The sequence below is a fragment of the Pantoea sp. LS15 genome (assembly GCF_012241585.1).
Lineage (GTDB): Bacteria > Pseudomonadota > Gammaproteobacteria > Enterobacterales > Enterobacteriaceae > Enterobacter.
Window position 1 is genome coordinate 230139 of the sequence record NZ_JAAVXA010000002.1, and the last position, 56834, is coordinate 286972.

The window sequence follows — 56834 nt, forward strand, 5'->3', positions numbered from 1 at the left end:
TTCAATGTGCTGAACGGTGTGTGATGATGATGCTCAATGAGGCGGCACGTTGCTTTGGTGAGCAGGTTATCAAAAGCGCGCGTGATGGTGACATCGGCGCGGTATTTGGCATTGGTTTCCCGCCATTCCTTGGCGGCCCGTTCCGTTATATGGATACGCTTGGTGCGGGTGAAGTGGTTGCTATTCTGCAACGTCTGGCCACGCAGTATGGTCCACGGTTTACACCGTGTGACGAATTATTGCAGATGGCGGAACAGGGCCAGACATTTTGGCCTGTAAGGGAAACTGTCCTCGTAAGTTGAGGTCAAAGAAGGGTAAATCCTGAAGTGAATGAACCTGTTTTGGCGATTTTGTAAACAGAGATTGACTATACTTACGCCATTGAGGTAAAAAACAGCGTTTCATTCACCGAATGGATCAGGCACAATGCCCGGCCATCGGGTTTTCTACCTCTCAGCATTTATCGCGGGTAGTTAACGCCGGTGATTCTGGTTAACAAAAGCGGTGCAATATGCAAGTTTTTATCATGCGTCACGGCGACGCGGCACTCGATGCCGCCAGTGACTCAGTACGTCCTTTGACTGTCTGTGGCTGCGACGAATCTCGTCTGATGGCGACCTGGCTTAAAGGTCAAAAAGTGGACATCGAACGCGTTCTGGTGAGTCCATTCCTGCGTGCAGAACAGACGCTGGACGTGGTAGGGGAGTGTATGAACCTGCCTGCCAGTGTGGATGTTCTCCCTGAACTCACCCCGTGTGGCGATGTAGGCCTTGTCAGCGCTTATCTTCAGGCGCTGTACAATGAAGGTGTCGCTTCCGCGCTGGTCATTTCTCACCTGCCACTGGTTGGCTATCTGGTATCTGAGCTTTGCCCGGGCGAGACCCCGCCGATGTTCACGACATCTGCCATTGCCAATGTCACTCTCGACGAAACGGGCAGAGGTACCTTCAACTGGCAGATGAGTCCGTGCAACCTGAAGATGGCAAAAGCTATCTGATGTGACGTGTGCTATAGCGGGGAGCAGAGTATGCTTCCCGCTGTTCTGTCAGGGCAATTCTGGCGGCTGCCACTCTTCTACTTCAATCAACACCAGCAATGCGGCATCTCCGCCGTACTCTTTGGGTGCCTGATGAAAAGCCATCACGTGTGGATGTTGAGCCAGCCACAGGGGGGTTTGTTGCTTGAGAATATGTTTTCCGTGGCCGTGCATAACGCAGGCGCAAAAAACATGTTCACGGCGACAGGCTGCGATTAAGGCTCCTAGCTCCTGCTTTGCCTGCATCTGCGTCAAACCATGCAGATCAAGAAACAGCTCGGGTGAATAATCCCCACGGCGTAATTTTTTTAGCTCAAAATGGCTGACGTCTTCACGTACATACTTCACCGCCCCTTGCGTATTGAGCAGTGGCTGAAATTCATCTGAAAAATAGTGGCTGTTATCGGCCTGCTCCTGCAGCAACCGTTTGACCGGTACTTCGCTGATTTTTTTACGTTGCGGGCGATGGACAATGGTGTCCTGCGCGATTTTACGCGTCCCGGTCATTAGCTGTCGGAAGAGTGCTTGATCCTCCTCGCTGAGCGATGTTCTCTTTTTCATTTGTCATTCTCATCTCGTATTTCCGATAGTGTACCCGACTAAACGCATTTTTTAACCTCAAGCGGCACGCGTCATTGCTGATTTATCGCCGTCTTCATGGCAAACTAGCCGCCGAAAATTATGCGAGCATGCCCTGGAGGAAAGAGTGGATAAAATTTTTGTCGATGAAGCAGTAAACGAGCTGCATACCATACAGGACATGTTGCGCTGGTCGGTTAGCCGCTTCAGCGCCGCCAATATCTGGTACGGTCACGGTACCGATAACCCGTGGGATGAGGCTGTTCAGCTGGTGCTGCCCTCTCTCTATCTGCCGCTGGATATTCCTGAAGATATGCGCACTGCGCGCCTGACCTCCAGCGAAAAACACCGCATTGTTGAACGTGTGATCCGCCGCGTGAACGAGCGTATTCCGGTCGCCTACCTGACCAACAAAGCCTGGTTCTGCGGCCACGAGTTCTATGTCGATGAACGCGTGCTGGTGCCGCGCTCGCCAATTGGTGAGCTGATCAATAACCACTTTGAAGGTCTGATCGGCCATCAGCCACAACACATTCTGGATATGTGTACCGGTAGCGGCTGTATCGCAATCGCCTGCGCGTATGCTTTCCCGGAAGCGGAAGTGGACGCAGTGGATATTTCCACCGACGCGCTGGCTGTGACCGAGCACAACATTGAAGAACATGGTTTGATTCACCACGTTACGCCAATCCGCTCAGATCTGTTCCGTGATCTGCCAACGCTACAATACGATCTGATCGTTACTAACCCGCCGTATGTTGATGCGGAAGACATGTCCGATCTGCCGAACGAATATCGCCACGAGCCGGAACTGGGTCTGGCTTCGGGTTCTGACGGCCTGAAACTGACGCGTCGCATCCTGGCCTGCGCGCCGGATTATCTGACCGACGACGGTGTTCTGATTTGTGAAGTAGGCAACAGCATGGTACATCTGATAGAGCAGTACCCGGATGTGCCGTTCACCTGGCTTGAGTTCGACAACGGCGGTGACGGCGTCTTTATGCTGACCAAAGCGCAACTGCTCGACGCGCGTGAACACTTCAGTATCTATAAAGATTAATCCAGCGGGCTTCGGCCCGTTTCACAATGCTCAAACACAAACAACAACATCGGAGCCGTGATGGCAGGAAACAGTATTGGACAGTTATTCCGTGTGACCACTTTTGGTGAATCACACGGGCTGGCATTGGGTTGTATCGTTGATGGCGTCCCGCCAGGCATCGAACTGACCGAAGCCGATTTACAGCACGATCTTGACCGTCGTCGTCCGGGCACCTCTCGCTACACCACGCAGCGTCGCGAGCCGGACCAGGTTAAAATTCTCTCCGGCGTCTTTGAAGGCCGCACCACCGGGACCAGCATCGGTCTGCTGATCGAAAACACCGATCAGCGTTCTCAGGACTACGGTGCTATCAAGGACGTGTTCCGTCCAGGCCATGCTGACTACACCTACGAGCAAAAGTACGGCTTCCGTGACTATCGCGGCGGTGGACGTTCTTCCGCGCGTGAAACCGCGATGCGCGTGGCCGCAGGGGCGATTGCCAAGAAATACCTGCAGCAGAAGTTTGGCATCGTGATCCGTGGCTGTCTGACACAGATGGGCGACATTCCGCTGGCAATCAAAGACTGGGAGCAGGTTGAACAGAACCCGTTCTTCTGTGCTGATGTCGATAAGCTGGAGGCGCTGGACGAACTGATGCGCGGCCTGAAAAAAGAGGGCGACTCCATTGGTGCAAAAGTCACCGTGGTGGCGGACGGCGTGCCGCCGGGCTGGGGCGAGCCGGTATTTGACCGTCTCGACGCCGATATCGCCCACGCGCTGATGAGCATTAACGCGGTGAAGGGCGTAGAGATTGGCGACGGTTTTGACGTGGTTCAGCTTCGTGGCAGCCAGAACCGCGACGAAATCACTAAAGCCGGTTTCCAGAGCAACCATGCGGGTGGCATTCTCGGCGGGATCAGCAGCGGGCAGCAGATTGTTGCCAACATCGCACTGAAGCCGACCTCCAGTATCACGGTGCCGGGCCACACGATTAACCGCGATGGCGAAGAAGTTGAGATGATCACCAAAGGACGTCACGATCCGTGCGTGGGGATCCGCGCGGTGCCGATCGCCGAGGCGATGCTGGCGATCGTACTGATGGATCACTTCCTGCGCCAGCGCGCGCAGAATGCGGATGTGACGACCACCATTCCACGCTGGTAAACATGAAAAAAACCGCAATTGCTCTGCTGGCGCTGCTTGCCAGTGGAGCCAGTCAGGCTGCGACGCCATGGCAAAAAATCACCCACCCGGTGTCGGGGAGCGCGCAGTCCATTGGCGCCTTTTCGAACGGCTGTATCGTCGGTGCCCAGGAGCTTCCGCTGCAGTCCGATACCTACCAGGTGATGCGTACCGATCAGCGTCGTTATTTCGGCCACCCGGATCTGGTGTTGTTCATCCAGCGTCTGGGGAACCAGGTGCATAACCTGGGGTTGGGCACGATGTTGATTGGCGATATGGGGATGCCTGCTGGTGGTCGTTTTAACAGTGGGCACGCCAGTCACCAGACCGGACTGGATGTCGATATCTTCCTGCAACTGCCGAAAGCGCGCTGGACGTCTTCCCAACTGTTAAAACCGCAGGCGCTGGATCTGGTGGCAAGCGACGGTAAAAACGTTGTGCCTTCGCTGTGGTCGCAGGATGTCTTCAGTTTGATCAAGCTGGCGGCAAAAGATAACGACGTCACGCGGATTTTCGTCAACCCGGCTATCAAACAGCAGCTCTGCCTGGATGCCGGAACCGATCGTGACTGGCTGCGCAAAGTCCGCCCGTGGTTCCAGCACCGTGCTCACATGCACGTGCGTCTGCGTTGCCCGGCGAACAGCCTGGAATGTGAAGATCAGCCGCTACCGCCGTCGGGCGATGGCTGCGGATATGAACTGCAAAGCTGGTTTGAGCCAGCCAAACCTGGAACCTCTAAGCCTGAGAAGAAGACACCGCCTCCGTTGCCGCCTTCCTGCCAGGCGCTACTGGATGAGCATGTACTTTAATGGATAATTTCGTCGATCTGTTTATGGTGTCGCCGCTGCTGCTGGTGGTGCTGTTCTTTGTGGCCATGCTGGCCGGTTTTATCGATGCTCTTGCGGGCGGCGGTGGGCTGTTAACCGTACCCGCGCTACTGGCGGCGGGCATGAGCCCGGCGCAGGCTCTGGCCACGAATAAGCTGCAGGCTTGCGGCGGTTCACTCTCGGCATCGCTCTATTTTATCCGCCGTAAGGTGGTGAGCCTTGCCGATCAGAAGCTCAATATCCTGATGACCTTTATTGGCTCGACGTCGGGCGCGCTGCTGGTCCAGCACGTGCAGTCCGACATTTTGCGCCAGATCCTGCCGATTCTGGTCATCTGCATCGGGCTTTACTTCTTGCTGATGCCAAAACTCGGTGAAGAAGATCGCCAGCGTCGTCTGTACGGTCTGCCATTTGCTCTGATTGCCGGTGGCTGTGTGGGTTTTTACGACGGTTTCTTCGGCCCGGGGGCCGGTTCATTTTATGCGCTGGCGTTCGTGACGCTGGCCGGCTTTAACCTTGCCAAATCAACCGCCCATGCCAAAGTGCTCAACGCAACCTCAAACCTCGGTGGCCTGTTGCTGTTTATCATCGGCGGCAAGGTTATCTGGGCAACCGGGTTTGTGATGATGGCGGGGCAGTTCCTGGGCGCGCGTGCAGGCTCGCGTCTGGTGTTAAGCAAAGGACAAAAACTTATCCGCCCAATGATTGTTATCGTCTCGGCGGTAATGAGCGCCAAACTTCTTTATGACAGCCATGGACAGGAGATCCTCACCTGGTTGGGGATGCACTAATGAACAGTACGCATAAATACGAACAGCTGATTGAGATTTTTGACGGCTGTTTTGCTGACGATTTTAATACCCGTCTGATTAAAGGCGACGACGAACCGATCTATCTTCCCGCTGATGCTGAAGTGCCGTATAACCGCATCGTTTTTGCTCACGGTTTTTACGCCAGCGGATTGCACGAGATTTCGCACTGGTGCATCGCCGGAAAAGCGCGTCGCGAGCTGGTGGACTTCGGCTACTGGTACTGCCCGGACGGACGTGACGCGGCGACGCAGGGGCAGTTTGAAGATGTGGAAGTCAAACCGCAGGCGCTGGAATGGTTATTCTGCGTCGCGGCGGGTTTCCCGTTCAACGTGAGCTGTGACAACCTCGAAGGCGACTTCGAGCCAGACCGTATCGTGTTCCAGCGCCGCGTTCATGCGCAGGTGATGGAATATCTTGAGAAAGGCATTCCGGAACGTCCGGCGCGCCTGATCGAGGCTTTACAGAATTATTACCACACGCCGGTGATCACGGCGGAATGCTTCCCCTGGCCGGAAGATCTTTAACTGAGGAAAGAAGATGATCGCAGAATTTGAATCACGCATTCTGGCGTTAATTGATGACATGGTGGAACACGCCAGTGATGATGAGCTGTTCGCCAGCGGTTATCTGCGTGGTCACCTGACGTTGGCTGTTGCGGAGCTGGAGGCCGGGGACGATCACACTGCCGAGGCCATTCACGATGAAGTGACCCGCAGTCTGGAGAAAGCTATTCAGGCAGGAGAACTCTCTCCTCGCGATCAGTCACTGGTGCTGGGTATGTGGGACAATTTGTTCCAGCAGGCGAAAGCGAAGTAATTGTTTCTAAGCCCTCTCCCGGTGGGAGAGGGCTCCAGACCACACCCTATTTAACCTTCTTCCCCTTCAGCAGTTTCCGCACCCACAGTCGGTTTGGATTGAGCCCTGCAAGCGTAACCCTGTCCAGCGGAATCGGCTCGTCGCTCATTTGCGCGGCTAAAACTTCTGCCAGCAGCGGTGCAGAACACAGCCCGCGAGAACCTAGCCCGCCCAGCATAAACAGCTCCGGATACACCGGTGAGGCCACCGCCGTTTCCTTGCGTTCAGCCAGATCCTGATAGGCCTCAAGCGTCGCGTTGTAGTCCGGCACATTCCCCGCCATAGGCAGATGGTCGCGGGTGGCACAGCGCACGCCGCAGCGCGCTTCACCCTCACTGACATCAACCTCTTTCGCCCACGCTGCATCCGGGAAACAGTCAATCAGTCGCTGGCGGTTTTGCTGCTGATCCGCATCGCTGTAGTGCATATCCGTTTCGCCACGATGGTAGCTGGCACCGATGCAATGATTCCCGTTAGACGGGTTTTTTGGCGTCAGATAACCGTCATAGCACAACACCTGACGCAGCTTGCTCAGTTCTGGCGCGGTCGGGATATGGCTCACCTGGCCGCCGACCGGATAAACCGGCAACGTCTCTGTCTGGACAAACTGACTGATGTGATGCCCGTTTGCCAGCACAACGCTGGCATGACTCGCCTTTTTGCCATCAGCAAAACGGAGATTCCAGTGATCTGTGCGGCTCAGCGATTCAACCTTGTGAGCATAATGTGCCGTCAGCCCGTGTGATTGCGCCAGGGCAATGACCGCCGCGGTCAGTTCTGCCGGGCACAACCAGCCGCCGAGCGGATACTGAATACCTCCACAGCCGGTGTCTACGCCAGCTGTGTCTGCCACCTCTTGCGTACTTACCGCGCGGGCAATCTCGTCAGGCAGACCCAGCGACAGCATCTGCGTGATTTTTTGCTGGCTCTTTTCATCCCAGCCGAGTTGGGTCACGCCGCACCAGTCATGGTCGAATGCCACTGGCAGGGCGTCATACAGATGACGGGCAAAGATAAAGGCTGCCGGGAAAAACTGGCTCAGTGCCGGGTCGTGAGCGCTTAAAAGGGGATAGAGTGCCCCCTGACGGTTGCCGGAAGCCCCCTTTGCTGGCACATCGTCAGCACAGTAGAGTGTGACCTGCCAGCCCCGGTGGAGAAGGGCGAGAGAAAGCAGGGCGCTGGCGATCCCTCCGCCGACTATCGCCACCTCTCGCGATGCGCTGGCGCGACGTGCAAACCAGGGTGCCTGAGCGGGAATGTCCAGCGTCTGATCCATCCTGCCGACCAGCATGTCGCGCTTGCGGCCAAAACCTTTGGTCTTCTGCATGGTAAAGCCCGCGTCCTGCAACCCCCGGCGGACAAACCCTGCCGAGGTAAAGGTGGCGAGCGTTGCGCCAGGGCGGGCCAGCCGCGCCATCGCGGTGAACAGATGCTGACTCCACATATCCGGGTTTTTGGCAGGTGCAAAGCCGTCCAGGAACCATGCATCTACCTTCTGATTCATCGAATCATCGAGCTTATCGGTCAGTTCATTGATGTCGCCAAGCCACAGATCCAGTGTGATTCTTCCGCCGTCCAGCAGTAAACGGTGACAGCCACCGATATGAGGCGGCCACTGTGCCTGAAGTTGCTCTGCCCACGGTGCAAGTTCCGGCCAGTGCTGATGGGCGAGCCGCAGATCATGCGCCGTGAGCGGGAATTTTTCGAAACTGATGAAATGTAATCTTTGTAGCGTAGCCTCAGGGTGAGCAGCGTGAAACTGATCGAACGCCTGCCAGAGGGTCAGAAAATTCAGCCCGGTACCGAAGCCGCTTTCCGCGACCACGAACAGATTCCGTGGATGTACAGGGAAGCGAATGCTGAGCTGGTTTCCGTCGAGGAAAACATAGCGGGTTTCTTCCAGTCCGTTATCATTAGAAAAATAGACGTCATCAAAATCTCGGGAAACAGGTGTACCCTCAGCGTTGAATTCGAGGTTGGCGGGTTGTATAGCATTTTGTTTCACGTAAGTTACTCGTCTGACAGGCAGTGGCACGATCTTAACGATGTGAGCCCATCGGTGCAAATTTCCGCAGAAAATGGCTGATCGGACTTGTTCGGCGTACAAGTGTACGCTATTGTGCGACTCGAAACTTACTATAGTGCGACTTACAGAGGTATTGAATGAAACGTGCAGTGATTACTGGCCTGGGCATTGTCTCCAGCATCGGTAATAACCAGCAGGAAGTCCTGGCATCTCTGCGTGAAGGACGCTCCGGGATCACTTTCTCTGAAGAGTTTAAAGATTCAGGTATGCGCAGCCACGTATGGGGTAATGTCAAACTGGACACCACCGGTTTGATTGACCGCAAAGTGGTTCGTTTCATGAACGATGCCTCTATTTATGCTTATCTCTCCATGCAGGAAGCGATCAAAGATTCCGGCCTGAGCGAAGAGGTTTATCAGAACAACCCGCGCGTGGGTCTGATTGCCGGTTCCGGCGGCTCATCAAAAGCGCAGGTTTTCGGTGCTGACGCAATGCGCAGCCCGCGTGGTCTGAAAGCGGTAGGTCCGTACGTGGTAACCAAAGCCATGGGTTCTGCGGTTTCCGCGTGCCTGGCGACCCCATTCAAAATCCACGGTGTGAACTACTCCATCAGCTCCGCGTGTGCGACGTCCGCACACTGCATCGGTAATGCTGTTGAGCAGATCCAACTGGGTAAACAGGACATCGTATTTGCTGGCGGCGGCGAAGAGCTGGGCTGGGAAATGGCCTGTGAATTCGACGCGATGGGCGCACTGTCCACCAAGTACAATGAAACCCCAGATAAAGCATCCCGTACCTATGATGCACACCGTGACGGTTTCGTTATCGCTGGCGGCGGCGGTATGGTTGTGGTTGAAGAGCTGGAACATGCGCTGGCACGTGGCGCGCACATCTATGCTGAGATCGTGGGCTACGGTGCAACGTCTGACGGCGCTGACATGGTTGCGCCATCTGGCGAAGGCGCGGTACGCTGCATGAAGATGGCGATGCACGGTGTTGATACCCCAATCGACTACCTGAACTCCCACGGTACCTCTACTCCGGTAGGCGACGTGAAAGAGCTGGGTGCAATCCGTGAAGTCTTCGGCGACAACAGCCCGGCTATTTCTGCAACCAAAGCCATGACCGGTCACTCTCTGGGTGCGGCTGGCGTGCAGGAAGCGATCTACTCTCTGCTGATGCTGGAAAATGGCTTTATCGCCCCAAGCATCAACATCGAAGAGATGGACGAGCAGGCTGCTGGCCTGAACATCGTGACCAAACCAATGGATGCGACACTGACCACCGTGATGTCCAACAGCTTCGGTTTCGGCGGTACTAACGCGACGCTGGTTATGCGTAAGCTGAAGGCATAAGTTTTATCTTTGATTCAAGAGGGGAGCCATAAGGCTCCCTTTTTTAATGCATTGACAACCAGCTGATCTTACAGGCAGACTTCACACCTCAACATTATCCTCACGATAATGCGTAAGCGTTTAACGTCAACCAACGCACCTTAATCCTGGTAAACAGGTAGAGGGGGCGTGGCATTTCCCCGCCTTACTCTTCATTTCGGAGTAAAGCATGACTGTAATAACTCAAACAGAAACTACCCCTTCAGCGAACGTTTCGCTGTTCCGTATCGCTTTTGCGGTATTTCTGACCTATATGACCGTTGGCCTTCCGCTGCCGGTGATCCCGCTGTTCGTTCATCAGGAACTGGGCTATGGCAACACCATGGTCGGCATTGCTGTGGGCATTCAGTTTTTAGCCACGGTATTAACCCGAGGTTACGCCGGACGTCTGGCGGATCAACATGGTGCTAAACGTTCCGCACTGCAGGGGATGTTTGCCTGCGGGCTGGCAGGTGGTGCGTGGCTGCTGGCTGCTCTCTTGCCTGTCGACGCAGCATATAAATTTGCGTTGCTGGTGGTGGGGCGCTTAATCCTCGGCTTTGGTGAAAGCCAGTTGCTGACCGGCACCCTGACCTGGGGAATGGGGCTGGTGGGGCCTGCACGCTCCGGCAAGGTTATGTCCTGGAACGGCATGGCTATCTATGGTGCACTGGCCGCAGGCGCACCGCTTGGACTGCTCATTAATAGCCAGTTTGGATTTACGGCGCTGGCCGCAACCACCATGGTTTTACCCCTGCTGGCGTGGGCGTTTAACGGCTCGGTGCGTAAAGTGCCTGCGCATAAAGGGGAACGACCTTCCCTGTGGAGCGTGGTTGGCCAAATCTGGCAGCCGGGTCTTGGCCTGGCACTGCAGGGCGTGGGATTTGCGGTGATTGGTACGTTCGTCTCGCTGTATTTCATGAGCCGTGGCTGGGCGATGGCGGGCTTTACCCTCACTGCCTTTGGTGGTGCGTTTGTGCTGATGCGGGTGCTGTTTGGCTGGATGCCGGATCGTTTTGGCGGTGTGAAAGTGGCGGTGGCGTCGCTGATGATAGAAACCGTTGGCTTGTTGCTGCTGTGGAACGCGCCGGTCGCGTCTGTTGCACTGATCGGCGCAGCACTCACCGGTTGCGGTTGTTCACTGATCTTCCCAGCGCTCGGCGTTGAAGTTGTGAAGCGTGTTGCCCCACAGGTACGCGGTACAGCATTGGGCGGCTATGCGGCGTTTCAGGATATCTCATATGGTGTCACCGGGCCGCTGGCGGGGCTGTTAGCCACCTCGTTTGGCTATCCGTCTGTGTTCCTGGCCGGAGCGGTTTCTGCGGTGATTGGGATTATTGTGACGCTGGTGGCGTTTCGCAGGACTTGAGCCGTTGTAGGCCCGGTAAGCGCAGCGCCACCGGGCAAAACCTCAGGCAACCAGCCAGAAAATTGCCAGCGCAATCATCAGCGCAATAAACAACAGTCCCGGACGGGCAGACAGCGTTCTGAACGTCTCCACAACCGGCGCAAACAGCGGGCTGTAGATCGGCTGAATGTTTCTTACCTCTGGGACGCCACCTTCCCGTTCCGCGCGACGAACGAATATCTGATTGAGCAGATCCTGCACCTGTGCGGTGGTCAGAACCGTTTGCGGTGTGGCCTGCCAGTTCTGCTGGGCGTAATCCCGAATCACATCGAATTCGTGCGGCTCAAGCGGTTGTTTCAGCGCTGCCTGCACGGTGTGCAGGGTCGGAGCATTCTGGGTGCTGAGTGTCTGGCGCGCCTGTAGCCAGGTCACCAGATGGGTAAACTGTTTCGCCGGGATCAGCTCGCCGGCTTTCACCCCGGACAACTCCAGCATGGATTGCCAGATAAGCTTCGTCGGTTCGCCGGTGGCAGCGGCAAGCTTTGTCACCATTTGCTTGAGTGTGTTGTGCTCAGCCGGCAGCAGCGGACGCTCGGTCGCCGGGCGTATCTGAGGCTGCGGAATAGACAGCTGGTTGGTTTGCAGCAGCGTCAGCACGGTTTTTAGCTGGTCTGGAGTCAGCTGGCCGAGAGCGGTTTGACCATACTGCTGGCGAATGAAATCACTCACCGCCTGGCGGTTATTGCCCTGACCCAGCAGCTCCGTCAACTGAGCGACAATCTGGCGCGTGGTGTGATTCTGCTGTGCAGTGTTAATACGCTGGTTCAGGTTTTGCTCGGCAGCCGGAAAATGACGCGACTGCAGTGGTGCGTCGTTCCTCACGCCTAAATCATGCTTTACCCCTGCCCAGACTTCCGCATTTTGCTGTGAAGTCAGCGCAATCAGGCGCGTGATAAGTCGCTCCAGCACGGTGCGCTGTTGCGTGGATAGCGGTTGTTCACCTGCAACGTTTGGCGTGACAGGGCCTTCACCCGGGGGGCGTGGCGGCGTACCTGAAATGGGCTGCATCGTCAAAAATCCTTAAAGTCAAAACTCAGCGTAAACCTGGCATACGTATATGCCTGGCGGCCAGATTATGGCACACTTGGCAGGTTTTCTTCCTCTCAAACAGGTACTCAGACGTGAAAATCCTCGTTGATGAAAATATGCCTTATGCCCGTGAGCTGTTTAGCCGCCTGGGTAACGTTAAGGCTGTCCCTGGTCGTCCAATCCCGGTTAACGAACTGGATGATGCAGATGCACTGATGGTGCGCTCGGTGACCAAAGTAAATGAGGCGTTGCTCGCCGGTAAAGCGATTAAGTTCGTCGGGACCGCAACGGCAGGGACCGATCATGTGGATGACAAATGGCTTAAGCAGGCGGGGATCGGTTTTTCCGCCGCGCCGGGCTGTAACGCCATTGCTGTAGTGGAATACGTTTTTTCCTCCCTGCTGATGCTTGCTGAGCGTGACGGTTTTGCGCTGCAGGATCGTACCGTAGGGATTGTTGGTGTGGGTAATGTGGGTGGACGCCTGCAAAAACGTCTGGAAGCGTTGGGTATTCGTACTCTGCTGTGCGACCCTCCGCGCAAAGACAACGGTGAGGAAGGGGATTTCCGCCCGCTGGATGAACTGGTTGAACAGTGCGATGTGATCACTTTCCACACGCCGCTGTTTAAAGAAGGGCCGTATAAGTCGCTGCATCTTGCCGACGAAACCCTGATCCGTCGTCTGAAGCCTGGCACTATTCTGATAAATGCCTGCCGCGGTCCGGTGGTGGATAATGCCGCGCTGCTGACATGTCTGAATGATGGGCAAGACCTCAGCGTGGTGCTGGACGTCTGGGAGCCAGAACCGGATCTCAACGTAGAGCTGCTTAGCAAGGTGGACGTGGGTACTGCGCATATCGCCGGTTACACCCTCGAGGGGAAAGCGCGCGGCACGACTCAGGTCTTCGAAGCATACAGTGCCTTTATTGGACATCCGCAGCAGGTCGCGCTGGATACCTTACTGCCTGCACCTGAATTTGGTCGCATTACTCTGCATGGTCCGCTCGATCAGGCAACGCTGAAAAGGCTGGTGCATTTGGTGTATGATGTGCGCCGCGATGATGCGCTACTGCGTAAGGTGGCGGGGATCCCGGGAGAGTTTGACAAGCTGCGCAAAAACTATGTAGAGCGCCGCGAGTGGTCCTCTCTGTATGTGATTTGCGATGACGCAAAGGCTGCAACGCTGCTGCATAAACTGGGTTTTAACGCCGTACATCACCCGGCGCATTAATGTCTTCTTAATGCTCCCTGTCGGATACTCCGACAGGGACGCTTTTTTATTTCTGGAGTAAACCACCATGTCTGAAGGCTGGAACATTGCCATTTTAGGTGCCACGGGTGCCGTGGGCGAAGCCCTGCTCGAAACCCTTGCTGAGCGTCAGTTCCCGGTGGGCGATATCTATGCGCTGGCGCGTACCGATAGCGCGGGTGAGCATCTGCGTTTCAACAGTAAATCCGTGATGGTTCAGGATGCGGCAGCGTTCGACTGGACGCAGGCGCAACTGGCATTTTTCGCCGCTGGCGCTGAAGCCACTGCCGCATACATTGAAGAGGCAACTAACGCAGGCTGTCTGGTGATCGACCTGAGCGGTCTTTTCTCTATGGAGCCAGACGTGCCACTGGTGGTGCCGGACGTGAACCCGTTTGTGCTGGCTGATTACCGTAACCGCAATATCATCGCGGTACCAAACAGCCTGACCAGCCAGTTGCTGACCGCCCTGAAACCGCTGATCGACGATGGTGGCCTGTCGCGTATTACGGTGACCAGCCTGCTCTCGGTTTCTGCCAATGGCAAAAAAGCCGTCGATGCGCTGGCCGGTCAGAGCGCGAAGCTGTTGAACGGTATCCCGATTGACGAAGACGATTTCTTTGGTCGTCAGTTGGCGTTCAACATGCTGCCATTGCTGCCGGATCGCGAAGGTTCCGTGCGCGAAGAGCGCCGGATCGTCGATGAAGTTCGTAAAATTCTGCAGGATGATGGCCTGATGATCTCCGCGAACGTTGTGCAATCCCCGGTCTTCTACGGTCACGCGCAGATGGTAGGTTTTGAAGCGCTGCGTCCGCTGGCAGCAGAAGAAGCGCGCGATGCGTTTGGTCGTGGGGAAGACATTGTGCTTTCCGAAGAGAGCGAGTTCCCGACGCAGGTGGGCGACGCAACCGGTAGCGCACATCTTTCCGTTGGCTGTGTGCGTAACGATTACGGTATGCCGGAGCAGGTTCAGTTCTGGTCAGTTGCTGATAACGTTCGCTTTGGCGGTGCGCTGATGGCGGTCAAAATCGCTGAGAAACTGGTACAGGAGTACCTGTACTGATGTCAGATGTGGATCAAAAGCCAGTTCATAAAATTGCCCTCGGCATTGAGTACGATGGCAGTAAATATTATGGCTGGCAGCGTCAAAATGAGGTGCGCAGCGTCCAGGAAAAACTGGAAAAAGCGCTCTCTCAGGTGGCAAATGAACCCATTAACGTCCTGTGTGCAGGCCGTACAGACGCGGGAGTTCATGGCACGGGGCAGGTGGTTCACTTTGAAACCACTGCCGTGCGTAAAGATGCCGCCTGGACGCTGGGTGTAAATGCGAATTTACCTGGTGACATTGCCGTTCGTTGGGTGAAAGCTGTGCCGGATGATTTCCACGCGCGTTTTAGCGCCACGGCGCGTCGCTACCGTTATGTCATCTACAATCAGCGTCTGCGTCCGGCGGTGTTAAGCCAGGGCGTGACGCATTTTTATGAACCGCTTGATGCAGAACGTATGCATCGTGCGGCGCAGTGTCTGATTGGTGAAAATGACTTTACCTCGTTTCGTGCGGTGCAGTGTCAGTCCCGCACACCGTGGCGTAATGTCATGCACATAAACGTCAGCCGTTTTGGCGCGTATGTGGTGGTGGATATCAAAGCCAATGCCTTTGTACATCATATGGTGCGGAATATTGTGGGCAGCCTGATGGAAGTAGGCGCCGGACACCAGCCGGAGAGCTGGATTGCAGAACTGCTTGCAGCGAAGGACAGAACGCTTGCGGCAGCAACGGCGAAAGCGGAAGGGCTGTATCTGGTCTCGGTAGACTACCCGGATCGGTTTGACCTGCCGAAACCGCCAATGGGTCCGCTATTTTTAGCGGACTAAACAAAGGTGCAATTAGGGCTTAAACAATATGGACGTAATTCGTTTTTTGATTGATTTCATCCTGCATATTGATGTTCACCTGGCGGAGCTTGTCGCACAGTATGGCGTCTGGGTTTACGCTATTCTGTTCCTCATTCTGTTCTGTGAAACCGGTCTGGTCGTTACCCCGTTTTTACCTGGGGATTCGCTGTTGTTCGTCGCCGGGGCGTTATCAGCATTACCGACCAATGATTTGAATGTGCATCTGATGGTTGTACTGATGGTGATTGCCGCCATTGTGGGTGATGCGGTCAACTATACGATTGGACGAGTATTTGGTGAGCGGCTTTTCAGTAACCCAGACTCGAAAATTTTCCGTCGTAGTTATTTAGACAAGACCCATGCGTTTTATGAGCGCCATGGCGGAAAAACCATTATCCTTGCGCGCTTTGTGCCTATTGTGCGTACATTTGCACCGTTTGTGGCGGGAATGGGACATATGTCCTATCGTCACTTTGCGGCATACAACGTGGTTGGCGCGCTGCTGTGGGTACTGCTGTTTACCTATGCAGGCTACCTGTTTGGTGATCTTCCGGTGGTGCAGGAAAACCTTAAGTTACTGATTGTAGCGATTATTGTACTTTCTGTACTGCCTGGCGTGATTGAAATTATTCGTCACAAACGGGCGGCAGCAAAACAAGCGAAGTAAATGCACACTGGCGGTTCGACCACTTTTTTATCCAAAGTTTCGGGCTGTTATGTTTTAATGTGCAACATTCATGGTCTGTTGGAGGCAAAAATGGCATTATTCGCCTCTTATAGCAAAACTGGCATACGACCAGGTTCAGGCAGAAAGGTTATCAATGAGCTGGATTGAACGAATTAAAAGCAACATTACCCCAACGCGCAAAGCGAGCATTCCTGAAGGGGTATGGACGAAGTGTGATAGCTGCGGCCAGGTTCTGTATCGCGCAGAGCTGGAACGCAACCTAGAGGTGTGTCCGAAGTGTGACCACCACATGCGTATGTCGGCGCGCAATCGCCTGCATAGCCTGCTGGACGAAGGTTCTCTGGTAGAACTGGGTAGCGAGCTTGAGCCAAAAGACGTGCTGAAGTTCCGCGATTCCAAAAAATACAAAGATCGTCTGGCTTCTGCACAGAAAGAGACCAGCGAGAAAGACGCACTGATCGTCATGAAAGGCACCCTGCATGAGATGCCGGTTGTTGCCGCTGCGTTTGAGTTCTCCTTTATGGGCGGCTCAATGGGCTCTGTGGTGGGTGCGCGTTTTGTGCGTGCCGTTGAGCAGGCGCTGGAAGACAACTGCCCGCTGATCTGCTTCTCTGCCTCTGGCGGTGCGCGTATGCAGGAAGCGTTGATGTCTCTGATGCAGATGGCGAAAACCTCTGCTGCACTGGCAAAAATGCAGGAGCGTGGTCTGCCTTACATCTCTGTGCTGACCGACCCAACCATGGGTGGCGTCTCCGCAAGCTTCGCGATGCTGGGCGATCTGAACATCGCTGAGCCAAAAGCGCTGATCGGCTTTGCAGGTCCTCGCGTTATCGAGCAGACCGTGCGTGAAAAACTGCCGCCGGGCTTCCAGCGCAGTGAGTTCCTCATTGAGAAAGGCGCCATCGACATGATCGTCCGCCGTCCGGAAATGCGCCTGAAGCTGGCGAGCATTCTGGCGAAGCTGATGAACCTGCCAGCGCCAAACCCGGATGAGCCGCGCGAAGGCGTGGTGGTACCGGATCAGGAACCCGAGGCCTGATAACTGAAAAGGGCAGGGCCGGTTGGCGCTGCCCTTTTGCTTTCTAAACTGTTAATGACAACCGGGCACCATGGAAAATAAAAGCATTCCCCAAGCCACGTCGCCCCTGGCCGCGTGGCTTTCTTATCTGGAAAACCTGCACAGCAAAACCATTGATATGGGCCTTGAGCGCGTAAGCCAGGTCGCTGCGCGTCTTGATGTGCTGAAACCTGCGCCTTTCGTTTTTACTGTCGCGGGCACCAACGGTAAAGGGACGACCTGCCGTACGCTGGAATCCATTCTGATGGCTGCGGGTTATAAGGTTGGCGTTTACAGCTCTCCACACCTGGTACGCTATACCGAACGGGTTCGCGTGCAGAACAGCGAGTTGCCGGAATCGGCACATACGGCCTCGTTCGCGGAAATTGAAGCCGCGCGCGGTGAGATCTCATTAACCTATTTCGAATACGGTACACTTTCGGCGCTGTGGCTGTTCAAACAAGCACAACTCGATGTGGTGATCCTTGAGGTTGGCCTCGGCGGACGTCTTGATGCCACCAATATGGTGGATGCGGATGTGGCGGTGATCACCAGTATCGCGCTGGATCATACCGACTGGCTGGGACCGGATCGTGAAAGCATTGGCCGTGAGAAGGCCGGTGTTTTCCGGGCAGATAAGCCTGCCGTGGTCGGCGAGCCGGATATGCCGCATACCATTGCGGATGTGGCAAACGAGAAGGGCGCGCGTCTGCTGCGTCGCGACGTTGACTGGCAATATGAAGTGCTGAACCATGGCTGGCGCTTTAGCGATGCGCAGGGCGTGCTGGATAACCTACCGTTACCGCAGGTGCCACAGCCTAACGCGGCAACGGCACTGGCGGCACTGCGCGCCAGCGGTCTCGCGGTCAGTGAGCAGGCGATCCGCGATGGTATACAGAACGCGATTCTGCCCGGGCGTTTTCAGATCGTCAGCGAGTCACCGCGTCTCATTCTGGATGTGGCCCATAACCCACATGCGGCGGCTTATCTTGCCGGACGTCTTAAATCGTTACCAAAAACCGGGCGCGTACTGGCAGTTATCGGTATGCTTCATGATAAAGATATCGGCGGGACGCTGGCCTGCATGGAGAGTGTGGTCGATAGCTGGTATTGTGCTCCTCTGGAGGGGCCGCGTGGCGCAACAGCTGAGCAACTGATGGAACATCTTGGCAAAGGCGCAATCTACAATAGCGTGGCTCAGGCCTGGCATGCCGCGATGGCGGATGCTAAACCAGAAGATACCGTGCTGGTGTGTGGCTCATTCCACACCGTAGCACATGTCATGGAAGTGATGGACGCGGGGAGAACCGGTGGCGAGTAAGTTTCAGAACCGTTTAACAGGAACCATTGTGCTGGTCGCGCTCGGGGTGATTATCCTCCCGGGTCTGCTCGACGGGCAGAAAAAGCATTATCAGGATGAGTTTGCCGCTATTCCGCTGGTCCCTAAACCGGGTGACCGCGATGAGCCGGATATGCTCCCTGCGGCGACGCAGGCGCTTCCTGCTCAGCCACCGGAAGGTGCGGCAGAAGAGATCCGTGCGGGCGATGCCGCAGCGCCGTCGCTTGACCCGTCTCGTCTGGCGGCAACGAGCAACAATGAGATCGACCCTGTGCCGGTAGAGCAGCCTAAACCTGTTGAAAAACCGAAGCCGGTCGACAAACCTCAGCCTAAACCACAGCGCGATAAAACAGCAGAACAGCTGGCCGCTGCTTCAGAGACAGCTCCGCCAGCGAAACCGGCTCAGCAAGAGGCTGCAGCCCCAACGGGCAAAGCTTACGTTGTGCAACTTGGTGCGCTGAAAAATGCGGATAAAGTCAATGAGGTAGTGGGGAAACTGCGCAGTGCGGGGTATCGTGTTTACACTTCACCTTCCACGCCGGTGCAGGGTAAAATTACCCGTATCCTCGTGGGGCCAGAGGCGTCTAAAGACAAACTGAAAGGTTCGCTCGGCGAGCTGAAGCAGATCTCCGGTCTGAGTGGTGTAGTGATGAGCTACAGCGCTAACTAAGTACGACCTGCTCCTGAAAGAGAGAGGCGATAGGCCACGGCGTTGAACATTTTTTCAGCGCCTTTTTTATTTACGCGCGGGAAGGAAATCCCTACGCAAACGTTTTCTTTTTCTGTTAGAATTCGCCCCGAACTGGATGACAGGGCGTTAAATCGTGGGACATATATGGTCTGGATTGATTACGCCATCATTGCGGTGATTGGTTTTTCCTGTCTGGTTAGCCTGATCCGTGGCTTTGTTCGTGAAGCGTTATCGCTGGTGACATGGGGTTGTGCTTTCTTTGTTGCCAGTCATTACTACACTTACCTGTCTGTCTGGTTCACGGGCTTTGAAGATGAACTGGTCCGAAATGGAATCGCTATCGCGGTGCTGTTTATCGCGACGCTGATTGTTGGCGCTATCGTGAATTACGTGATAGGTCAGCTGGTCGAGAAAACCGGTCTGTCAGGAACGGACAGGGTGCTCGGGATCTGTTTCGGGGCATTACGAGGCGTGCTGATTGTAGCCGCGATCCTGTTCTTCCTGGATACCTTTACCGGGTTCTCCAAAAGTGAAGACTGGCAGAAATCGCAGCTCATTCCAGAGTTCAGCTTCATCATCAGATGGTTCTTTGACTATCTGCAAAGCTCGTCGAGTTTTTTGCCCAGGGCATAAACCCTGAGATGTGGCTTAACGAGGAAAAGACGAATGTGCGGTATTGTCGGTATCGCCGGTTTCATGCCGGTAAACCAGTCGATTTATGACGCGTTAACGGTGCTTCAGCACCGTGGGCAGGATGCTGCGGGTATCATCACCATTGATGCAAACAACTGCTTCCGTTTACGTAAGGCGAATGGCCTGGTAAACGATGTGTTTGAAGCCCGCCATATGCAGCGTCTGCAAGGTAATATGGGGATCGGTCACGTTCGTTATCCTACTGCTGGCAGTTCCAGCGCCTCTGAGGCACAGCCTTTCTACGTCAACTCACCGTATGGCATTACCCTTGCCCATAACGGTAACCTGACCAACGCGCACGAGCTGCGTAAAAAGCTGTTCGAAGAGAAACGTCGCCACATTAACACCACCTCTGATTCAGAAATCCTGCTCAATGTGTTCGCCAGCGAGCTGGATAACTTCCGTCACTATCCGCTGGAAGCAGACAACATCTTTGCTGCCATTGCTGCCACAAACCGCCAGATCCGTGGTGCGTACGCCTGCGTGGCGATGATTATCGGTCACGGCATGGTGGCCTTCCGCGATCCAAACGGCATTCGTCCGCTGGTGCTCGGCAAGCGCGACCTGGGCGATGGTCGTACTGAATATATGGTTGCCTCTGAGAGCGTGGCGCTGGATACCCTGGGCTTTGAATTCCTGCGTGACGTTGCGCCAGGTGAAGCAGTGTATATCACCGAGAAGGGACAGCTGTTTACCCGCCAGTGTGCAGATAACCCGGTCAGCAACCCGTGCCTGTTCGAATACGTTTACTTCGCCCGTCCGGACTCGTTCATCGACAAGATTTCCGTTTACAGCGCGCGCGTCAACATGGGCACCAAGCTGGGTGAGAAAATTGCCCGCGAGTGGGATGACCTCGACATCGACGTGGTTATTCCTATCCCGGAAACGTCCTGCGATATCGCCCTGGAAATCGCCCGTATTCTGGATAAGCCGTACCGTCAGGGCTTTGTGAAGAACCGCTACGTTGGCCGTACCTTCATCATGCCAGGCCAGCAGTTACGCCGTAAGTCCGTGCGTCGCAAACTGAACGCTAACCGAGCGGAATTCCGCGACAAAAACGTTCTGCTGGTGGATGACTCCATCGTCCGTGGCACGACTTCAGAGCAGATTATCGAGATGGCGCGTGAAGCAGGTGCGAAGAAAGTCTATCTTGCTTCCGCAGCGCCAGAAATTCGCTTCCCGAACGTGTATGGTATTGATATGCCAACCGCTAACGAGCTGATTGCTCACGGCCGCGAAGTGGACGAGATTCGTCAGATTATTGGTGCCGACGGTCTGATTTTCCAGGATCTGAACGATCTCATCGACGCAGTGCGTGCTGAGAACCCAGAGATTCAGCAGTTCGAATGCTCCGTGTTCAACGGCGTCTACGTGACCAAAGATGTTGACCAGCAGTACCTCGACTATCTGGATTCGCTGCGCAACGACGATGCGAAAGCCGTCCAGCTGCAAAACGATCTCGAAAGTTTAGAGATGCACAACGAAGGTTGATGTCTCTGCAAGTGAGGGTATTCGCCCTCACTTGCAACTCCCCGCAAAATCCTGCACAGTCTGCCCTGAAATCAGTAAGGGCGAAAATCATGAAACGACTCATTGTTGGGCTCAGCGGTGCCAGTGGCGCGATTTACGGCGTACGTCTGTTACAGGTTCTGCGTAACGTGGCGGAAGTGGAAACCCATCTGGTGATGAGTCAGGCGGCACGGCAAACGCTCTCTCTGGAAACCGATCTCTCCCTGCGTGACGTTCAGGCACTGGCAGATGTCGTTCACGATGCCCGCGATATCGCCGCCAGCATCTCTTCAGGCTCATTTAAAACCGCCGGCATGGTTATCCTGCCCTGTTCTATTAAAACGCTCTCCGGCATTGTGAACAGCTATACCGACACGCTGGTGACGCGTGCGGCAGATGTGGTGTTGAAAGAACGCCGCCCTCTGGTTCTTTGCGTGCGGGAAACACCGCTGCATCTGGGCCACTTGCGCTTAATGACCCAGGCCGCCGAGCTGGGTGCGGTGATCATGCCACCGGTGCCGGCGTTTTATCATCGCCCAACCTCACTGGATGACGTGATTAACCAGACCGTTAACCGCGTACTGGATCAGTTTGATATCGACCTGCCCGAAGATCTGTTCACTCGCTGGCAGGGCGCTTGATTCTGTGCACGAACAAGGTGCATGAAAAGAGATGTTGCCCTGTTTCAGGGCAATTATGCAACGGCGATCATATCCTCGACATTTAATTCGTTTTTTCCCTTTTTCTCTTTCCGGTTCGTTCGGCAGACCTGCTATCTTTCACCATTAAGGCAATATCGCAACGTTTTATTAACATATTTAACGTCGAAGTTTTGACCAGACGGCAATGTGGCATAAGACCTGCAAGATGAAGCCTGCAACACAACACACAACACAATACATAATAAAATCACGGTACTTGAGGGTAAATGTATGAAGAAGACGGTTCTGGCTCTGTCTTTGCTGGTGGGGTTAAGTGCGGCAGCAGGTAGCTACGCAGCGCTTCCACAGACAGTTCGTATCGGTACAGACGCAACCTACGCGCCATTCTCTTCCAAGGATGCGAAAGGCGATTTTGTGGGGTTTGATATCGACCTGGGAAATGAAATGTGCAAACGCATTGCGGTGAAATGCACATGGGTGGGCAGCGACTTCGACGCATTAATTCCGTCGCTGAAAGCCAAGAAAATCGACGCCATTATCTCTTCTCTCTCCATCACCGAAAAGCGTCAGCAGGAGATTGCCTTCTCTGACAAGCTCTACGCCGCAGATTCTCGCCTGATTGCGCCGAAAGGTTCCCCTATCAAGCCAACCATTGACTCGCTGAAAGGCAAGCATGTCGGTGTGCTTCAGGGGTCAACTCAGGAAGGTTACGCCAATGCAAACTGGCGTGAGAAGGGCGTAGACGTCGTCGCGTACCAGAACCAGGATTTGATTTACTCTGACCTGGCAGCAGGTCGTCTGGATGCGGCATTCCAGGATGAAGTGGCTGCAAGCGAAGGCTTTCTGAAGCAGCCTGCGGGTAAAGACTACGCGTTTGCAGGCCCGTCAGTGAAGGACAAAAAGTACTTTGGTGACGGTACCGGTATTGGCCTGCGCAAGGATGACACCGAGCTGAAAGCCGCCTTTGACAAAGCGTTCGCAGAGCTGCGTAAAGACGGTACTTACGACAAACTGGCGAAGAAATACTTCGACTTCAACGTTTACGGCGACTGATGCCTGACGGCGATGCACCATGAAGGTGCGTCTCGGGAGTGAATGATCCACTACGGTGCATTTATTGCACTGTATTGGATCGCCATGTGCATACTTAAGCATTTATAATGCAAAAAATCCCAGCTGAAGGGCATTAATCTTTGCCTGTCAGAGGGGATTGATGGCACATTAGCACCACCCCGTCGTCGTAAAAATCCCGTATGAAGACAGTTTGTTGAGGACAGATATGAAAAAACTCGTGTTGTCACTATCTCTGGTACTGGCCTTTTCCAGCGCCACCGCGGCATTCGCAGCAATTCCGCAGAAAATTCGTATTGGTACCGATCCTACCTATGCTCCGTTCGAGTCAAAGAATTCTAAGGGTGAACTGGTTGGTTTTGACATCGATCTGGCCAATGAACTGTGCAAACGCATCAAAGCACAGTGTACCTACGTTGAGAACCCACTGGACGCGTTGATCCCTTCTCTGAAAGCCAAAAAAATCGACGTGATTATGTCCTCGCTCTCTATCACCGAAAAACGCCAGCAGGAGATTGCCTTCACTGACAAACTCTACGCGGCCGATTCTCGTCTGGTGGTAGCTAAATCGTCTGACATTCAACCAACGCTGGAGTCCCTGAAAGGTAAACGCGTCGGCGTGCTGCAGGGCACCACGCAGGAGACCTACGGTAACGAACACTGGGCACCGAAAGGGATTGAAATTGTCTCGTATCAGGGCCAGGAAAATATCTACGCAGACCTGACGGCAGGCCGTATTGATGCGGCCTTCCAGGATGAAGTCGCGGCGAGCGAAGGCTTCCTGAAGACGCCGGTGGGTAAAGATTACAAGTTTGGCGGTCCATCCATTAAGGATGTGAAGTTGTTTGGCGTGGGCACCGGTATGGGCCTGCGTAAAGAAGACAACGAATTACGTGAAGCGCTGAACAAAGCGTTTGCCGAAATGCGCGCTGACGGCACGTACGACAAACTGGCGAAAAAATACTTCGATTTTAATGTTTACGGCGGCTAATCGCCCCGTCAAATAACGTGCGGCCCCTCCCGAAGTGGGAGGGGAAAAGACACGGTTCCACCACTCACGATACGACAGGGCTCGCGGTATGCTGTACGGATTTTCTGGCGTTATTTTACAGGGCGCGCTTGTCACCCTTGAGCTGGCTATCAGCTCCGTGGTGCTGGCGGTGCTGATAGGTCTGGCGGGTGCCGGTGCGAAGCTTTCAGCTAACAAACCACTGGCATTAATTTTTGAAGGCTATACCACGCTCATTCGCGGTGTTCCTGATCTGGTGCTGATGCTGCTTATCTTTTACGGTCTGCAGATTGCGCTGAACAGCGCGACGGACGCGATGGGCATGGGACAAATTGATATTGACCCGATGGTGGCTGGTATTATCACCCTCGGTTTTATCTACGGAGCCTACTTCACTGAAACTTTCCGCGGTGCTTACATGGCCGTGCCGAAAGGTCACATTGAGGCGGCAACCGCATTTGGTTTTACCTCCTCACAAACGTTTCGCCGAATCATGTTCCCGGCCATGATGCGCTACGCGCTTCCGGGGATCGGTAACAACTGGCAGGTTATCCTCAAAGCGACGGCGCTGGTCTCGCTGCTCGGTCTGGAAGACGTCGTTAAAGCGACTCAGCTGGCGGGCAAGAGCACCTGGGAGCCGTTCTACTTTGCGGTGGTCTGTGGTGTGATTTATCTGGTCTTTACGACCGTCTCCAATGGTGTGCTGCTTCTGCTCGAGCGTCGCTACTCCGTGGGTGTGAAGAGGGCTGACCTGTGATTGAGATTATTCAGGAATACTGGAAATCGCTGCTGTGGACAGATGGCTATCGCTTTACCGGCGTGGCGATTACGCTCTGGCTGCTGATCTCCTCTGTGGTGATGGGCGGCATTCTGGCGGTGTTTCTTGCCATTGGCCGCGTGTCGAACAATAAATATATCCAGTTCCCGATCTGGCTGTTTACCTATGTGTTTCGCGGCACACCGCTGTACGTGCAGCTGCTGGTGTTCTATTCGGGGATGTACACCCTGGAGATCGTAAAAGGCACTGAGATGCTGAATGCGTTCTTCCGCAGTGGCCTGAACTGTACGGTGCTGGCGTTGACGCTCAATACCTGCGCCTATACCACCGAGATTTTCGCGGGGGCAATTCGTTCCGTGCCTTACGGGGAAATCGAAGCGGCACGTGCGTACGGTTTCTCGTCAGTGAAACTTTACCGCTGCATTATTCTGCCGTCGGCGCTGCGTATCGCGCTACCGGCGTACAGTAACGAAGTGATTTTGATGCTGCACTCCACCGCGCTTGCCTTTACCGCGACGGTACCGGATCTGCTTAAAATTGCGCGCGATATTAACTCCGCGACCTATCAGCCGTTTACTGCGTTTGGCATTGCGGCAGTGCTCTATTTAATTATCTCTTATGTTCTGATTAGCCTGTTCCGTAAGGCTGAAAAACGCTGGTTGCAGCATATAAAACCTTCTTCGACGCACTGAGAAAGATGATGGCTGAGAACAAATTAAACGTTATTGATTTGCACAAACGCTACGGCGAACATGAAGTGCTGAAAGGGGTGTCGCTGCAGGCTAATGCGGGCGACGTGATCAGTATCATCGGCTCATCCGGCTCGGGGAAAAGTACCTTCCTGCGCTGCATTAACTTCCTCGAAAAACCGAGTGAAGGCTCGATTGTGGTGAGCGGGCAGAATATCAATCTGGTACGTGATAAAGACGGTCAGCTGAAGGTTGCAGATAAGAACCAACTGCGCCTGTTGCGTACGCGTCTGACCATGGTCTTCCAGCATTTCAATCTCTGGAGCCATATGACGGTGCTGGAGAACGTGATGGAAGCACCGGTTCAGGTGCTTGGCCTGAGCAAGCAGGAAGCCCGCGAGCGTGCGGTAAAATACCTGGCGAAAGTGGGTATCGACGAGCGCCAGCAGATGAAATACCCGGTGCATCTCTCCGGTGGTCAGCAGCAACGTGTGTCTATCGCCCGCGCGCTGGCGATGGAACCCGAGGTGCTGTTGTTCGACGAACCAACTTCCGCGCTGGACCCTGAACTCGTTGGCGAAGTGCTGCGCATCATGCAGAAGCTGGCCGAAGAGGGAAAAACGATGGTGGTGGTGACGCACGAGATGGGCTTCGCCCGTAACGTCTCGAACCACGTTATCTTCCTGCATCAGGGGAAAATAGAAGAGCAGGGGCATCCGGACGAGGTGCTGGCAAATCCGCAAAGCCCGCGTTTGCAGCAGTTCCTGAAGGGCTCACTGAAGTAGATTTTTCCTTTCGCCCTCTCCCGTTGGGGGAGGGCATCAAACCGCACCGCACTCAAGCCGATACACCCAGTCGTCATAGCGCACGCCGTCAATCTCATACGCCTTTTCCAGCACCTGCGTACGCACAAACCCCGCTTTCTCCAGTACCCGCACCGAACCGCCGTTATCCGCAAGTACGTATGCGTTAATCGCTCTCACGCCAGTCTGATTAAACGCGTAATTACACACCGCGCGCAGTGCCTCGCTGGCGATGCCTTGTCCCTGCGCGGCAGGCACAACCGTATAGCCGATATCGGCCTCTTCACGATTCTCAGGGCTGATTTGCAGGCCAATATCACCAAGCGGCGTATCATCATCCTGGAAGCGAATGACAAATACATGAGCAGCAGTGAGTCGTGCGGCAAACACGCGTCGGGTCTCTTTTTCCGGCGCGATGGCGGCCATATAGCGCATGATGCTGCGATCTTCTCGCAGTGAGCGGAAGAAGGCCCAGTCAGAGGGTTCGAAAGGGGTGAGGTGAAGCCGGGGTGTGGTGATGGTTGCCATTATTACGCCATTTCATCTGGACATGGCGTATGAATGTAGCATATTCACCGCACCACATCCTCCAGCGCTTCTTCTAAGTCATACCAGCGGAATGCAAACCCGGCCGCTTCCAGCCGTTTTGGCAGCGCCCGTTGCCCGCCTAATGCCAGCACCGATGCTTCACCCATTATCAGGCGAATTACCGTTGCAGGGACACGTAAAATCGCCGGACGATGCAGGGCGTGCCCCAGCGCATGAGCAAACTGCTCATTACGCACCGGATACGGTGCAACCATATTAAATGGCCCGCGTAGATCGTTATCCAGCAGCCAGAGAATGCCGTTCACCATATCGTCAATGTGGATCCACGCCATATACTGGCGGCCATTACCGATTGGCCCGCCGAGCCCGAGCCTGAAAGGAGGAAGCATCTTCGCCAGAATGCCACCTTTCGGCGCAAGCACGATGCCGGTTCGCAACAGGCAGACACGGGTATGATCGCTCTGCGCGGCACAGGCGATGCGTTCCCACTGGGCGCAGAGTTTGTGGGTAAACTCGTTATGGGGTGGCTCTTCCTCGGTCACCACCACCTCGCCGAGATCGCCGTAATAGCCCACTGCTGAGCCTGAAATCAACACCGAAGGCGGCGTGTGGCTATTGCGAATAAGCTCGACCAGCTTTTCGGTAATGTTCCACCGACTGCTGCAGAGCAGCTGTTTTTGCTCTTCCGTCCAGCGTTTGTCGGCGATGGGTTCACCGGCCAGGTTGATGACAGCGTCAAAGCCGTCCAGATTTTGCTGCTCGGACAGATTTTTCCAGATGTCGATACCTGTCCCAAGCACCTGGCGCGCTTTCTCCGGGCTGCGCGTCACAACGGTAATGTCGTGATGCAGCGCCTGCAGGCGCGCAACGAGATGACGACCAATCAGTCCTGTACCGCCGGTCAGCAAAATCTTCATACAACCTCCAGGTTTACGCCTGGTGTTGCCAGCTTAACGTCATAGAGACGGAATCGGCGTAACGCAGGGCGTGAAGTTTATCGATCTCTACTTCAGCATAAGTGACCCAGTGATGTTCGCGTGCGATGTCGAGCACATCCTGAGTTAATTTTTCCAGCAGAGAGAAGCGGTTATTTTCCACGTACTGGATGATGTTTTTGGTTATCGTGCGGTAGTTCAGCGCATCATTAATGTCTTCACTGGCCCGCGCTTTATCTGCCGGGTAGTGGATGACCACATTAATGACAATATCCTGACGGTTGGCGATCTCTTCCTCTTTGATACCGATGAAGGTACGCAAGCGTAAATTTTTTATACGAATAATAGCGTCTGGCTGTGACATTGCAGGTCTTCTCCGTGTCAGTATTTCCTGCTCATAATACATGAGAGGCTCGCAGGCACCCAGCCTCATATCAGGTTAAATCTGCTGGATTTTTTGCATTGCGCGTTCGGTGGCCGGGCGGGTCCGAATACGCTCAAACCAGTTGTTCACTGCCGGGTAAGAGGCCAGGTCAATCCGGTGCTTTTCATAGGTATTCACCCATGGCCAGCAGGCTATATCGGCAATACTGTAATGATCGCCCCCGAGCCATGGCGTTTTCTCCAGTCGACGATTCAGGACACCGTAGAGCCGTTGAGTTTCAACCTGGTAGCGCTCTATCGCATAAGGAATGGGCTGCGGGGCGTAAGCGGTAAAATGGTGATTTTGCCCCAGCATGGGACCCAGTCCGCTCGCCTGCCAGAACAGCCATTGCAAAGTATGGTGACGTTCGCGCAATTCACCGCTCAACAGTTTGCCGGTTTTTTCCGCCAGATAGAGCAAAATTTCACCGGATTCAAACAGGCTCAATGGTCTGCCCCCATCTGCTGGCTGGTTATCAATGATGGCTGGAATTTTATTGTTTGGTGAGATAGCCAGAAAGAGAGGGCTGAATTGTTCGCCTTTGCTGATATCCACGCGAATGATCCTGTAATCCAGTTCGGTTTCTTCAAGAAAGAGGGTGATCTTTTGGCCGTTTGGGGTAGGGGCATAATAAAGGTCGATCATTTTCAACGCCTCTCCATGTGAATAATGGTGTCATGAAAATGAGTATAGGTGGTTGTTGTAAATCGTGAGTTTTCATCAAGTGACAGCGAGGCAAAGAGATTATATGTTGAGTAAAAACCGATCAGCCTATGAGGATGTTATGAACCAGCCTGTAATCACGTTGTGGTCCGATGCGAATTTCTTTTCTCCCTATGTAATGAGCGTATACGTTGCGCTGGCCGAAAAAGGTCTCACTTTTACGCTGAAGACCGTTGATCTTGATGGTGGTGAACATCTCAAGCCGCAGTGGCAGGGTTATGACCTGACCCGACGCGTACCGGTGCTGGAAATTGATGGATTTGCGCTGAGCGAATCGTCAGCGATTGATGAATATCTGGAAGATCGGTTCGCGCCACCAGAATGGGAGCGCATCTATCCTCACGATCTGCAAAAGCGTGCCAGGGCGAGGCAGATCCAGGCGTGGCTGCGTAGCGATCTGGTACCGATTCGTGTGGAACGCTCGACGGACGTCGTGTTTGCCGGGGTGAAAAAGCCAGCCCTGAGCGCAGAAGGTACAGAAAGCGCGCAAAAACTGATTGAAACCGCCACTTCACTGCTTGCGCATGGCAACCCGAACCTGTTTGGGGAGTGGTGTATTGCTGATACCGATCTGGCATTGATGTTAAACCGCTTGATCCTCAACAGCGATGAAGTGCCGCAACTGCTGGTGGATTATGCTGCGTTTCAATGGCAGCGCGCTTCTGTGCAGCGCTATGTGGCACTCTCCGCTAAGCGTGCGGGCTGATAACCCCTGGCGCTTCAGGTATGATAAGGGCAGTTTGTTTTCCCGAGGAGTGACTGATGAAACTGATGTTTGCGTCGGATATCCATGGATCGCTGCCCGCTACCGAGCGTGTTCTTTCCCTGTTTGCGCAAAACGGTGCGCAGTGGCTGATTATTCTGGGTGATGTGTTAAATCACGGCCCGCGTAATGCGCTGCCGGAAGGTTATGCCCCGGCGCAAGTGGCGGAAAAACTCAACCAGTCTGCCTCACGCATCATCGCCGTTCGCGGCAACTGCGACAGCGAAGTGGACCAGATGCTGCTGCATTTTCCCCTTACCGCGCCGTGGCAACAGGTACTGCTGGAAAAAAGTCGCCTGTTTCTGACGCATGGGCATCTTTTTAGCCCGGATAATCTCCCGGCGCTGGCGGCTGGCGATGTCCTGGTTTACGGTCATACTCATATTCCGGTTGCTGAAAAGCGCGGTGAGATTTATCACTTTAACCCGGGGTCGGTCAGCATACCCAAAGGCGGATACCCTGCGAGCTATGGCATGCTCGATGGAAATACGTTAAGTGTTATCGCACTTAATGATCAGCAAGTTATTGCGCAGGTAGCGATTAATCCGTAAGTTACACCTCAACTGCAAACGCGCCGAAAGAGCGCTTAGACGAGAAGGTTTCCCGATGGTGGAGCAGAATCATTTGGCAAGTACAGAGTGGGTTGACATTGTCAGCGAAGAGAATGAAGTAATCGCGCAGGCCAGCCGCGAACAAATGCGTGCGGAGCGTCTGCGTCATCGTGCGACATATATCGTTGTTCACGACGGTATGGGTAAAATTCTGGTTCAGCGCCGCACGGACACCAAAGATTTTCTCCCGGGTATGCTGGATGCCACTGCAGGCGGTGTGGTCCAGGCAGATGAAGTGCTGCTGGATTCCGCGCGTCGTGAAGCGGAAGAAGAGTTAGGTATTGCGGGCGTACCGTTTGCCGAACATGGCCAGTTCTATTTCGAGGATGAAAACTGCCGCGTCTGGGGCGGGCTGTTTAGCTGTGTCTCTCACGGGCCGTTTGCCCTGCAGGAAGAAGAAGTCAGCGAAGTGAACTGGATGACGCCGGAAGAAATTACCGCGCGTTGCGACGAGTTCACTCCAGATTCATTAAAAGCGCTGGCACTGTGGATGAGCCGTAACGCGAATAACGAGTCGACCAAATCAGAGAAAGAGGAAGAGGCTGAGTAAGCCTTAGCAACTCTCTCTCAGACACAGACTGGACGCGATGGGTTTTTGATCGCGCCAGTCTCCGTCATTCAGACGCTCCAGTAATGCTTTCCCGGCTTCGATCCCAATCTTGCGATGGGGAACTGCCATCGTCGTCAGCGGTGGCTGACAGACACGGCTGACATCGCTATCGCCAAATCCCACTACCGCCAGATCGTCTGGTACCTTAATACGTCTGCGTTGACACTCATACAGAGCACCGCAGGCCAGTTCGTCTGAGACGCACACCAGCGCATCCAGCTCAGGCCACGCCAGCAGGAATTCGGGCAGTTGTGCTGCGCCGGTCGAGAAAACTGGCGGCATGGCGGCGTTAATGACCCGGTTCGGTGACATATGGTGGCGAAGCATTGCTTTGTACCAGCCCTGTAAATGCTGCTGGAAAATCCACTGTTCCTGGTTGGCGCACAGCAGACCAATATTTTGATAGCCGCGTTTAATCACCATTTCCGTCAGTTCGTACATGGCTGCTACGTTATCTATCCCGATATTCATATCAATCGGATCGGCACGCATGGCCCCCATTTCCACCACCGGAATGGAGGCATTTTTCAACCAGTGGCGAACGGTGTCAGTATGTTCAACGCTGAGCAAAATGGCGGCGGCAATATTCGACGCCAGCAGTGTCTCCAGCAACTTCTCTTCCTGTTCAAGACGATGCTGGGATTCTGCCAGCATGATCTGATAACCAGCAGGCTGCAACACCTGCTGTAGCCCGGCGAACATCTCCGAGCAACCGGCCTCGGAGAGATTAGGAACAACCATCGCAATCGTCCATGACGAGGCTGAGGCCAGTGCACTGGCCGCAAGATTGGGCATATAACCCAACTCTTGCACCGCAGCTTCAATTTTTTCTCGCAGTTTATCGGAAACCTGTTCAGGCGTGCGGAGTGCACGGGACACGGTCATCGTGCCCACACCGGCTAGCTGTGCGACATCGGCGAGTGTCACTTTTCCGGTACTGCGCCGTTTTCGGGTTAGAGACATACACCTTCCTGCTGACCAGACGCGTTCTTATTTTCCTTCGTTTCACGTGACAGGCAGTATACGCCCTAAATCCCTTTTTTTGCTGTGATTTCACACCATGATTACAATTTGATAGCGCTATCACATTTCTGAATGTTAGCGATTGGTAGCGCTATCTTTGTGATCTTGATCGCAGTCAGGTATTGATGTGTTGAATAAAGTTTGCTCATCTTTTGCAGTGTGGCGGGAGTGAAAAGTGCTGAAAAAATGGATATATGATGCAACCATTACGATTCAGGAAAGCGTTGAAAGCTGGCCGCAGGCGCTGGAGATATGCGCAAAACCGTTGCTGGATCTGCAGGTTATCGCGCCGGAATACGTCACGGCGATCGTTGAGCAACATCGTACATTAGGACCTTACTATGTGCTGGCACCAGGGCTGGCGATGCCGCATGCGCGGCCGGAGGAAGGAGCCAAAGGATTGGGGCTGTCATTATTAAAACTAAAACAGGGCGTCTCGTTTGGTGCCGGTGAGTTTGACCCTGTCGATGTCATTATTATGCTCGCGGCGCCGGACAAACATAGCCATATCGAGATGATTTCTGCGCTGGCTGAATTGTTTTCCAGCGATGAAGATATGGCTGAATTACATCAGGCGAATACCCTGGAGGAAGTTAAAACGATTATTGACCGCTTCTGATTTAATTATTTAATCCGATTTTTACAACATTACGCACCGGCGTGATGGGGCGTGTTTTACTCAAAAAAAGGGGACAACAATGAAAATCATGGCTATTTGCGGCTCTGGCCTGGGCAGTAGTTTTATGGTTGAAATGAATATTAAAAAGGTGCTCAAAAAGCTGGAGATTGAAGCTGAGGTTGAACACTCCGATCTCTCCTCGGCCACACCGGGCGCGGCCGACCTGTTCGTGATGGCAAAAGACATTGCGGCCAGCGCCAGCGTGCCGGAAAGCCATCTGGTGGTGATCAACAACATCATCGACATCAACGAGCTTGAAGCGCAGCTGCGCGCCTGGTTCGAAAGACAATAACCCTGATAAGGCGAGGTGGATATGTTTATCCTTGAAACGCTGAATTTCGTTGTTGATATATTAAAAGTCCCTTCTGTGCTGGTGGGGTTAATTGCGTTAATCGGTTTGGTTGCACAGAAAAAAGCGTTTTCGGACGTAGTGAAAGGGACAATTAAAACTATCCTGGGCTTTATTGTGCTGGGTGGTGGTGCCACAGTACTGGTAGGGTCATTAAATCCTTTAGGCGGTATGTTTGAGCACGCTTTTACTATCCAGGGGATTATTCCAAACAATGAAGCGATTGTGTCGATTGCGCTGGAAAAATACGGTGCAGCGACCGCACTGATTATGGCCTTCGGGATGGTGGCAAATATTATCGTCGCTCGCTTTACCCGCCTGAAGTATATCTTCCTGACCGGGCATCACACCTTTTACATGGCGTGCATGATTGGTGTGATCCTGACGGTAGCGGGCTTCGAAGGCGTAGGGCTGGTCTTTACCGGCTCGCTGATCCTTGGTCTGGTAATGGCCTTTTTCCCGGCCATCGCGCAGCGTTATATGAAGCGTATCACCGGTAACGACGATATCGCCTTCGGTCACTTCGGCACGCTGGGCTATGTGCTTTCCGGCTGGATTGGCAGCAAGGTTGGCAAAGGCTCCCGCTCAACCGAAGAGATGAACCTGCCGAAGAACCTGAGCTTCCTGCGCGACAGTTCTATCTCCATCTCGCTGACCATGATGATTATCTATCTGATCATGGCGGTGAGTGCCGGGCGTGAATACGTTGAGGCCACCTTCAGCGGCGGCCAGAATTACCTGGTCTACGCCATCATCATGGCAATTACCTTCGCGGCGGGCGTGTTCATCATCCTGCAGGGTGTGCGCCTGATCCTGGCGGAGATCGTTCCGGCCTTTACCGGCTTCTCGGAAAAACTGGTGCCCAATGCACGCCCGGCGCTGGACTGCCCGGTGGTCTATCCGTATGCACCAAACGCGGTGCTGATTGGCTTCCTGTTCAGCTTCCTGGGTGGAATTGTGGGGTTGATCATCTGCGGCCAGTTTAACTGGGTGTTGATCCTCCCGGGCGTGGTGCCGCACTTCTTCACTGGCGCAACAGCGGGTGTGTTTGGTAACGCCACCGGTGGACGTCGTGGGGCAATGATAGGTGCCTTTGCCAATGGGTTGTTGATCACCTTCCTGCCAGTGTTGCTGCTGCCGGTGCTGGGCGCAATTGGCTTTGCTAACACGACCTTCTCGGACGCTGATTTCGGCGCCGTTGGGATTGTGCTCGGCAACCTGGCGCGCTTCCTGTCGCCGCTTGCCATTACCGGGCTGGTTGTGGCGTTGTTCGCGCTGCTGGTGGCGTACAACGTCTTCGCGAAAAACAAACCTGCAGAGGGTAATGCACAGGAAAACACCGGAGCCAAATCATGAATCAGAATGAGATAACCGAACTCGCACGTCAGATTCGCCTTGAGACGCTGAAATCCCTGACACAACTGGGGTTTGGGCACTACGGCGGCAGTATGTCAGTGGTTGAAACCCTGGCCGTGCTGTACGGTGCGGTGATGAAAATTGACCCGGCGGATCCGGACTGGCCAGAGCGTGACTATTTTGTCCTGTCGAAAGGTCATGCGGGCCCGGCACTCTACAGTACGCTGGCGATCAAAGGCTATTTCCCGATGGAAGAGCTGAGCACGCTGAACCAGAACGGTACCCGTCTGCCCAGCCATCCGGACCGCCTGAAAACGCGTGGCGTGGATGCCACCACAGGCTCCTTGGGGCAGGGGATTTCCATTGCCGGGGGCATGGCGCTGTCGCACAAGCTGGCGGGGCGACCGAATCGGGTCTTCTGCATTGTCGGTGACGGCGAATTGAACGAGGGGCAGTGCTGGGAGGCGTTCCAGTTTATTGCGCACCATCGTCTGAATAACCTGACGATATTCGTGGACTGGAACAAGCAGCAGCTGGATGGCGAGCTGGACGATATTATCTGCGTGTTCGACCTGGAAGGAAAATTCCGTGCCTTTGGTTATGACGTGGTGACGGTCAAAGGGGACGATATTCCGGCGCTGCTGGAAGTGACCTCTCTGGTTCCGGCGAAAGATGCGCGCCCGCTGGTGGTGATCCTGGACAGCATTAAGGGGCAGGGGGTGCCGTATCTGGAGCAACTCAGTAACTCGCACCATCTGCGATTGACCGCCGAGAGTAAAGCGGCCCTCAACGAGACGATCCGCCAACTGGAGGAAACTCATGATTAAGGTTGCACCTGCAGGACAGAAAGATGCCATTGAGATGCGTAAAGTCTACGCGGGTTTTGTGGCTAAGCAGATTGAGGCGGGGAGTGAGATTATCGCCCTGGAAGCGGATCTGATGAGCTCGATGGCGATGGATAGCGTGGCGCGTGATTATCCGCAGCATGTGATTAACTGCGGAATCATGGAAGCGAACGTGATTGGGACGGCGGCAGGACTGTCACTCACCGGGCGCAAACCGTTTGTTCACACCTTTACCGCTTTCGCCAGTCGTCGCTGTTTTGACCAGTTGTTTATGTCCCTTGACTACCAGCGCAACAACGTGAAGGTGATAGCCTCTGATGCGGGTGTGACGGCCTGTCATAACGGCGGAACGCATATGTCGTTTGAAGACATGGGTATCGTGCGCGGTCTGGCGCAATCAGTGGTGCTGGAAGTGACGGACACGGTGATGTTTGAGGACGTGCTGCGCCAGCTTATCGACCTGGAAGGGTTCTACTGGGTGCGCACCATCCGTAAGCAGGCACCGAGCGTGTATGCGCCTGGCTCGACGTTTACCATCGGCAAAGGCAATGTGCTGCGCGAAGGAACTGATATTACCCTGATTGCCAATGGCATCATGGTGGCGGAAGCACTGGAAGCGGCTAGTCAGCTTGAGCAGGAGGGCGTCAGTGCAGCGGTCATCGACATGTTTACCCTGAAGCCGATCGATCGGATGTTGGTGAAAAACTACGCCGAGAAAACCGGGCGTATTGTGACCTGCGAAAACCACAGCATCCACAACGGGTTGGGGTCGGCGGTGGCGGAAGTGCTGGTGGAGACGTGTCCGGTGCCAATGCGGCGCGTGGGCGTGAAAGAGCGTTACGGCCAGGTGGGTACGCAGGATTTCCTGCAAAAAGAGTACGGCCTGACGGCACTTGACATTGTGTCGGCGGCAAGAGAGCTGCTGTAAATAAAAAAGGCGACCAAGTGGTCGCCTTTTTCGTGCAGTGAATAAATTACTGCTGCTGCGAAGACTGGATCGCGGTCAGTGCGATGGTGTAGACGATATCGTCTACCAGCGCACCACGGGACAGGTCGTTCACAGGTTTGCGCATACCCTGCAGCATTGGCCCGATGGAGATCAGGTCTGCAGAACGCTGTACCGCTTTGTAGGTGGTGTTACCGGTGTTCAGATCAGGGAAGATGAACACGGTCGCGCGACCTGCAACCGGAGAGTTCGGCGCTTTGGATTTCGCAACGTCAGCCATAACCGCAGCATCGTACTGCAGCGGGCCATCGATCATCAGGTCAGGACGTTTTTCCTGCGCCAGACGAGTTGCTTCACGGACTTTCTCTACATCGCTACCTGCACCAGAGGTACCGGTAGAGTAGGAGAGCATTGCCACACGTGGTTCGATACCGAAGGCAATCGCGGAGTCAGCAGACTGGATAGCGATTTCAGCCAGCTGCTCTGCAGTTGGATCCGGGTTAATCGCACAGTCACCGTAAACATAAACCTGTTCAGGCAGTAGCATGAAGAACACGGAAGAAACCAGAGAGCTACCTGGAGCGGTTTTGATCAACTGCAGCGGTGGACGGATGGTGTTCGCAGTAGTGTGAACAGCACCGGAAACCAGGCCATCAACTTCGTCCTGCTCCAGCATCAGCGTACCCAGCACTACGTTGTCTTCCAGCTGTTCACGCGCAACGGCTTCGGTCATACCCTTGCTCTTACGCAGCTCAACCAGACGTGCAACATAGCTTTCGCGAACCACTTCCGGGTCAACGATTTCGATGCCTGTACCCAGTTCAACACCCTGAGATGCCGCAACGCGGTTGATCTCGTCCGGGTTGCCCAGCAGCACGCAGGTCGCGATGCCGCGCTCTGCACAGATAGCCGCCGCTTTAACGGTACGTGGTTCGTCGCCTTCTGGCAGAACAACACGTTTGCCCGCTTTACGCGCCAGCTCGGTCAGCTGGTAACGGAATGCAGGAGGAGACAGACGACGGCTGCGCTCGGAGGTCGCCGTCAGGGATTCGATCCAGTCTGCGTTAATGTAGCCAGCAACGTATTCCTGAACTTTCTCGATACGCTCGTGGTCATCAACCGGCACTTCCAGGTTGAAGCTCTGCAGGCTCAGGGAGGTCTGCCAGGTGTTGGTGTTCACCATGAAGACTGGCAGGCCAGTGGCGAACGCGCGTTCGCACAGCTTGCTTACGCGTGGGTCCATCTCGTAGGCACCGGTCAGCAGGATAGCACCGATTTCCACGCCGTTCATCGCGGCCAGGCACGCTGCAACCAGTACGTCAGGACGATCTGCGGAGGTCACCAGCAGGGAACCTGCGCGGAAGTGTTCCAGCATGTGCGGAATGCTACGCGCACAGAAGGTCACGGACTTCACGCGGCGGGTATTGATGTCGCCTTCGTTAACGATGGTGGCGTTCAGGTGACGCGCCATGTCGATTGCACGGGTGGCAATCAGATCGAAACTCCATGGTACCGCGCCAAGTACTGGCAGCGGGCTGGATTCCTGCAGTTTAGCCGGGTCAACTTTGATGACTTTCGCTTTGGAGGAGTCGTCGAAGATCTCGGACAGATCAGGGCGAGTACGGCCCTGCTCATCAACTGGCGCATTCAGTTTGTTAACGATTACGCCAGTGATGTTGGTGTTTTTCGCGCCGCCGAAGCTGCTGCGAGTCAGTTCGATACGCTCGTTCAACTGCTCAGGGGTATCAGTGCCCTGAGACATCACGAAAACGATCTCTGCGTTCAGGGTTTTCGCGATTTCGAAGTTCAGAGACTGGGCAAACTGGTGTTTGCGGGTCGGGACCAGACCTTCAACCAGCACCACTTCCGCGTCTTGCGTGTTAGCGTGGTAGTTGGCGATGATCTCTTCCATCAGCACGTCTTTCTGGTTAGTGGACAGCAGAGATTCAACGTGGCTCATCTTCAGCGGTTCAGCCGCTGGCAGATTGGAGTTTTTACGAACGATGGTGGTGGTCTGGTCTGGCGCATCGCCACCGGCACGAGGCTGGGCGATTGGCTTAAAGACGCTCAGACGAACGCCTTTGCGTTCCATAGCACGGATAACGCCAAGGCTGACACTGGTCAGGCCGACGCTGGTTCCGGTAGGGATCAGCATAATAGTACGGGACACGGTTTATCCTCTTTCGTTACCGCCGACATTGGGCGGGTTACAAAACAGCACCGCCAGCAGAGCTGGCGGTGTGGAATCAGGCGGTCAGACGGCTTGCGTCTTGCGCGATGACCAGCTCTTCGTTAGTTGGGATAACGATAGCTGGGCGGGTGCCTTCTTTGTTGATGAAGCCAGACTTGCCGAAACGGGCAGCCAGGTTACGCTCGTGATCAACGTCGAAGCCCAGAACGCCCAGTTTGCCCAGGGACAGTTCACGCACCATTGCCGCGTTCTCACCGATACCACCGGTGAAGATAACTGCGTCCAGACGGCCTTCCATCAGCGCAGTGTAAGAGCCGATGTACTTCGCCAGACGGTGGCAGTAAACGTCCATTGCACGTTTTGCGTCTTCTTTTTCTGCGTAGTTGTCTTCAACGTAACGGCAGTCGCTGGTGACTTCGGTCAGACCCAGCAGGCCAGACTCTTTGGTCAGCATTTTGTTGATCTGGTCAACGCTCATGCCCAGGGTGTCGTGCAGGTGGAAGATGATTGCCGGGTCGATGTCACCGGAACGGGTACCCATCACCAGACCTTCCAGTGGAGTCAGACCCATGGAGGTATCAACGCATTTACCGTTGCGGATAGCAGAAACAGAACCACCGTTGCCCAGGTGGCAGGTGATGATGTTCAGCTCTTCAACTGGTTTATTCAGTACTTTTGCCGCTTCCTGAGTTACATAGAAGTGGCTGGTGCCGTGTGCGCCGTAACGACGAACACCGTGCTCTTTGTACAGGCTGTATGGCAGGGCATAGAGGTAAGACTCTTCCGGCATAGTCTGATGGAACGCGGTGTCAAACACGGCCACGTTTTTATCTTTCAGATTCGGGAAGGATTTCAGCGCTTCAGCGATACCGATCAGATGCGCCGGGTTGTGCAGCGGTGCAAATGAGGCAGCATCTTTGATGCCCTGAATAACAGTTTCGTCGATCACGACGGAGCTGGTGTATTTTTCGCCGCCGTGGACGATACGGTGACCAATCGCAGTCAGCTGAGCAGACAGTTCTGGTTTTTGTGCCAGAATAGTGTTAACGATAAAGTTCAGCGCTTCACTGTGAGCGGCGCCTGCACCTAAAGCCGCTTCTTGTTTGCTGCCGTCCATCTTCCACTTGATACGTGCTTCAGGCAGATGGAAACATTCGGCCAAACCAGAGAGGTATTCGTCACCGTTGAGCGCATCGATGATGGCGAATTTCAGTGAGGAGCTACCGCAGTTCAGAACCAGTACTAACTTACTCGACATGGAAGTACCTATTATTGATACGTGGCTAAAAAAACGTCAGTGAGTCTAACAGCGTAACGCATGATGACTCAGACATTTATGATTAACATCATGCCAAACGAACATTCTGGCATGATGAAAGAAATACCTATGATTTTATGCCATTTTGAACATTTTTCAGACAATGGCATAATATGCGATAATTTGACGAGTTAATGATTCTCGTCTATGGCCCTATCAGGCTGGCACAGGATACCCGATACGGGGTAGGGATGACAAAATATTTTGAACGTTGTCATAGCCTGTTGTGGTTTTGCACGAAAATTTTAATTTTTATATGTGAAGTTGAGGTACAGCCATGTCGACACCAGAGAACCCGACCGTAAATTTCTTTAGTCTGTTTCGTCGGGGACAGCATTACGCAAAGACGTGGCCGATGGAAAAGCGTCTTGCACCCATGTTTATAGAGAATCGCACCATCCGCGCAACGCGCTATGCGATTCGATTTATGCCTCCCGTCGCTATCTTTACCCTGTGCTGGCAAATCGCGTTGGGTGGTCAGCTTGGTCCGGCGGTCGCGACGGCGCTCTTCGCGTTAAGTCTGCCAATGCAGGGGCTCTGGTGGTTAGGTAAACGCTCCATCACACCGCTTCCGCCTTCTATTTTACACTGGTTTTATGAAGTGCGCGGAAAACTGGAAGAGGCAGGCCAGGCGCTCGCCCCGGTCGAAGGTAAGCCGGATTACCAGGCGCTGGCCGACACACTTAAGCGAGCTTTTAAGCAACTTGATAAAACATTCCTCGATGATTTGTGATTGATCATCGAAACGACTATTAAAAGAAGGCACAGTAACAATCAGTTACCGTGTCTTTTTTTTAAGTGCAATGCGCTACAGGAGTCGAAAGATGGAAATGACCCATGCTCAACGTCTGATTTTGTCTAACCAGTACAAGATGATGACTATGCTTGATCCCGATAACGCTGCGCGCTACAGCCGCCTGCAGACCATCGTCGAACGCGGCTTTGGTTTGCAAATGCGCGAACTGGATCGCGAGTTTGGTGAGCTGAAAGAAGAAACCTGCCGCATCGTGATCGACATTATGGAGATGTATCACGCTCTGCATGTGTCCTGGACGAATCTTAAAGATCAGCAGTCCATTGACGAGCGTCGTGTCACCTTCTTAGGCTTTGATGCCGCGACGGAAGCGCGTTATCTGAGCTATGTTCGCTTTATGGTGAATACCGAAGGACGTTATACCCACTTTGATGCGGGCACCCACGGTTTCAACGCGCAGACCCCAATGTGGGATAAATACCAGCGCATGTTGAGCGCGTGGCACGCCTGTCCGCGCCAGTACCATTTAAGCAGCAACGAAATTCAACAAATCATTAATGCCTGACGGAGGTGCGTGTGCAGTGTAGAGGTTTTCTGTTTGATCTGGACGGTACGCTGGTGGATTCGCTACCGGTTGTGGAGCGCTCCTGGTGCCATTGGGCTGACAGACATGGCATCGACCATCAGGAGGTGCTGAATTTTATCCATGGCAAACAGGCCATAACCTCGCTAAGGCACTTCCTGGCCGGGCGCTCTGAGGACGACATTCAGGCGGAGTTCAAATACCTGGAACACATTGAAGCCACCGATACGGACGGCATCACTGCATTACCAGGGGCACGCGAACTGCTTGAGCATCTGAACGAGGCACAGATCCCGTGGGCGATTGTCACCTCCGGTTCCGTGCCGGTTGCTCATGCCCGACACAAGGCGGCAGGCCTGCCAACGCCCGAAGTGTTTATTACGGCAGAGCGCGTAAAGCGCGGAAAGCCTGAACCCGACGCCTTTTTACTGGGTGCCGAATTGCTGGGGCTCCCTCCGGCAGAGTGTGTAGTGGTGGAAGATGCAGCGGCAGGCATCCTGGCCGGGTTAAACGCCGGTAGCCACGTTATCGCCGTCAACGTTCCGACGGACTCCCCCCGGCTGAGTGAAGCGGACTTTGTGCTCGATTCCTTGACGGCACTGGTTGTTTCAAAAGCACCTGATGGCGTTGTAACCGTCTCGCTGAAAATGTAATCCCATGATATAGCCCCACATTGTTGGGGCTTTTTTATGGTAAAAAATTCTCATCTCCCACTGACAAGGACATGTTGTGAACGGTGAACTGATTTGGGTCCTTAGCCTGCTTTTAATCGCCATCATTCTTTTCGCCACAGGCAAGGTTCGCATGGATGCGGTCGCCTTGTTTATCATCGTTGCTTTTGTGCTGAGCGGTACGCTCACGCTGCCGGAAGCCTTCTCCGGGTTCAGCGATCCCAACGTCATTCTGATTGCCGCCCTGTTTATTATTGGTGATGGTCTGGTGCGCACCGGCGTAGCGACCATCATGGGAGCATGGCTGGTGAAGGTGGCCGGTAGCAGTGAAACAAAGATGTTGATCTATCTGATGCTGACCGTTGCCGGGCTGGGGGCGTTTATGAGCTCAACGGGCGTGGTCGCGATTTTTATCCCGGTGGTGCTGAGTGTCTCCATGCGGATGCAGACCTCGCCGTCGCGCCTGATGATGCCTCTGAGTTTTGCCGGTTTGATCAGCGGTATGATGACGCTGGTGGCAACGCCGCCGAACCTGGTTGTTAACAGCGAGCTTATCCGGGAAGGATTCCAGGGGTTCAGTTTTTTCAGCGTCACCCCACTTGGGCTGGTCATTCTGCTGTTGGGTGTGGTCTACATGCTGCTGACCCGTTTTGCTCTGAAAGGGGAAAAGCAGGATAAAACCAAAGAGAGCTGGAAGCGACGTACCTTTCGCGATCTGATCAAAGACTACCGTCTCACCGGACGTGCCCGCCGTCTGGCCATTCGTCCCGGCTCGCCGATGGTCGGGCAGCGGCTTGACGACCTGAGGCTGCGTGAGCGTTATGGCGCGAATGTGATCGGTGTAGAGCGCTGGCGTCGTTTTCGCCGGGTTATCGTCAACGTCAACGGGGTTTCGGAATTTCGTGCGCGGGATGTCCTGCTGATTGATATGTCCACCGCAGATGTGGATCTGCGCGAATTCTGCAGCGAGCAAATGCTGGAGCCGATGGTGCTGCGCGGGGAGTATTTCTCAGACCAGGCGCTCGATGTCGGCATGGCCGAAGTGTCGCTGATCCCGGAATCGGAATTACTGGGTAAAACCGTGCGCGAAATCGGCTTCCGAACCCGCTATGGATTAAACGTGGTGGGATTGAAGCGTGATGGCGTCGCGATGGAAGGGGCCGTCGTGGATGAGCCTATCCAGTTGGGGGATATTTTTCTGGTCGTCGGTAACTGGAAGCTCATCAGCCAGCTCGGGCAAAAAGGGCGCGATTTTGTGGTGCTCAACATGCCAGTTGAAGAGAACGATGCCTCTCCGGCTCACAGTCAGGCTCCCCACGCTATTTTTTGTCTGGTGTTAATGGTCGCGCTGATGCTGACCGATGAAATACCTAATCCTGTGGCGGCGATTATTGCTTGTTTACTGATGGGCAAATTCCGCTGTATTGATGCCGAAAGTGCTTATAAAGCGATTCACTGGCCGAGCATTATATTAATTGTCGGCATGATGCCCTTCGCCCTGGCGTTGCAAAAAACCGGCGGGGTGGATCTGATCGTTAAAGGTTTGATGGACGTTGGCGGCGGGTATGGGCCATACATGATGATGGTCTGCCTGTTTATTATGTGCGCCACCATCGGTCTGTTTATCTCAAACACCGCGACGGCGGTATTGATGGCACCGATTGCGCTGGCGATGGCGAAATCAATGGGCGTGTCACCGTATCCCTTTGCGATGATGGTAGCGATGGCGGCCTCAGCAGCGTTTATGACGCCAGTCTCTTCACCGGTCAATACCCTTGTACTGGGGCCGGGGAACTACCGATTCAGCGATTTTGTGAAACTGGGCGTGCCGTTCACCGCGCTGGTGATGCTGGTGTGTGTGGTATTGATACCGGTCCTGTTCCCGTTCTGAGAATTTTGCCGGGTGGCGGCTTCGCCTTACCCGGCAAAAATTACAACGGCGAATCCTGACTAATCTCGTCCAGCGATAAATGGAAGCTTGGCACGAACACCTGCATAAAATAATCCATCTCTTCGCTGCGGCGTGATTCCAGCGTTTTCTCCAGACGCGTTTTCGCCAGTAAAAATTCGTTATTCCCCGCAGACAGCTCTTCCAGACACTTCAGATAGGCGCAGAGTGCGTCGGCCTGTTTGACCAGAGACTTTTCATCTTCCGTGTACTGGTGCTCATCGATCAGCGGCTCAAAGATATCGCGTAACTCCTCCGGCACCATATCTATCAGCTTCTGCTGGGCAATTTTCTCGATGGCCTTATATTCCTGCGCAATCTGTGAGTTGAAATATTTCACAGGCGTAGGCAGATCGCCGGTCAGCACTTCAGACGCGTCATGGTACATCGCCAGCAGGGCAATGCGCTCCGCGTTGACCTGGCCGTTAAATTTGCGGTTTTTAATGGCGGCCAGCGCATGAGCAACCATGGCAACCTGCAAACTGTGCTCCGATACATTCTCAGTGCGCACGTTGCGCATCAGCGGCCAGCGGTTGATGAGTTTCAGGCGGGAGAGATGGGCAAAGAAATGACTCTGACTCATAAGGTACCTTTTGTCTTCACTGCGACAGACTTCATTGTGCGGGGAGGGGAGGGAAGATGCAAATCAGGCTACCGAAGTAGCCTGATTTTTAAGATTACTGATGATAGCCGGAAAGGAATCGCCCGAATCTGCTGATGGCCATTTCGAGATCATCTTCGCGCGGCAGCGTAACGATACGGACATGATCTGGCCACGGCCAGTTAAATGCCGTTCCCTGAACCAGCAGCACTTTTTCCTGTAACAGGAAATCAAGCACCATTTTCTGGTCGTCATGAATATTGAAGCGCTTCGCGTCGATCTTCGGGAACATGTAGAGTGCCCCGTTTGGCTTCACACAGGAGACACCAGGGATGTCGTTGATCAGTTCCCATGCACGGTTACGCTGTTCGTACAGACGACCGCCAGGGACAATAAACTCACTAATGCTCTGATAGCCACCGAGCGCCGTCTGGATCGCGTGTTGCGCTGGTACGTTGGCACATAAACGCATCGAGGCCAGCATCTCCAGCCCTTCAATATAGCCTTTCGCGTGCTTTTTCGGGCCGTTCAATACCATCCAGCCCTGACGGAAACCCGCCACACGGTAGGTTTTAGACAGACCGTTAAAGGTAACGGTCAGCAGGTCCGGGGCTAGCGCGGCGATAGAGTGGTGCTGCGCCGCGTCATACAGGATCTTGTCGTAAATTTCGTCGGCAAAGATGATTAGGTTGTGCTGACGGGCGAGTTCGACGATCTCCATCAGAAGTTCTTTGGAATAAACCGCACCCGTTGGGTTGTTCGGGTTAATAATCACGATGCCACGCGTACGAGGGGTAATTTTCTCGCGAATATCATCGAGATCAGGGAACCAGTTAGAAGACTCGTCGCACAAATAGTGCACCGCTTTCCCACTGGACAGAGATACGGCCGCCGTCCACAACGGATAATCCGGCGCAGGTACCAGCATCTCGTCGCCACTGTTCAGCAGCGCCTGCATCGCCTGCACGATCAGTTCAGAGACACCGTTGCCGATGTAGATATCTTCAACGGTAACATCGCGCATACCGCGTGCCTGGTAGTGCTGCATGATGGCTTTACGCGCGGAGTAAAGTCCTTTTGAGTCGCAATAGCCTTGTGCGGTGGGCAGGTTACGGATCACATCAACCAGAATTTCATCCGGCGCTTCAAAACCAAATGGCGCAGGGTTACCAATGTTGAGTTTCAGAACCTTATTGCCTTCTTCTTCAAGGCGTTTTGCCTCTTTCAGAACCGGGCCGCGGATGTCATAACAGACGTTATCTAGCTTGCTGGATTTTTCGATAGGGGACATGAACCTTTAACCTTTTCGCTATTATTGCCACTCCCTGCCGTGGAAGTCAGCACGGAATAATGTACTCCCCCCTCGCTTCGTTTTGAAGGGTGTGCAGTAGAAGATTTTGTGAAGAGAGCAAAAGTCTGGTGAATCTATTTCGCTATTAATGCGCAGCTTTACTGTCTTAAAGTTATGCACATAGCACATGCTTAGGTTGATTGTACTGTTAATTTGAAAAAATACTGTATATTGTGCTGGTGAAAATAAGTGGCGAGCAGTACCATGGGTAAGTCACGCTGCGTGACTTTTCGTAAAACCTGAATGCTTGCTACATTTTACCGTAATAGCATGATGTGGCTAAAAGTTACTCATGTGAAATTAATGTTAAGCATTATTAATGAAAGACCTTAATCTAAATTAAAATTTATTTATTATTAACGAACAAAATGCAACTTTAGTTAATATTAATAAAATCAGTTTAGAAGCTTAACAACCCGTTTTAATCCGCAATATTGCAATAAGACTTATAAATAAAGTGGATTTGGGTTAAGATGTCTTTCAGGAAAGCAGATGACAGAGGCATATGTTTTGTTTATCTGGAACTGCTTATCTGAATTAATTGATTGTTATTGTTGGAGTTATCTCTGGCTGGAATGTGTCGAACATTTCCCGCTACGTTGACAGCGCTGCGATATAGATGGCAGAAAAGGTGTTGTACCTTTAATGTAATTTACATAAACCTGCGAACATCTAATTATCCTGAACGTTTAAGAGAATAAAAATAACGTCATGAAACGTGCTTTCTGACTGTTGATATAAAGCAGCACAATAACTATCTGTCAGGCAGTCTGCCGGGCCGGGATGCGAGGGAAAACCTTCAGAAGGAATTGCTTAACTGTTACACACAGCTTCAACCCGGGCAGCTCCGCACGAGCAACCTGAAAGTGAATAGATATGATAAATGCAAATCGTCCGATAATGAATCTCGACCTCGATCTGCTGAGAACGTTTGTTGCGGTCGCTGATCTCAACACTTTTGCAGCTGCTGCTGCCGCCGTTTGCCGAACCCAGTCCGCCGTTAGCCAGCAAATGCAGCGGCTGGAGCAACTGGTTGGTAAAGAGCTTTTTGCCCGTCACGGGCGTAATAAACTCTTAACGGAACACGGTATTCAGCTTCTGGGTTATGCCAGGAAAATTCTTCGCTTTAATGATGAAGCATGTATGTCATTAATGTTTAGCAACCTCCAGGGGGTGCTAACGTTAGGTGCATCTGATGAGTCAGCAGATACGATATTGCCGTTCCTGCTCAACCGTATTAGCTCGGTTTATCCGAAGCTTGCGCTGGATGTGAGCGTAAAACGCAATGCCTTTATGGTTGAGATGTTAGATGAGAAAAAGGTCGACCTGGTGGTCACCACGCATCGTCCCGGGCAGTTTGATTGCCTGACGTTGCGTACATCGCCAACGCACTGGTATTGCGCAGCAGAATATGTGCTGCAAAAAGGGGAGCCTGTTCCACTGGTTTTACTGGATGACCCGAGTCCTTTCCGCGATATGGTGCTGACGGCGTTAAATGAAGCCAATATTCCGTGGCGTTTAGCGTATGTGGCTTCCACGTTGCCAGCGGTTCGCGCTGCTGTGAAAGCAGGGCTAGGCGTAACGGCACGCCCGGTAGAGATGATGAGCCCTGACCTGCGTGTGTTGGGCAAGTCTGATGGTCTTCCGATGCTACCCGATACGGAATATCTGCTCTGCCACAACTCGTCCAGCCATAACGAGCTGGCGAAAGTGGTGTTTGAGGCAATGGAAAACTACCATAACCCGTGGCAGTTCGAGCACGTTACCTCCGAAGGGGGGGATGATTCCCTGATCATGGAAGGCGATTTTGAGTGATCAATAGCTCAAAATTCTGGTAACAAAATGTAAGTGTAAAAAAAGGCCACTCATGTGATTTTTGCATGCAGTGGCTTTTTTTTGGCAATAATATCCACTTACGCGACATGGATTAAATAAATATTTTTTGTTTATCAATAGGATAAGTTGTTTTGCTTAAAACTTGTCCGTTTTCTGTTCTCACGTCACCCCTATCCCTCGCATGTTAAAAAAACAGGAAATATGTTGCCGTTTTCTTGGTTGAATTAACAAAAGCGTGTCGCAGATCAAGAAAATACTCCTATTTGGGGGGAGGAATCGCTGGCAAATCCTGTCAAAATAGGAGGGTTATTTTTTTTACTTCCGAAACGGACACGATTCAACAACATACATTTGACGGAAAGTCATGCACCCACCAGGGTTAAAGGGCACCAAATGTTAATGAGAATCGCTCGATGTAATTTAATGTGAAGAAACCTTTGTTAAAGTTGACAATAGGTTATAGAAAGGAGTAAAAAACCCCATCATTTTGCTGTCTCCGTCTCATTTCTGACAGTTAGTGTAAGGTTATTTGTTCCTCCCCATGAATCGATGTGATGCCCATCTGCCAGCAAGAGCAGTGTCGTAGGTATCACTTTTGATGAGTAAGCAATGAGTATGTCAACATCCACAGAAGTCATCGCTCATCACTGGGCATTCGCAATCTTTCTTATTGTAGCCATTGGCCTGTGCTGCCTGATGTTAGTCGGCGGCTGGTTCCTGGGCGGTCGCGCCCGTGCAAGGCACAAAAACACACCTTTCGAATCAGGTATTGATTCCGTAGGTTCCGCTCGCTTACGCCTGTCTGCCAAGTTCTATCTGGTAGCCATGTTCTTCGTCATCTTTGACGTGGAAGCGCTTTACCTTTTCGCATGGTCAACGTCCATCCGCGAAAGTGGTTGGGTGGGCTTTGTCGAGGCCGCAATTTTCATTTTAGTGCTACTGGCCGGTCTGGTTTATCTGGTGCGTATTGGCGCGCTTGACTGGACGCCTGCGCGTTCACGTCGTGAACACATCAACCCGGAAAACAGTATCTCTAATCGTCAGCAGTAACAGCGAGGCAATAAGATGGATTATACGCTCACCCGCATAGATCCTAACGGTGAGAATGACCGTTACCCCCTGCAAAAACAGGAGATCGTAACCGACCCCCTGGAGCAAGAAGTCAATAAAAGCGTGTACATGGGCAAACTCGAGCATGCCATGCACGATATGGTCAACTGGGGTCGTAAGAACTCCATCTGGCCATACAACTTTGGCCTTTCTTGCTGCTACGTTGAAATGGTGACGTCATTCACTGCGGTGCATGACGTTGCGCGTTTTGGGGCAGAGGTACTGCGTGCTTCCCCACGTCAGGCTGACCTGATGGTGGTGGCCGGTACGTGCTTTACCAAGATGGCACCTGTTATTCAGCGTCTTTATGACCAGATGCTGGAGCCAAAATGGGTTATCTCCATGGGCGCATGTGCAAACTCTGGCGGTATGTACGACATCTATTCCGTCGTGCAGGGCGTAGATAAGTTTATTCCAGTGGATGTATACATCCCAGGTTGCCCGCCTCGTCCGGAAGCTTACATGCAGGCGCTGATGCTGCTGCAGGAGTCTATCGGTAAAGAACGTCGCCCACTGTCGTGGGTTGTTGGCGATCAGGGTGTGTATCGCGCGAACATGCAGTCTGAGCGCGAGCGTAAACGTGGTGAACGTATTGCCGTCACCAATCTGCGTACGCCTGACGAAATTTAATTTGCGCCTGTGGGCCTGGAGAACACCTTCGCATATCACTACTCAAATAGCGCGAAGCCAGGCTTAACAGTCACCACGGACCATTTGCAATGGTGAACAATATGACCGACTTAACCGCGCAAGAAGCCGCCTGGCAGACCCGGGATCATCTGGATGACCCAGTCATTGGCGAACTGCGCAACCGTTTTGGGCCGGATGCCTTTACTGTTCAGGCGACCCGCACCGGGGTACCCGTTGTTTGGGTGAAGCGTGAACAATTACTGGAAGTTGTCGATTTCCTCAAGAAATTGCCAAAACCGTATGTCATGCTGTTTGACTTACACGGCATGGATGAACGTCTGCGTACTCACCGCCAGGGCCTCCCTGCTGCGGATTTTTCCGTTTTCTACCACCTGATCTCAATAGACCGCAATACGGATATCATGCTCAAGGTGGCATTGTCTGAAAACGACATGCATCTGCCGACGATCACCAAACTTTTCCCGAACGCGAACTGGTATGAGCGTGAAACCTGGGAAATGTTCGGCATGACCTTCGACGGCCACCCGCATCTGACGCGTATCATGATGCCGCAGACCTGGACAGGCCACCCGCTGCGTAAAGACTACCCGGCACGTGCAACAGAATTCGACCCGTTTGAGCTGACCAAAGCCAAGCAGGATCTGGAGATGGAAGCGCTGACCTTCAAGCCGGAAGACTGGGGCATGAAGCGCGGTACCGACAACGAGGACTTCATGTTCCTTAACCTCGGTCCAAACCACCCGTCTGCGCACGGTGCATTCCGTATTATTCTTCAGCTCGACGGCGAAGAGATTGTCGACTGCGTCCCGGATATCGGCTACCACCACCGTGGTGCTGAGAAGATGGGTGAGCGTCAGTCCTGGCACAGTTACATTCCGTATACCGACCGTATCGAATATCTCGGCGGCTGCGTAAACGAAATGCCATACGTGCTGGCCGTTGAGAAACTGGCGGGTATCGTTACGCCGGATCGCGTTAACGTGATCCGCGTTATGCTGTCCGAGCTGTTCCGTATCAACAGCCACCTGCTGTACATCTCTACGTTCATTCAGGACGTGGGTGCGATGACCCCGGTCTTCTTCGCTTTTACCGACCGTCAGAAAATCTACGATCTGGTTGAAGCAATTACCGGTTTCCGTATGCACCCGGCCTGGTTCCGTATTGGCGGTGTGGCACACGATCTGCCGCGCGGCTGGGACCGTCTGCTGCGTGAATTCCTCGACTGGATGCCAAAACGACTGGCCTCTTACGAGAAAGCCGCACTGCGTAACACCATTCTGAAAGGCCGTTCCCAGGGCGTTGCTGCCTACGGTGCGAAAGAGGCGCTGGAGTGGGGTACCACAGGTGCAGGTCTGCGTGCGACCGGTATTGATTTCGACGTGCGTAAAGCCCGTCCTTACTCTGGCTACGAGAACTTCGACTTTGAAGTCCCGGTTGGCGGCGGTGTTTCCGACTGCTATACCCGCGTGATGCTGAAAGTGGAAGAGTTGCGCCAGAGTCTGCGCATTCTTGAGCAGTGCCTCAACAACATGCCGGAAGGCCCGTTCAAAGCGGATCACCCGCTGACGACGCCGCCACCGAAAGAGCGCACGCTGCAACATATCGAAACCCTGATCACCCACTTCCTGCAGGTTTCCTGGGGCCCGGTCATGCCGGCACAAGAATCCTTCCAGATGATTGAAGCGACCAAGGGTATTAACAGTTACTACCTGACCAGTGACGGCAGCACCATGAGCTACCGTACCCGCGTGCGTACGCCGAGTTTTGCGCATCTGCAGCAGATCCCGTCCGCCATCCGCGGCAGTCTGGTCTCCGACCTGATTGTGTATCTGGGTAGTATCGATTTTGTTATGTCAGATGTGGACCGCTAATTATGCACGAAAATCAACAACCACAGACCGAGGCTTTTGAGCTGAGTGAAGCAGAGCGTGCCGCCATTGAGCACGAGATGCACCACTACGAAGACCCGCGTGCGGCGTCCATTGAAGCGCTGAAAATCGTACAGAAACAGCGTGGCTGGGTGCCGGATGGGGCGATCTATGAGATCGCAAAAGTGCTGGGTATTCCGGCCAGTGACGTAGAAGGTGTAGCCACGTTCTACAGCCAGATCTTCCGCCAGCCGGTTGGCCGCCACGTGATCCGCTACTGTGACAGTGTTGTTTGTCACATTACCGGCTACCAGGGCATTCAGGCTGCGATTGAGAAGAAGCTCAATATCAAGCCTGGCCAGACCACGTTCGATGGTCGCTTTACTCTGCTGCCAACCTGCTGCCTGGGTAACTGCGACAAGGGGCCGACCATGATGATTGATGAGGACACTCACAGCCATCTGACGCCGGAAGCCATTCCTGACCTGCTGGAGCAGTACAAATGAAAACGGTAATTCGTACTGCTGAGACCCATCCGCTGACCTGGCGTCTGCGTGATGATAAACAGCCGGTATGGCTCGACGAATATCAGAGCAAAAACGGCTATGCCGGTGCGCGTAAAGCCCTGGGTGGCATGGCACCGGACGATATCGTTAACGCGGTAAAAGATTCCGGCCTGAAGGGGCGCGGTGGTGCAGGTTTCTCCACGGGTCTGAAGTGGAGCCTGATGCCAAAAGACGAATCCATGAACATCCGTTATCTGCTGTGTAACGCCGATGAAATGGAGCCGGGTACCTATAAAGACCGTCTGTTGATGGAACAACTGCCGCACCTGCTGGTGGAAGGTATGTTGATCTCTGCGTTCGCGCTGAAAGCATACCGTGGTTACATCTTCCTGCGTGGTGAGTACATCGAAGCGGCAGAAAACCTGCGTCGCGCGATTGCCGAAGCCACCGAAGCGGGTCTGCTCGGTAAAAATATTCTGGGCACCGGTTTTGACTTCGAACTGTTCGTGCACACCGGTGCCGGGCGTTATATCTGCGGTGAAGAAACCGCGCTGATTAACTCCCTGGAAGGTCGTCGTGCGAACCCGCGTTCCAAGCCACCGTTCCCGGCAAGCTCCGGTGTATGGGGTAAACCGACCTGCGTAAACAACGTCGAAACCCTGTGTAACGTTCCGGCTATCCTCGCCAATGGTGTGGAGTGGTATCAGGGCATCTCTTCAAGCAAAGATGCCGGTACCAAGCTGATGGGCTTCTCCGGTCGCGTTAAGAACCCAGGCGTCTGGGAACTGCCGTTCGGTACGACCGCGCGCGAAATTCTTGAAGACTATGCCGGCGGGATGCGTGATGGCCTGAAATTCAAAGCCTGGCAGCCGGGTGGGGCAGGGACAGACTTCCTGACTGAGGCCCACCTTGATCTGCCAATGGAATTCGAAAGCATTGGTAAAGCAGGCAGCCGTCTGGGTACGGCGCTGGCGATGGCAGTCGACCACGAGATCGGCATGGTATCGCTGGTACGTAACCTGGAAGAGTTCTTCGCCCGTGAGTCCTGCGGCTGGTGTACACCGTGCCGTGATGGTCTGCCGTGGAGCGTGAAGATCCTGCGTGCTATCGAGCGTGGCGAAGGCCAGCCGGGTGATATCGAGACACTTGAGCAACTGTGTCGATTCTTAGGCCCAGGCAAAACCTTCTGTGCCCACGCACCGGGTGCCGTCGAGCCACTGCAGAGCGCGATTAAATATTTCCGCGACGAATTCGAAGCAGGCATCAAGCAGCCGTTCAGCAATACCCATGCCATCAATGGGATTCAGCCGAACCTGCTGAAAGCGCGCTGGTAAAGACAGAATTTTGATTAACGCTCGGTTTCGACCGAGCCAACTGGAAGCATGCTAATGGCTACGATTCATGTAGACGGCAAAGAATATGAGGTCAACGGGGCGGACAACCTGCTGGAAGCTTGTCTGTCGCTCGGCCTTGATATTCCGTACTTTTGCTGGCATCCGGCGCTGGGCAGCGTCGGTGCTTGCCGCCAGTGTGCGGTGAAGCAATATCAAAACGCGGAAGACACGCGTGGTCGCCTGGTGATGTCCTGTATGACGCCAGCCACCGAAGGCACCTTTATTTCGATTGATGACGAAGAAGCCAAACAGTTCCGCGAAAGCGTTGTGGAATGGTTGATGACCAACCACCCGCACGACTGTCCGGTCTGTGAAGAGGGCGGTAACTGCCACCTTCAGGATATGACCGTAATGACCGGTCACAGTTTCCGTCGCTATCGCTTTACCAAGCGTACCCACCGTAACCAGGACCTGGGGCCGTTCATCTCTCACGAAATGAACCGCTGCATTGCCTGCTACCGCTGCGTGCGTTACTACAAAGACTACGCAGACGGCCAGGATCTGGGCGTATATGGCGCGCATGACAACGTTTACTTCGGTCGTCCGGAAGACGGTACGCTTGAAAGCGAATTCTCCGGTAACCTGGTAGAAATCTGCCCGACCGGCGTATTCACCGATAAAACGCACTCCGAGCGCTACAACCGTAAATGGGACATGCAGTTTGCACCAAGCATCTGCCAGCAGTGTTCTCTCGGCTGTAACACCAGCCCGGGTGAACGCTACGGCGAACTGCGTCGTATCGAAAACCGTTATAACGGTACCGTTAACCACTACTTCCTGTGCGACCGCGGTCGTTTCGGCTATGGCTATGTGAACCTGAAAGACCGTCCGCGTCAGCCGGTTCAGCGCCGTGGCGACGACTTCATCACCCTGAATGCTGAACAGGCGATGCAGGGTGCGGCAGATATTCTGCGCCAGTCGAAGAAAGTGATCGGTATCGGTTCCCCGCGCGCCAGCATCGAAAGCAACTTCGCGCTGCGTGAACTGGTTGGGGCGGAAAACTTCTACACCGGTATCGCCCAGGGCGAGCAGGAACGTCTGCAACTGGTCCTGAAAGTGCTGCGTGAAGGTGGTATTCATACCCCTGCGCTGCGCGAAATCGAATCTTATGATGCAGTTCTGGTGCTGGGTGAAGATTTGACTCAGACCGGCGCTCGTGCGGCTCTGGCGGTTCGCCAGGCGGTGAAAGGGAAAGCACGTGAAATGGCAGCAGCACAGAAAGTGGCTGACTGGCAGATTGCTGCAATCCTGAACATCGGTCAGCGCGCGAAACATCCTCTGTTTGTGACTAACGTCGACAACACCCGTCTGGATGATATCGCGGCGTGGACTTACTGCGCCCCGGTTGAAGATCAGGCCCGTCTTGGCTTCGCGATTGCACACGCTCTGGACAACAACTCTCCAGCCGTTGAACTGGATCGCGACCTGCAAAACAAGGTCGACGTGATTGTTCAGGCGCTGGCGGGTGCGAAGAAACCTCTGATTATTTCTGGTACTAACGCCGGAAGCGCGGAGATCATTCAGGCGGCAGCGAACGTTGCCAAAGCCCTGAAAGGCCGCGGTGCTGACGTTGGCGTGACCATGATTGCCCGTGCGGTAAACAGCATTGGTCTGGGGATGATTGGCGGCGGTTCGCTGGAAGCTGCATTGGGCGAACTGGAATCCGGTGCCGCTGACGCCGTTGTGGTGCTGGAAAACGACCTGCATCGCCATGCTTCTGCCGCACGCGTTGACGCCGCGCTCTCCAAAGCGCCGCTGGTGATGGTTATTGACCATCAGCGTACGGCGATTATGGATAAAGCGCACCTGGTCCTCTCTGCGGCAAGCTTCGCAGAAAGCGACGGTACTGTTATCAACAATGAAGGCCGCGCACAGCGTTTCTTCCAGGTTTACGATCCGGCGTACTACGACAGCAGCACTGTGATGCTGGAAAGCTGGCGCTGGCTGCACTCCCTGCATAGCACCGTGCAGAGCCGTGAAGTGGACTGGACGCAACTCGACCACGTTATCGACGCGGTTGTTGAAAAACTTCCTCAGCTGGCAGGCATTAAAGATGCTGCCCCTGAAGCGAGCTTCCGCATTCGTGGCCAGAAACTGGCGCGTGAACCGCACCGTTACAGTGGCCGTACCGCAATGCGTGCCAACATCAGCGTGCACGAACCGCGTCAGCCTCAGGATAAAGACACGATGTTCGCCTTCTCAATGGAAGGGAACAACCAGCCGTCTGCACCGCGTTCGCAGATCCCATTCGCCTGGGCACCAGGCTGGAACTCCCCGCAGGCATGGAACAAGTTCCAGGCGGAAGTGGGCGGTTCTCTGCGTCACGGCGACCCTGGTGTGCGTCTGATCGAAGCCTCCGAAACTGGTCTGGACTTCTTCACGACTGTTCCGGCGAGCTTCCAGGCTCAGGAAGGGAACTGGCGTATCGCGCCGTACTACCATCTGTTTGGTAGCGACGAGCTGTCCCAGCGCTCTCCGGTATTCCAGCAACGTATGCCGCAGCCATACATCAAGCTCAACCCGGCGGATGCCGCGAAGCTTGGCGTTAATGCTGGCGCGAACATCGCCTTTAGCTACGACGGTCAGACAATCAGCCTGCCGCTGATTATCTCTGAAGGCCTGACAGCAGGGCAGGTGGGTCTGCCAATGGGTATGTCTGGGATTGCGCCGGTACTGGCGGGTGCGCGTCTTGATAATCTGCAGGAGGCAAAAGCATGAGTTGGTTAACGCCGGATCTTATCGACATCCTGCTGAGCATTCTGAAAGCGATTGTCATCCTGCTGGTGGTTGTCACCTGCGGCGCGTTCATGAGCTTTGGTGAACGTCGTCTGCTCGGTCTGTTCCAGAACCGTTACGGACCGAACCGCGTGGGCTGGGGTGGTTCACTCCAGCTGGTTGCGGATATGATCAAGATGTTCTTTAAAGAGGACTGGATCCCGCGCTTCTCCGACCGCGTGATCTTTACTCTGGCACCGATGATCGCCTTCACCTCGCTGCTGCTGGCGTTTGCCATCGTTCCTGTCAGCCCAACCTGGGTTGTGGCTGACCTGAACATCGGCATTCTGTTCTTCCTGATGATGGCAGGGCTCGCGGTTTACGCGGTCCTGTTCGCAGGCTGGTCCAGTAACAACAAATACTCGCTGCTGGGTGCGATGCGTGCTTCCGCGCAAACGCTGAGCTACGAAGTGTTCCTGGGTCTCTCCCTGATGGGCGTGGTGGCGCAGGCCGGTTCATTTAATATGACCGACATCGTCAACAACCAGGCTGACATCTGGAACGTTATCCCGCAGTTCTTTGGTTTTATTACCTTTGCTATCGCGGGCGTGGCGGTGTGTCACCGTCACCCGTTTGACCAGCCAGAAGCCGAACAGGAACTGGCCGACGGTTACCACATTGAATATTCCGGTATGAAATTCGGTCTGTTCTTCGTGGGCGAGTACATCGGTATTGTCACCATTTCCGCGTTGATGGTAACGCTGTTCTTTGGTGGCTGGCATGGCCCGTTCTTACCGCCGTTCATCTGGTTCGCGCTGAAAACCGCGTTCTTCATGATGATGTTCATTTTGATTCGCGCAGCGTTACCTCGTCCGCGTTATGACCAGGTAATGTCCTTCGGCTGGAAAGTGTGCCTGCCGCTGACGCTCGTCAACTTGTTGGTAACGGCGGCTGTCATTCTCTGGCAGCAGCCATAAGGGGCTATAGACCATGACCTTAAAAGAATTACTGGTAGGCTTCGGTACCCAGGTACGCAGTATCTGGATGATCGGCCTGCACGCGTTTGCGAAACGCGAAACCCGGATGTACCCGGAAGAACCGGTATATCTGCCGCCGCGCTACCGTGGTCGTATCGTGCTGACGCGCGATCCGGACGGTTCCGAGCGCTGCGTTGCCTGTAACCTGTGTGCGGTAGCGTGTCCGGTAGGCTGTATCTCTCTGCA

Annotated in this window: 58 protein-coding genes (2 of these 58 cut by a window edge); 46 read left to right on the top strand and 12 right to left on the bottom strand. The window is 54.0% G+C overall.

Going from position 1 to position 56834, the window contains the following annotated elements:
* Together fadJ and sixA are read left to right on the top strand one after the other, a co-directional pair.
* A protein-coding gene (fadJ, locus tag HED65_RS04540) for a fatty acid oxidation complex subunit alpha FadJ (RefSeq protein WP_114977615.1) crosses the window boundary here: on the top strand, positions 1-302 show its final stretch. It extends 1846 nt beyond the left edge of the window; only the last 302 of its 2148 coding nucleotides appear in the window; its start codon lies beyond the left edge, outside the window; the stop codon is at positions 300-302.
* A gap of 209 nt (positions 303-511) precedes the next feature.
* Complete coding sequence (sixA, locus tag HED65_RS04545; RefSeq protein WP_028016199.1) at positions 512-997, top strand: phosphohistidine phosphatase SixA; 486 nt, start codon at positions 512-514, stop codon at positions 995-997.
* 48 nt (positions 998-1045) lie between these two features.
* Here the strand turns inward: sixA and smrB are convergent, their stop codons facing one another.
* Entirely contained in the window at positions 1046-1597 is a 552-nt protein-coding gene (gene smrB, locus HED65_RS04550; protein ID WP_114977616.1) for an endonuclease SmrB, read from the bottom strand.
* A gap of 145 nt (positions 1598-1742) precedes the next feature.
* Here smrB and prmB point away from each other — a divergent pair, with 145 nt between their 5' ends.
* Genes prmB through HED65_RS04580 form a run of 6 tightly spaced genes read left to right on the top strand, consistent with a single transcriptional unit; the run spans position 1743 to position 6294 of the window.
* Positions 1743-2675 carry a 50S ribosomal protein L3 N(5)-glutamine methyltransferase gene (gene prmB / locus HED65_RS04555; protein ID WP_008502612.1) on the top strand — a complete coding sequence of 311 codons (933 nt, stop codon included), beginning with the start codon at positions 1743-1745 and terminating at the stop codon, positions 2673-2675.
* A 60-nt stretch (positions 2676-2735) separates the two neighbouring features.
* Positions 2736-3821 carry a chorismate synthase gene (gene aroC / locus HED65_RS04560; RefSeq protein ID WP_114977617.1) on the top strand — a complete coding sequence of 362 codons (1086 nt, stop codon included), beginning with the start codon at positions 2736-2738 and terminating at the stop codon, positions 3819-3821.
* A gap of 2 nt (positions 3822-3823) precedes the next feature.
* Entirely contained in the window at positions 3824-4648 is an 825-nt protein-coding gene (gene mepA / locus HED65_RS04565; protein WP_114977618.1) for a penicillin-insensitive murein endopeptidase, read from the top strand.
* Positions 4648-5457 carry a sulfite exporter TauE/SafE family protein gene (locus tag HED65_RS04570; protein WP_114977619.1) on the top strand — a complete coding sequence of 270 codons (810 nt, stop codon included), beginning with the start codon at positions 4648-4650 and terminating at the stop codon, positions 5455-5457. The genes mepA and HED65_RS04570 overlap by 1 nt, the downstream gene beginning before the upstream one ends.
* Complete coding sequence (locus HED65_RS04575; RefSeq protein WP_033146101.1) at positions 5457-6002, top strand: elongation factor P hydroxylase; 546 nt, start codon at positions 5457-5459, stop codon at positions 6000-6002. Before HED65_RS04570 ends, HED65_RS04575 begins: the two co-directional genes overlap by 1 nt.
* Before the next feature lie 13 nt (positions 6003-6015).
* Positions 6016-6294, top strand: a complete 279-nt coding sequence (locus tag HED65_RS04580; protein ID WP_114977620.1) for a YfcL family protein — start codon at positions 6016-6018, stop codon at positions 6292-6294.
* Positions 6295-6340: 46 nt separating this feature from the next.
* On the opposite strand, the gene mnmC is transcribed toward HED65_RS04580, so the two are convergent.
* Positions 6341-8338, bottom strand: a complete 1998-nt coding sequence (gene mnmC, locus HED65_RS04585; protein ID WP_114977621.1) for a bifunctional tRNA (5-methylaminomethyl-2-thiouridine)(34)-methyltransferase MnmC2/FAD-dependent 5-carboxymethylaminomethyl-2-thiouridine(34) oxidoreductase MnmC1 — start codon at positions 8336-8338, stop codon at positions 6341-6343.
* A gap of 158 nt (positions 8339-8496) precedes the next feature.
* Between mnmC and fabB the strand changes: the two genes are divergently transcribed.
* The gene (fabB, locus tag HED65_RS04590) at positions 8497-9714 is read left to right on the top strand and encodes a beta-ketoacyl-ACP synthase I (RefSeq protein WP_028016207.1); all 1218 of its coding nucleotides are present in this window, start codon (positions 8497-8499) and stop codon (positions 9712-9714) included.
* Between the two features lie 208 nt (positions 9715-9922).
* On the top strand, positions 9923-11101 hold the full coding sequence (locus tag HED65_RS04595; RefSeq protein WP_114977622.1) for an MFS transporter: 1179 nt from the start codon (positions 9923-9925) through the stop codon (positions 11099-11101).
* Positions 11102-11143: 42 nt separating this feature from the next.
* Here HED65_RS04595 and flk read toward each other — a convergent pair whose 3' ends face one another.
* Complete coding sequence (gene flk, locus HED65_RS04600; RefSeq protein WP_114977623.1) at positions 11144-12148, bottom strand: flagella biosynthesis regulator Flk; 1005 nt, start codon at positions 12146-12148, stop codon at positions 11144-11146.
* A gap of 113 nt (positions 12149-12261) precedes the next feature.
* Here flk and pdxB point away from each other — a divergent pair, with 113 nt between their 5' ends.
* The 15 genes from pdxB (at position 12262) to hisP (ending at position 26283) form a co-directional block, all read left to right on the top strand.
* Positions 12262-13398 carry a 4-phosphoerythronate dehydrogenase PdxB gene (gene pdxB / locus HED65_RS04605; protein ID WP_114977624.1) on the top strand — a complete coding sequence of 379 codons (1137 nt, stop codon included), beginning with the start codon at positions 12262-12264 and terminating at the stop codon, positions 13396-13398.
* A gap of 67 nt (positions 13399-13465) precedes the next feature.
* Positions 13466-14479, top strand: a complete 1014-nt coding sequence (locus HED65_RS04610; RefSeq protein WP_114977625.1) for an aspartate-semialdehyde dehydrogenase — start codon at positions 13466-13468, stop codon at positions 14477-14479.
* Entirely contained in the window at positions 14479-15291 is an 813-nt protein-coding gene (gene truA / locus HED65_RS04615) for a tRNA pseudouridine(38-40) synthase TruA (RefSeq protein ID WP_028016212.1), read from the top strand. The genes HED65_RS04610 and truA overlap by 1 nt, the downstream gene beginning before the upstream one ends.
* 28 nt (positions 15292-15319) lie before the next feature.
* On the top strand, positions 15320-15979 hold the full coding sequence (locus HED65_RS04620) for a DedA family protein (protein WP_039263236.1): 660 nt from the start codon (positions 15320-15322) through the stop codon (positions 15977-15979).
* Between the two features lie 154 nt (positions 15980-16133).
* Positions 16134-17039, top strand: coding sequence for an acetyl-CoA carboxylase, carboxyltransferase subunit beta (accD, locus tag HED65_RS04625; protein WP_114977626.1), 906 nt, complete (start codon positions 16134-16136; stop codon positions 17037-17039).
* A 70-nt stretch (positions 17040-17109) separates the two neighbouring features.
* A complete protein-coding gene (gene folC, locus HED65_RS04630) occupies positions 17110-18378 on the top strand; it encodes a bifunctional tetrahydrofolate synthase/dihydrofolate synthase (protein ID WP_114977627.1) in 1269 nt (422 codons plus the stop codon).
* Positions 18368-19066, top strand: a complete 699-nt coding sequence (gene dedD, locus HED65_RS04635; protein WP_114977628.1) for a cell division protein DedD — start codon at positions 18368-18370, stop codon at positions 19064-19066. Before folC ends, dedD begins: the two co-directional genes overlap by 11 nt.
* Before the next feature lie 165 nt (positions 19067-19231).
* Positions 19232-19720, top strand: coding sequence for a colicin V production protein (gene cvpA / locus HED65_RS04640; RefSeq protein WP_000262116.1), 489 nt, complete (start codon positions 19232-19234; stop codon positions 19718-19720).
* A gap of 33 nt (positions 19721-19753) precedes the next feature.
* Positions 19754-21271, top strand: a complete 1518-nt coding sequence (purF, locus tag HED65_RS04645) for an amidophosphoribosyltransferase (RefSeq protein WP_114977629.1) — start codon at positions 19754-19756, stop codon at positions 21269-21271.
* An 89-nt stretch (positions 21272-21360) separates the two neighbouring features.
* A complete protein-coding gene (locus HED65_RS04650; RefSeq protein WP_047346638.1) occupies positions 21361-21930 on the top strand; it encodes a UbiX family flavin prenyltransferase in 570 nt (189 codons plus the stop codon).
* 291 nt (positions 21931-22221) lie between these two features.
* Positions 22222-23004: a lysine/arginine/ornithine ABC transporter substrate-binding protein ArgT gene (gene argT / locus HED65_RS04655; protein ID WP_063429138.1), complete on the top strand. Its 783-nt coding sequence runs from the start codon at positions 22222-22224 to the stop codon at positions 23002-23004.
* Between the two features lie 226 nt (positions 23005-23230).
* Positions 23231-24013, top strand: coding sequence for a histidine ABC transporter substrate-binding protein HisJ (gene hisJ, locus HED65_RS04660; protein WP_008502592.1), 783 nt, complete (start codon positions 23231-23233; stop codon positions 24011-24013).
* An 88-nt stretch (positions 24014-24101) separates the two neighbouring features.
* Complete coding sequence (locus tag HED65_RS04665) at positions 24102-24788, top strand: histidine ABC transporter permease HisQ (RefSeq protein ID WP_114977630.1); 687 nt, start codon at positions 24102-24104, stop codon at positions 24786-24788.
* Positions 24785-25501, top strand: coding sequence for an ABC transporter permease (locus HED65_RS04670; RefSeq protein WP_028016219.1), 717 nt, complete (start codon positions 24785-24787; stop codon positions 25499-25501). Before HED65_RS04665 ends, HED65_RS04670 begins: the two co-directional genes overlap by 4 nt.
* A gap of 8 nt (positions 25502-25509) precedes the next feature.
* Positions 25510-26283 carry a histidine ABC transporter ATP-binding protein HisP gene (hisP, locus tag HED65_RS04675; protein WP_028016220.1) on the top strand — a complete coding sequence of 258 codons (774 nt, stop codon included), beginning with the start codon at positions 25510-25512 and terminating at the stop codon, positions 26281-26283.
* A 36-nt stretch (positions 26284-26319) separates the two neighbouring features.
* On the opposite strand, the gene HED65_RS04680 is transcribed toward hisP, so the two are convergent.
* The 4 genes from HED65_RS04680 to yfcG all read right to left on the bottom strand — a co-directional run bounded on the left by HED65_RS04680 (position 26320) and on the right by yfcG (position 28854).
* Entirely contained in the window at positions 26320-26829 is a 510-nt protein-coding gene (locus HED65_RS04680; protein WP_114977631.1) for a GNAT family N-acetyltransferase, read from the bottom strand.
* A gap of 44 nt (positions 26830-26873) precedes the next feature.
* Positions 26874-27767, bottom strand: coding sequence for a TIGR01777 family oxidoreductase (locus HED65_RS04685; protein WP_114977632.1), 894 nt, complete (start codon positions 27765-27767; stop codon positions 26874-26876).
* A 13-nt stretch (positions 27768-27780) separates the two neighbouring features.
* Positions 27781-28149, bottom strand: a complete 369-nt coding sequence (folX, locus tag HED65_RS04690; RefSeq protein ID WP_028016226.1) for a dihydroneopterin triphosphate 2'-epimerase — start codon at positions 28147-28149, stop codon at positions 27781-27783.
* 75 nt (positions 28150-28224) lie between these two features.
* The gene (gene yfcG, locus HED65_RS04695) at positions 28225-28854 is read right to left on the bottom strand and encodes a GSH-dependent disulfide bond oxidoreductase (protein ID WP_114977633.1); all 630 of its coding nucleotides are present in this window, start codon (positions 28852-28854) and stop codon (positions 28225-28227) included.
* Positions 28855-28993: 139 nt separating this feature from the next.
* Between yfcG and yfcF the strand changes: the two genes are divergently transcribed.
* From yfcF to yfcD, 3 genes are read left to right on the top strand one after another with little or no spacing between them, the layout of a single operon-like run.
* Positions 28994-29638, top strand: a complete 645-nt coding sequence (yfcF, locus tag HED65_RS04700) for a glutathione transferase (RefSeq protein ID WP_114977634.1) — start codon at positions 28994-28996, stop codon at positions 29636-29638.
* Between the two features lie 56 nt (positions 29639-29694).
* The gene (gene yfcE, locus HED65_RS04705) at positions 29695-30246 is read left to right on the top strand and encodes a phosphodiesterase (RefSeq protein ID WP_129995279.1); all 552 of its coding nucleotides are present in this window, start codon (positions 29695-29697) and stop codon (positions 30244-30246) included.
* A 55-nt stretch (positions 30247-30301) separates the two neighbouring features.
* On the top strand, positions 30302-30856 hold the full coding sequence (gene yfcD, locus HED65_RS04710; RefSeq protein WP_028016230.1) for an NUDIX hydrolase YfcD: 555 nt from the start codon (positions 30302-30304) through the stop codon (positions 30854-30856).
* A gap of 3 nt (positions 30857-30859) precedes the next feature.
* Here yfcD and HED65_RS04715 read toward each other — a convergent pair whose 3' ends face one another.
* Complete coding sequence (locus HED65_RS04715; protein ID WP_114977636.1) at positions 30860-31879, bottom strand: LacI family DNA-binding transcriptional regulator; 1020 nt, start codon at positions 31877-31879, stop codon at positions 30860-30862.
* A 235-nt stretch (positions 31880-32114) separates the two neighbouring features.
* On the opposite strand from HED65_RS04715, the gene HED65_RS04720 reads away from it, so the two are divergent.
* From HED65_RS04720 to HED65_RS04740, 5 genes are all read left to right on the top strand, one after another.
* Entirely contained in the window at positions 32115-32558 is a 444-nt protein-coding gene (locus tag HED65_RS04720) for a PTS sugar transporter subunit IIA (RefSeq protein WP_114977637.1), read from the top strand.
* A 79-nt stretch (positions 32559-32637) separates the two neighbouring features.
* Complete coding sequence (locus tag HED65_RS04725) at positions 32638-32910, top strand: PTS sugar transporter subunit IIB (RefSeq protein WP_114977638.1); 273 nt, start codon at positions 32638-32640, stop codon at positions 32908-32910.
* Between the two features lie 21 nt (positions 32911-32931).
* The gene (locus HED65_RS04730) at positions 32932-34323 is read left to right on the top strand and encodes a PTS ascorbate transporter subunit IIC (protein ID WP_114977639.1); all 1392 of its coding nucleotides are present in this window, start codon (positions 32932-32934) and stop codon (positions 34321-34323) included.
* Positions 34320-35150: a transketolase gene (locus tag HED65_RS04735; RefSeq protein WP_114977640.1), complete on the top strand. Its 831-nt coding sequence runs from the start codon at positions 34320-34322 to the stop codon at positions 35148-35150. Before HED65_RS04730 ends, HED65_RS04735 begins: the two co-directional genes overlap by 4 nt.
* The gene (locus tag HED65_RS04740; protein ID WP_114977641.1) at positions 35143-36096 is read left to right on the top strand and encodes a transketolase family protein; all 954 of its coding nucleotides are present in this window, start codon (positions 35143-35145) and stop codon (positions 36094-36096) included. The genes HED65_RS04735 and HED65_RS04740 overlap by 8 nt, the downstream gene beginning before the upstream one ends.
* Positions 36097-36142: 46 nt before the next feature.
* Here the strand turns inward: HED65_RS04740 and pta are convergent, their stop codons facing one another.
* Together pta and ackA are read right to left on the bottom strand one after the other, a co-directional pair.
* Complete coding sequence (gene pta, locus HED65_RS04745) at positions 36143-38284, bottom strand: phosphate acetyltransferase (RefSeq protein WP_114977642.1); 2142 nt, start codon at positions 38282-38284, stop codon at positions 36143-36145.
* 76 nt (positions 38285-38360) lie between these two features.
* Positions 38361-39563 carry an acetate kinase gene (ackA, locus tag HED65_RS04750; RefSeq protein WP_114977643.1) on the bottom strand — a complete coding sequence of 401 codons (1203 nt, stop codon included), beginning with the start codon at positions 39561-39563 and terminating at the stop codon, positions 38361-38363.
* A gap of 337 nt (positions 39564-39900) precedes the next feature.
* On the opposite strand from ackA, the gene yfbV reads away from it, so the two are divergent.
* From yfbV to HED65_RS04770, 4 genes are all read left to right on the top strand, one after another.
* Positions 39901-40356, top strand: a complete 456-nt coding sequence (yfbV, locus tag HED65_RS04755) for a terminus macrodomain insulation protein YfbV (RefSeq protein ID WP_028016238.1) — start codon at positions 39901-39903, stop codon at positions 40354-40356.
* Between the two features lie 91 nt (positions 40357-40447).
* The gene (locus HED65_RS04760; protein ID WP_008502874.1) at positions 40448-40942 is read left to right on the top strand and encodes a YfbU family protein; all 495 of its coding nucleotides are present in this window, start codon (positions 40448-40450) and stop codon (positions 40940-40942) included.
* Positions 40943-40953: 11 nt separating this feature from the next.
* Complete coding sequence (locus HED65_RS04765) at positions 40954-41613, top strand: sugar phosphatase (RefSeq protein WP_114977644.1); 660 nt, start codon at positions 40954-40956, stop codon at positions 41611-41613.
* 76 nt (positions 41614-41689) lie between these two features.
* Complete coding sequence (locus tag HED65_RS04770) at positions 41690-43522, top strand: SLC13 family permease (protein ID WP_114977645.1); 1833 nt, start codon at positions 41690-41692, stop codon at positions 43520-43522.
* 40 nt (positions 43523-43562) lie between these two features.
* On the opposite strand, the gene yfbR is transcribed toward HED65_RS04770, so the two are convergent.
* Both yfbR and alaA read right to left on the bottom strand, forming a co-directional pair.
* Positions 43563-44162, bottom strand: a complete 600-nt coding sequence (gene yfbR / locus HED65_RS04775) for a 5'-deoxynucleotidase (RefSeq protein ID WP_028016242.1) — start codon at positions 44160-44162, stop codon at positions 43563-43565.
* A gap of 94 nt (positions 44163-44256) precedes the next feature.
* Positions 44257-45471 carry an alanine transaminase AlaA gene (alaA, locus tag HED65_RS04780; RefSeq protein WP_114977646.1) on the bottom strand — a complete coding sequence of 405 codons (1215 nt, stop codon included), beginning with the start codon at positions 45469-45471 and terminating at the stop codon, positions 44257-44259.
* Positions 45472-46407: 936 nt separating this feature from the next.
* Between alaA and lrhA the strand changes: the two genes are divergently transcribed.
* The 9 genes from lrhA to nuoI all read left to right on the top strand — a co-directional run.
* Positions 46408-47346, top strand: coding sequence for a transcriptional regulator LrhA (lrhA, locus tag HED65_RS04785; RefSeq protein WP_114977647.1), 939 nt, complete (start codon positions 46408-46410; stop codon positions 47344-47346).
* A 630-nt stretch (positions 47347-47976) separates the two neighbouring features.
* Entirely contained in the window at positions 47977-48417 is a 441-nt protein-coding gene (gene nuoA / locus HED65_RS04790) for an NADH-quinone oxidoreductase subunit NuoA (protein WP_014171000.1), read from the top strand.
* A 15-nt stretch (positions 48418-48432) separates the two neighbouring features.
* Positions 48433-49107 (top strand): NADH-quinone oxidoreductase subunit NuoB, encoded by a 675-nt coding sequence (gene nuoB, locus HED65_RS04795; RefSeq protein ID WP_003861482.1) that lies wholly within the window; start codon positions 48433-48435, stop codon positions 49105-49107.
* 89 nt (positions 49108-49196) lie between these two features.
* Positions 49197-50999 (top strand): NADH-quinone oxidoreductase subunit C/D, encoded by a 1803-nt coding sequence (gene nuoC / locus HED65_RS04800; RefSeq protein ID WP_023312537.1) that lies wholly within the window; start codon positions 49197-49199, stop codon positions 50997-50999.
* A gap of 2 nt (positions 51000-51001) precedes the next feature.
* Entirely contained in the window at positions 51002-51502 is a 501-nt protein-coding gene (gene nuoE / locus HED65_RS04805) for an NADH-quinone oxidoreductase subunit NuoE (protein WP_006176513.1), read from the top strand.
* Positions 51499-52836: an NADH-quinone oxidoreductase subunit NuoF gene (gene nuoF / locus HED65_RS04810; protein WP_023312536.1), complete on the top strand. Its 1338-nt coding sequence runs from the start codon at positions 51499-51501 to the stop codon at positions 52834-52836. The genes nuoE and nuoF overlap by 4 nt, the downstream gene beginning before the upstream one ends.
* Positions 52837-52890: 54 nt before the next feature.
* A complete protein-coding gene (nuoG, locus tag HED65_RS04815) occupies positions 52891-55614 on the top strand; it encodes an NADH-quinone oxidoreductase subunit NuoG (protein ID WP_147279782.1) in 2724 nt (907 codons plus the stop codon).
* On the top strand, positions 55611-56588 hold the full coding sequence (gene nuoH, locus HED65_RS04820) for an NADH-quinone oxidoreductase subunit NuoH (protein WP_008500211.1): 978 nt from the start codon (positions 55611-55613) through the stop codon (positions 56586-56588). Before nuoG ends, nuoH begins: the two co-directional genes overlap by 4 nt.
* A 13-nt stretch (positions 56589-56601) precedes the next feature.
* Positions 56602-56834, top strand: the 5' end (the start) of a protein-coding gene (gene nuoI / locus HED65_RS04825; protein ID WP_003861491.1) for an NADH-quinone oxidoreductase subunit NuoI. Its footprint extends 310 nt past the window's final position; 233 of the gene's 543 nt are visible here — the first part of the coding sequence; the start codon lies at positions 56602-56604; its stop codon lies off the right edge, out of view.

Coding starts and splice junctions, on each gene's coding strand:
- sixA (WP_028016199.1), top strand. CDS start 512: ATGCAAGTTTTTATCATGCGTCACGGCGACGCGGCACTCGATGCCGCC.
- smrB (WP_114977616.1), bottom strand. CDS start 1,597: ATGAAAAAGAGAACATCGCTCAGCGAGGAGGATCAAGCACTCTTCCGA.
- aroC (WP_114977617.1), top strand. CDS start 2,736: ATGGCAGGAAACAGTATTGGACAGTTATTCCGTGTGACCACTTTTGGT.
- mepA (WP_114977618.1), top strand. CDS start 3,824: ATGAAAAAAACCGCAATTGCTCTGCTGGCGCTGCTTGCCAGTGGAGCC.
- HED65_RS04570 (WP_114977619.1), top strand. CDS start 4,648: ATGGATAATTTCGTCGATCTGTTTATGGTGTCGCCGCTGCTGCTGGTG.
- HED65_RS04575 (WP_033146101.1), top strand. CDS start 5,457: ATGAACAGTACGCATAAATACGAACAGCTGATTGAGATTTTTGACGGC.
- HED65_RS04580 (WP_114977620.1), top strand. CDS start 6,016: ATGATCGCAGAATTTGAATCACGCATTCTGGCGTTAATTGATGACATG.
- fabB (WP_028016207.1), top strand. CDS start 8,497: ATGAAACGTGCAGTGATTACTGGCCTGGGCATTGTCTCCAGCATCGGT.
- HED65_RS04595 (WP_114977622.1), top strand. CDS start 9,923: ATGACTGTAATAACTCAAACAGAAACTACCCCTTCAGCGAACGTTTCG.
- flk (WP_114977623.1), bottom strand. CDS start 12,148: ATGCAGCCCATTTCAGGTACGCCGCCACGCCCCCCGGGTGAAGGCCCT.
- HED65_RS04610 (WP_114977625.1), top strand. CDS start 13,466: ATGTCTGAAGGCTGGAACATTGCCATTTTAGGTGCCACGGGTGCCGTG.
- truA (WP_028016212.1), top strand. CDS start 14,479: ATGTCAGATGTGGATCAAAAGCCAGTTCATAAAATTGCCCTCGGCATT.
- HED65_RS04620 (WP_039263236.1), top strand. CDS start 15,320: ATGGACGTAATTCGTTTTTTGATTGATTTCATCCTGCATATTGATGTT.
- accD (WP_114977626.1), top strand. CDS start 16,134: ATGAGCTGGATTGAACGAATTAAAAGCAACATTACCCCAACGCGCAAA.
- folC (WP_114977627.1), top strand. CDS start 17,110: ATGGAAAATAAAAGCATTCCCCAAGCCACGTCGCCCCTGGCCGCGTGG.
- cvpA (WP_000262116.1), top strand. CDS start 19,232: ATGGTCTGGATTGATTACGCCATCATTGCGGTGATTGGTTTTTCCTGT.
- purF (WP_114977629.1), top strand. CDS start 19,754: ATGTGCGGTATTGTCGGTATCGCCGGTTTCATGCCGGTAAACCAGTCG.
- HED65_RS04650 (WP_047346638.1), top strand. CDS start 21,361: ATGAAACGACTCATTGTTGGGCTCAGCGGTGCCAGTGGCGCGATTTAC.
- argT (WP_063429138.1), top strand. CDS start 22,222: ATGAAGAAGACGGTTCTGGCTCTGTCTTTGCTGGTGGGGTTAAGTGCG.
- hisJ (WP_008502592.1), top strand. CDS start 23,231: ATGAAAAAACTCGTGTTGTCACTATCTCTGGTACTGGCCTTTTCCAGC.
- HED65_RS04665 (WP_114977630.1), top strand. CDS start 24,102: ATGCTGTACGGATTTTCTGGCGTTATTTTACAGGGCGCGCTTGTCACC.
- hisP (WP_028016220.1), top strand. CDS start 25,510: ATGGCTGAGAACAAATTAAACGTTATTGATTTGCACAAACGCTACGGC.
- HED65_RS04680 (WP_114977631.1), bottom strand. CDS start 26,829: ATGGCAACCATCACCACACCCCGGCTTCACCTCACCCCTTTCGAACCC.
- HED65_RS04685 (WP_114977632.1), bottom strand. CDS start 27,767: ATGAAGATTTTGCTGACCGGCGGTACAGGACTGATTGGTCGTCATCTC.
- folX (WP_028016226.1), bottom strand. CDS start 28,149: ATGTCACAGCCAGACGCTATTATTCGTATAAAAAATTTACGCTTGCGT.
- yfcG (WP_114977633.1), bottom strand. CDS start 28,854: ATGATCGACCTTTATTATGCCCCTACCCCAAACGGCCAAAAGATCACC.
- yfcF (WP_114977634.1), top strand. CDS start 28,994: ATGAACCAGCCTGTAATCACGTTGTGGTCCGATGCGAATTTCTTTTCT.
- yfcE (WP_129995279.1), top strand. CDS start 29,695: ATGAAACTGATGTTTGCGTCGGATATCCATGGATCGCTGCCCGCTACC.
- yfcD (WP_028016230.1), top strand. CDS start 30,302: ATGGTGGAGCAGAATCATTTGGCAAGTACAGAGTGGGTTGACATTGTC.
- HED65_RS04715 (WP_114977636.1), bottom strand. CDS start 31,879: ATGTCTCTAACCCGAAAACGGCGCAGTACCGGAAAAGTGACACTCGCC.
- HED65_RS04725 (WP_114977638.1), top strand. CDS start 32,638: ATGAAAATCATGGCTATTTGCGGCTCTGGCCTGGGCAGTAGTTTTATG.
- HED65_RS04730 (WP_114977639.1), top strand. CDS start 32,932: ATGTTTATCCTTGAAACGCTGAATTTCGTTGTTGATATATTAAAAGTC.
- HED65_RS04735 (WP_114977640.1), top strand. CDS start 34,320: ATGAATCAGAATGAGATAACCGAACTCGCACGTCAGATTCGCCTTGAG.
- HED65_RS04740 (WP_114977641.1), top strand. CDS start 35,143: ATGATTAAGGTTGCACCTGCAGGACAGAAAGATGCCATTGAGATGCGT.
- ackA (WP_114977643.1), bottom strand. CDS start 39,563: ATGTCGAGTAAGTTAGTACTGGTTCTGAACTGCGGTAGCTCCTCACTG.
- yfbV (WP_028016238.1), top strand. CDS start 39,901: ATGTCGACACCAGAGAACCCGACCGTAAATTTCTTTAGTCTGTTTCGT.
- HED65_RS04760 (WP_008502874.1), top strand. CDS start 40,448: ATGGAAATGACCCATGCTCAACGTCTGATTTTGTCTAACCAGTACAAG.
- yfbR (WP_028016242.1), bottom strand. CDS start 44,162: ATGAGTCAGAGTCATTTCTTTGCCCATCTCTCCCGCCTGAAACTCATC.
- alaA (WP_114977646.1), bottom strand. CDS start 45,471: ATGTCCCCTATCGAAAAATCCAGCAAGCTAGATAACGTCTGTTATGAC.
- lrhA (WP_114977647.1), top strand. CDS start 46,408: ATGATAAATGCAAATCGTCCGATAATGAATCTCGACCTCGATCTGCTG.
- nuoA (WP_014171000.1), top strand. CDS start 47,977: ATGAGTATGTCAACATCCACAGAAGTCATCGCTCATCACTGGGCATTC.
- nuoB (WP_003861482.1), top strand. CDS start 48,433: ATGGATTATACGCTCACCCGCATAGATCCTAACGGTGAGAATGACCGT.
- nuoC (WP_023312537.1), top strand. CDS start 49,197: ATGGTGAACAATATGACCGACTTAACCGCGCAAGAAGCCGCCTGGCAG.
- nuoE (WP_006176513.1), top strand. CDS start 51,002: ATGCACGAAAATCAACAACCACAGACCGAGGCTTTTGAGCTGAGTGAA.
- nuoF (WP_023312536.1), top strand. CDS start 51,499: ATGAAAACGGTAATTCGTACTGCTGAGACCCATCCGCTGACCTGGCGT.
- nuoG (WP_147279782.1), top strand. CDS start 52,891: ATGGCTACGATTCATGTAGACGGCAAAGAATATGAGGTCAACGGGGCG.
- nuoH (WP_008500211.1), top strand. CDS start 55,611: ATGAGTTGGTTAACGCCGGATCTTATCGACATCCTGCTGAGCATTCTG.